At 30.9% G+C, this 57671-nt stretch carries 53 protein-coding genes and 2 riboswitches; of the genes, 41 read left to right on the top strand and 12 right to left on the bottom strand.

What is annotated here, in order from left to right:
• Positions 1 to 143: 143 nt before the first annotated feature.
• Complete coding sequence (locus CLMAG_RS10650) at positions 144 to 425, top strand: hypothetical protein (RefSeq protein WP_066621881.1); 282 nt, start codon at positions 144 to 146, stop codon at positions 423 to 425.
• A gap of 155 nt (positions 426 to 580) precedes the next feature.
• On the opposite strand, the gene CLMAG_RS10655 is transcribed toward CLMAG_RS10650, so the two are convergent.
• Positions 581 to 1855 carry an IS110 family RNA-guided transposase gene (locus CLMAG_RS10655; RefSeq protein ID WP_066616512.1) on the bottom strand — a complete coding sequence of 425 codons (1275 nt, stop codon included), beginning with the start codon at positions 1853 to 1855 and terminating at the stop codon, positions 581 to 583.
• A 452-nt stretch (positions 1856 to 2307) separates the two neighbouring features.
• Here CLMAG_RS10655 and CLMAG_RS10660 point away from each other — a divergent pair, with 452 nt between their 5' ends.
• From CLMAG_RS10660 to CLMAG_RS10690, 7 genes are all read left to right on the top strand, one after another.
• Positions 2308 to 2520 carry a DUF2249 domain-containing protein gene (locus CLMAG_RS10660; RefSeq protein WP_066621883.1) on the top strand — a complete coding sequence of 71 codons (213 nt, stop codon included), beginning with the start codon at positions 2308 to 2310 and terminating at the stop codon, positions 2518 to 2520.
• A gap of 307 nt (positions 2521 to 2827) precedes the next feature.
• The gene (locus CLMAG_RS10665) at positions 2828 to 3787 is read left to right on the top strand and encodes a methyl-accepting chemotaxis protein (RefSeq protein ID WP_066621885.1); all 960 of its coding nucleotides are present in this window, start codon (positions 2828 to 2830) and stop codon (positions 3785 to 3787) included.
• Positions 3788 to 3855: 68 nt separating this feature from the next.
• Positions 3856 to 6411 carry a RyR domain-containing protein gene (locus CLMAG_RS10670; protein ID WP_066621887.1) on the top strand — a complete coding sequence of 852 codons (2556 nt, stop codon included), beginning with the start codon at positions 3856 to 3858 and terminating at the stop codon, positions 6409 to 6411.
• A gap of 102 nt (positions 6412 to 6513) precedes the next feature.
• On the top strand, positions 6514 to 6741 hold the full coding sequence (locus CLMAG_RS10675; protein WP_066621889.1) for a DUF1858 domain-containing protein: 228 nt from the start codon (positions 6514 to 6516) through the stop codon (positions 6739 to 6741).
• A 399-nt stretch (positions 6742 to 7140) separates the two neighbouring features.
• Positions 7141 to 8727: a nitrite/sulfite reductase gene (locus CLMAG_RS10680; protein WP_066621891.1), complete on the top strand. Its 1587-nt coding sequence runs from the start codon at positions 7141 to 7143 to the stop codon at positions 8725 to 8727.
• 254 nt (positions 8728 to 8981) lie between these two features.
• A complete protein-coding gene (hcp, locus tag CLMAG_RS10685; RefSeq protein ID WP_066623029.1) occupies positions 8982 to 10274 on the top strand; it encodes a hydroxylamine reductase in 1293 nt (430 codons plus the stop codon).
• 483 nt (positions 10275 to 10757) lie between these two features.
• Positions 10758 to 10845: riboswitch (glycine riboswitch) on the top strand.
• A gap of 140 nt (positions 10846 to 10985) precedes the next feature.
• Positions 10986 to 12380, top strand: coding sequence for an amino acid permease (locus CLMAG_RS10690; RefSeq protein ID WP_066621893.1), 1395 nt, complete (start codon positions 10986 to 10988; stop codon positions 12378 to 12380).
• 130 nt (positions 12381 to 12510) lie between these two features.
• On the opposite strand, the gene CLMAG_RS10695 is transcribed toward CLMAG_RS10690, so the two are convergent.
• From CLMAG_RS10695 to CLMAG_RS10710, 4 genes are all read right to left on the bottom strand, one after another.
• The gene (locus CLMAG_RS10695) at positions 12511 to 13356 is read right to left on the bottom strand and encodes a metallophosphoesterase family protein (protein ID WP_066621895.1); all 846 of its coding nucleotides are present in this window, start codon (positions 13354 to 13356) and stop codon (positions 12511 to 12513) included.
• 33 nt (positions 13357 to 13389) lie between these two features.
• Complete coding sequence (locus tag CLMAG_RS10700) at positions 13390 to 14094, bottom strand: PHP domain-containing protein (RefSeq protein ID WP_066621897.1); 705 nt, start codon at positions 14092 to 14094, stop codon at positions 13390 to 13392.
• 52 nt (positions 14095 to 14146) lie between these two features.
• A complete protein-coding gene (locus tag CLMAG_RS10705; RefSeq protein ID WP_242873030.1) occupies positions 14147 to 14710 on the bottom strand; it encodes a hypothetical protein in 564 nt (187 codons plus the stop codon).
• 161 nt (positions 14711 to 14871) lie between these two features.
• On the bottom strand, positions 14872 to 15420 hold the full coding sequence (locus CLMAG_RS10710; protein WP_066621899.1) for a PadR family transcriptional regulator: 549 nt from the start codon (positions 15418 to 15420) through the stop codon (positions 14872 to 14874).
• A 384-nt stretch (positions 15421 to 15804) separates the two neighbouring features.
• On the opposite strand from CLMAG_RS10710, the gene CLMAG_RS10715 reads away from it, so the two are divergent.
• Complete coding sequence (locus CLMAG_RS10715; RefSeq protein WP_066621901.1) at positions 15805 to 17754, top strand: oxidoreductase; 1950 nt, start codon at positions 15805 to 15807, stop codon at positions 17752 to 17754.
• A gap of 330 nt (positions 17755 to 18084) precedes the next feature.
• Positions 18085 to 18360: a hypothetical protein gene (locus tag CLMAG_RS10720; RefSeq protein ID WP_066621903.1), complete on the top strand. Its 276-nt coding sequence runs from the start codon at positions 18085 to 18087 to the stop codon at positions 18358 to 18360.
• 101 nt (positions 18361 to 18461) lie between these two features.
• On the opposite strand, the gene CLMAG_RS10725 is transcribed toward CLMAG_RS10720, so the two are convergent.
• Positions 18462 to 18890: an EamA family transporter gene (locus CLMAG_RS10725; protein ID WP_066621905.1), complete on the bottom strand. Its 429-nt coding sequence runs from the start codon at positions 18888 to 18890 to the stop codon at positions 18462 to 18464.
• A gap of 411 nt (positions 18891 to 19301) precedes the next feature.
• Here CLMAG_RS10725 and CLMAG_RS10730 point away from each other — a divergent pair, with 411 nt between their 5' ends.
• The 7 genes from CLMAG_RS10730 (at position 19302) to CLMAG_RS10755 (ending at position 25513) form a co-directional block, all read left to right on the top strand.
• Positions 19302 to 20465 (top strand): class I SAM-dependent methyltransferase, encoded by a 1164-nt coding sequence (locus tag CLMAG_RS10730; RefSeq protein ID WP_066621907.1) that lies wholly within the window; start codon positions 19302 to 19304, stop codon positions 20463 to 20465.
• Positions 20466 to 20689: 224 nt separating this feature from the next.
• Positions 20690 to 21151, top strand: coding sequence for a peptidylprolyl isomerase (locus CLMAG_RS10735; protein WP_242873031.1), 462 nt, complete (start codon positions 20690 to 20692; stop codon positions 21149 to 21151).
• A 185-nt stretch (positions 21152 to 21336) separates the two neighbouring features.
• Complete coding sequence (locus CLMAG_RS32380; protein WP_161486953.1) at positions 21337 to 21480, top strand: hypothetical protein; 144 nt, start codon at positions 21337 to 21339, stop codon at positions 21478 to 21480.
• Positions 21481 to 21574: 94 nt separating this feature from the next.
• Entirely contained in the window at positions 21575 to 22120 is a 546-nt protein-coding gene (locus CLMAG_RS10740; protein ID WP_066621911.1) for a ParB N-terminal domain-containing protein, read from the top strand.
• 16 nt (positions 22121 to 22136) lie between these two features.
• Positions 22137 to 23264: an HD-GYP domain-containing protein gene (locus CLMAG_RS10745; RefSeq protein WP_066621913.1), complete on the top strand. Its 1128-nt coding sequence runs from the start codon at positions 22137 to 22139 to the stop codon at positions 23262 to 23264.
• 24 nt (positions 23265 to 23288) lie between these two features.
• Positions 23289 to 24755: a MocR-like pyridoxine biosynthesis transcription factor PdxR gene (gene pdxR / locus CLMAG_RS10750; RefSeq protein ID WP_066621915.1), complete on the top strand. Its 1467-nt coding sequence runs from the start codon at positions 23289 to 23291 to the stop codon at positions 24753 to 24755.
• Between the two features lie 140 nt (positions 24756 to 24895).
• A complete protein-coding gene (locus CLMAG_RS10755) occupies positions 24896 to 25513 on the top strand; it encodes a LysE/ArgO family amino acid transporter (protein ID WP_066621917.1) in 618 nt (205 codons plus the stop codon).
• Between the two features lies 1 nt (position 25514).
• Here CLMAG_RS10755 and CLMAG_RS10760 read toward each other — a convergent pair whose 3' ends face one another.
• Positions 25515 to 26786, bottom strand: a complete 1272-nt coding sequence (locus CLMAG_RS10760; RefSeq protein ID WP_066621922.1) for a S8 family peptidase — start codon at positions 26784 to 26786, stop codon at positions 25515 to 25517.
• A 415-nt stretch (positions 26787 to 27201) separates the two neighbouring features.
• Between CLMAG_RS10760 and CLMAG_RS10765 the strand changes: the two genes are divergently transcribed.
• From CLMAG_RS10765 to CLMAG_RS10775, 3 genes are read left to right on the top strand one after another with little or no spacing between them, the layout of a single operon-like run.
• Positions 27202 to 27678: a complex I 24 kDa subunit family protein gene (locus CLMAG_RS10765; RefSeq protein WP_066621928.1), complete on the top strand. Its 477-nt coding sequence runs from the start codon at positions 27202 to 27204 to the stop codon at positions 27676 to 27678.
• Positions 27679 to 27682: 4 nt separating this feature from the next.
• The gene (locus CLMAG_RS10770; RefSeq protein ID WP_066623036.1) at positions 27683 to 29560 is read left to right on the top strand and encodes an NADH-quinone oxidoreductase subunit NuoF; all 1878 of its coding nucleotides are present in this window, start codon (positions 27683 to 27685) and stop codon (positions 29558 to 29560) included.
• Between the two features lies 1 nt (position 29561).
• Positions 29562 to 31250, top strand: a complete 1689-nt coding sequence (locus tag CLMAG_RS10775; RefSeq protein WP_066621929.1) for a [FeFe] hydrogenase, group A — start codon at positions 29562 to 29564, stop codon at positions 31248 to 31250.
• A 133-nt stretch (positions 31251 to 31383) separates the two neighbouring features.
• Here the strand turns inward: CLMAG_RS10775 and CLMAG_RS10780 are convergent, their stop codons facing one another.
• Entirely contained in the window at positions 31384 to 31746 is a 363-nt protein-coding gene (locus CLMAG_RS10780) for a hypothetical protein (RefSeq protein ID WP_066621930.1), read from the bottom strand.
• A 339-nt stretch (positions 31747 to 32085) separates the two neighbouring features.
• Between CLMAG_RS10780 and CLMAG_RS10785 the strand changes: the two genes are divergently transcribed.
• On the top strand, positions 32086 to 32436 hold the full coding sequence (locus tag CLMAG_RS10785) for a Na-translocating system protein MpsC family protein (RefSeq protein WP_066621931.1): 351 nt from the start codon (positions 32086 to 32088) through the stop codon (positions 32434 to 32436).
• Positions 32437 to 32594: 158 nt separating this feature from the next.
• A complete protein-coding gene (locus tag CLMAG_RS10790; RefSeq protein ID WP_066621933.1) occupies positions 32595 to 33710 on the top strand; it encodes an aminopeptidase in 1116 nt (371 codons plus the stop codon).
• Between the two features lie 244 nt (positions 33711 to 33954).
• Here the strand turns inward: CLMAG_RS10790 and CLMAG_RS10795 are convergent, their stop codons facing one another.
• The gene (locus tag CLMAG_RS10795) at positions 33955 to 34458 is read right to left on the bottom strand and encodes a shikimate kinase (RefSeq protein WP_066621935.1); all 504 of its coding nucleotides are present in this window, start codon (positions 34456 to 34458) and stop codon (positions 33955 to 33957) included.
• 591 nt (positions 34459 to 35049) lie between these two features.
• Positions 35050 to 35835, bottom strand: a complete 786-nt coding sequence (locus CLMAG_RS10800) for an acetoacetate decarboxylase family protein (RefSeq protein WP_066621937.1) — start codon at positions 35833 to 35835, stop codon at positions 35050 to 35052.
• Between the two features lie 211 nt (positions 35836 to 36046).
• Here CLMAG_RS10800 and CLMAG_RS10805 point away from each other — a divergent pair, with 211 nt between their 5' ends.
• The 4 genes from CLMAG_RS10805 (at position 36047) to CLMAG_RS10820 (ending at position 40376) form a co-directional block, all read left to right on the top strand.
• Complete coding sequence (locus tag CLMAG_RS10805) at positions 36047 to 36829, top strand: AraC family transcriptional regulator (protein WP_066621939.1); 783 nt, start codon at positions 36047 to 36049, stop codon at positions 36827 to 36829.
• A 62-nt stretch (positions 36830 to 36891) separates the two neighbouring features.
• Entirely contained in the window at positions 36892 to 37299 is a 408-nt protein-coding gene (locus CLMAG_RS10810; protein ID WP_066621941.1) for a DUF2000 domain-containing protein, read from the top strand.
• 115 nt (positions 37300 to 37414) lie between these two features.
• Positions 37415 to 37497, top strand: a riboswitch (cyclic di-GMP riboswitch).
• Positions 37498 to 37633: 136 nt separating this feature from the next.
• On the top strand, positions 37634 to 38641 hold the full coding sequence (locus CLMAG_RS10815; protein ID WP_066621943.1) for a galactose ABC transporter substrate-binding protein: 1008 nt from the start codon (positions 37634 to 37636) through the stop codon (positions 38639 to 38641).
• Positions 38642 to 38669: 28 nt separating this feature from the next.
• Positions 38670 to 40376, top strand: a complete 1707-nt coding sequence (locus CLMAG_RS10820; protein WP_066621949.1) for a methyl-accepting chemotaxis protein — start codon at positions 38670 to 38672, stop codon at positions 40374 to 40376.
• A gap of 225 nt (positions 40377 to 40601) precedes the next feature.
• On the opposite strand, the gene CLMAG_RS10825 is transcribed toward CLMAG_RS10820, so the two are convergent.
• Positions 40602 to 41045, bottom strand: a complete 444-nt coding sequence (locus CLMAG_RS10825; RefSeq protein WP_066621951.1) for a GNAT family N-acetyltransferase — start codon at positions 41043 to 41045, stop codon at positions 40602 to 40604.
• 263 nt (positions 41046 to 41308) lie between these two features.
• Here CLMAG_RS10825 and CLMAG_RS10830 point away from each other — a divergent pair, with 263 nt between their 5' ends.
• The 15 genes from CLMAG_RS10830 (at position 41309) to CLMAG_RS10900 (ending at position 56210) form a co-directional block, all read left to right on the top strand.
• On the top strand, positions 41309 to 41731 hold the full coding sequence (locus CLMAG_RS10830; protein WP_066621953.1) for a HutP family protein: 423 nt from the start codon (positions 41309 to 41311) through the stop codon (positions 41729 to 41731).
• 275 nt (positions 41732 to 42006) lie between these two features.
• Positions 42007 to 43023, top strand: coding sequence for an ABC transporter substrate-binding protein (locus tag CLMAG_RS10835; RefSeq protein WP_066621955.1), 1017 nt, complete (start codon positions 42007 to 42009; stop codon positions 43021 to 43023).
• Positions 43023 to 43916 (top strand): ABC transporter permease, encoded by an 894-nt coding sequence (locus tag CLMAG_RS10840; RefSeq protein WP_066621957.1) that lies wholly within the window; start codon positions 43023 to 43025, stop codon positions 43914 to 43916. The genes CLMAG_RS10835 and CLMAG_RS10840 overlap by 1 nt, the downstream gene beginning before the upstream one ends.
• Complete coding sequence (locus CLMAG_RS10845) at positions 43891 to 44685, top strand: ABC transporter ATP-binding protein (protein ID WP_066621958.1); 795 nt, start codon at positions 43891 to 43893, stop codon at positions 44683 to 44685. Before CLMAG_RS10840 ends, CLMAG_RS10845 begins: the two co-directional genes overlap by 26 nt.
• Positions 44686 to 44859: 174 nt before the next feature.
• Entirely contained in the window at positions 44860 to 45825 is a 966-nt protein-coding gene (locus CLMAG_RS10850; RefSeq protein WP_066621963.1) for a metallophosphoesterase family protein, read from the top strand.
• Between the two features lie 315 nt (positions 45826 to 46140).
• Positions 46141 to 47655, top strand: coding sequence for a SpoIIE family protein phosphatase (locus CLMAG_RS10855; protein WP_242873003.1), 1515 nt, complete (start codon positions 46141 to 46143; stop codon positions 47653 to 47655).
• 22 nt (positions 47656 to 47677) lie between these two features.
• Positions 47678 to 48061 carry an ATP-binding protein gene (locus CLMAG_RS10860; protein ID WP_066621965.1) on the top strand — a complete coding sequence of 128 codons (384 nt, stop codon included), beginning with the start codon at positions 47678 to 47680 and terminating at the stop codon, positions 48059 to 48061.
• Between the two features lie 217 nt (positions 48062 to 48278).
• Positions 48279 to 50276, top strand: a complete 1998-nt coding sequence (locus CLMAG_RS10865; protein WP_066621967.1) for a methyl-accepting chemotaxis protein — start codon at positions 48279 to 48281, stop codon at positions 50274 to 50276.
• Positions 50277 to 50286: 10 nt separating this feature from the next.
• Complete coding sequence (locus CLMAG_RS10870) at positions 50287 to 50568, top strand: STAS domain-containing protein (RefSeq protein WP_066621969.1); 282 nt, start codon at positions 50287 to 50289, stop codon at positions 50566 to 50568.
• A 202-nt stretch (positions 50569 to 50770) separates the two neighbouring features.
• Positions 50771 to 52414, top strand: a complete 1644-nt coding sequence (locus tag CLMAG_RS10875; protein WP_066621971.1) for an ATP-binding protein — start codon at positions 50771 to 50773, stop codon at positions 52412 to 52414.
• 92 nt (positions 52415 to 52506) lie between these two features.
• Positions 52507 to 53001, top strand: a complete 495-nt coding sequence (locus CLMAG_RS10880; protein ID WP_066621972.1) for a response regulator — start codon at positions 52507 to 52509, stop codon at positions 52999 to 53001.
• Positions 53002 to 53047: 46 nt separating this feature from the next.
• The gene (locus CLMAG_RS10885) at positions 53048 to 54433 is read left to right on the top strand and encodes a SpoIIE family protein phosphatase (RefSeq protein ID WP_066621973.1); all 1386 of its coding nucleotides are present in this window, start codon (positions 53048 to 53050) and stop codon (positions 54431 to 54433) included.
• A gap of 24 nt (positions 54434 to 54457) precedes the next feature.
• Positions 54458 to 55021: a SiaB family protein kinase gene (locus tag CLMAG_RS10890; protein ID WP_082831883.1), complete on the top strand. Its 564-nt coding sequence runs from the start codon at positions 54458 to 54460 to the stop codon at positions 55019 to 55021.
• Positions 55022 to 55036: 15 nt separating this feature from the next.
• A complete protein-coding gene (locus CLMAG_RS10895) occupies positions 55037 to 55420 on the top strand; it encodes a DUF1987 domain-containing protein (RefSeq protein ID WP_066621975.1) in 384 nt (127 codons plus the stop codon).
• A gap of 43 nt (positions 55421 to 55463) precedes the next feature.
• Positions 55464 to 56210 carry a GGDEF domain-containing protein gene (locus tag CLMAG_RS10900; protein WP_066621977.1) on the top strand — a complete coding sequence of 249 codons (747 nt, stop codon included), beginning with the start codon at positions 55464 to 55466 and terminating at the stop codon, positions 56208 to 56210.
• A gap of 167 nt (positions 56211 to 56377) precedes the next feature.
• Here CLMAG_RS10900 and CLMAG_RS10905 read toward each other — a convergent pair whose 3' ends face one another.
• Positions 56378 to 57250 (bottom strand): oligopeptide/dipeptide ABC transporter ATP-binding protein, encoded by an 873-nt coding sequence (locus CLMAG_RS10905; protein WP_066621979.1) that lies wholly within the window; start codon positions 57248 to 57250, stop codon positions 56378 to 56380.
• Positions 57251 to 57671 lie beyond the last annotated feature (421 nt).

A 57671-nucleotide genomic window follows, 5' to 3' on the forward strand; every position in this document is an offset into this window, starting at 1 on the left:
CAATGTTATGAGAATTGATATAACTAAGATTAAGCTGATTTACGTAATATTTATAATAATGCTAAAACTTGCTATTAGACTATAATTATTCATTAATATATAATGAATTAATGTATTTATAATAGTTCTAAGGGGTGCTGAGGATGATCTACACTAATATTAAAATAAATGACCGTTTGCAGCAAGTTATAATAGTAACTAATATTGAATTTGGTGACTTAAAAATAGATAAAGAAATTTTTAAGGAATTAAATAATGATTTAAAAATAATAGCTAATCTTTTAACCTTACATATAAGATTTAATGGTAAAGAAGTTGAAGATGTTAGAAGATTAGTTTTTAATTATAGTAGCTTACTTTGTCCTATTAATGATCCAAGCCTTACTAGTTATTCATTTGTTCCAGATTATGTACAATTTATTTAGTAGTATATAATTCTATCATATAAAGAGGAATTTAAAGCAATTTGGTAATATGTCAAGAACAAAATGAAAAGAAAATCAAATGATTTCTTTAAAAATGGGTAACCTTAATAAACATACAGTCCAATGAGAAAGTATGTTCGTATAATTTATATAGATTAATCTACTCTATTTGAAGAGTAGAGCTGATTTTTAGCCAGCAATCCAAAAATCATACGAATAAGTTTACGAGATGTTAGCGCGAGTGCTCGTTTGTGCTGATGTGTAGTTACTTCAGCAAATTTCTTCTGATAGAACTCTTGATATTCAGGAATATGGCAAACAACACTTCCTGCAGCTTCTATGAGATAATAGCGTAAATAACGGTTACCAGCTTTGTTCATAGGTGTATTTTCAGCTTTAAAACCTCCAGATTGATTTTCTTTCCACACGATGCCAGCGTATTTAGCAATAGCATCATTACTAGGAAATGCATGCACACTTCCTAATTCAGCAAGAATGCCACTGGAGTAAACAGGGCCAAAACCAGGAATAGACATTAATATTTTGTATTCCACAGGATTCATTCCCATAACAGCTTTTTCAATGGCTTTGTTAATACCTTTAAGTTCTTTATCAAAAGCCTGAATACAGTTGAAAGAACAAGCAATAGAGGTTGTTAATGGCTCATACAAACATTTATCAAGACGGTATGAATTACGTGCAGCTTGCTGCAAAATTTCAGCAGTCATCTGAGGATTAGAAATCCTTTTCCGACTTTTTCTATTGACGAAGTCAACAAGTTCTTCAATTGATGTATTTGCAATATCTTCGGAAGATAGAAATTCAGTAAGTATTGAAGATGCGGTAGCACCGTATTTATTAGAAAAAGGATGATCTTCTCCCTGTAATAATGCAAATTCGCTGAACTTAAGAAATACATTGGATAACATGTAAGTTTTTTCTCTAGTTAAGCATTCAACAATATGAAGTCTGTGCCTTGTAAGTCTTTGCAGAGCAAGATATTGAGAACCACGCCAAGGTTCAATATGAATTCTGCCAACTCTTGCAAAGTCAGCAATAACAAAAGAGTCAATGCCATCATTTTTATCAAGAGAATTAAAGGATTCTTTGTAGTTAGCAACTTCCTTAGGATTCAAGCAGTAAACATAAGGTTTGTAAGTCATAAGTTTTTCACTAGCAGATAAAAAATTGGCTATATGTACTCCATAAAAGGAAGTAGATTCTAAGCCGATTATAACAGCTTTAAAAGTATTGTTTTCTAAAACCTTAACAAGCATGGATTCAAGTTGCTCTGCACCAAATTGCGTATTAGGAACAGGTTTCATCTTAATCAAGAATTCCTGTTCAAAATTAATAGCAGAGACAACATTTTGTCTCGCACCAATATCGATACCAACAAATAGAGTTGATAAGTAATCTAATTTCTTCATGAAATCACCACCTTTCAAAAATAATGAGGAAATTAGAAAGGATTATCCTAATCCAAAGTACTAACTGCAACCTCGCGTAATTAGCATTCATCCAGACGCAAAACCTTGCTGGTGGCTGCGAAAGGAGATGCAACATTTGTGTAAGCAGAATATGATACTTTGGTCAGGCTGCAAGCTTTACAGGCAATAACACAATGTGTTTTGCAGGAGGAATACAGCAGTAACCTTCGCTAAAGTTCCGTTATGACTATTTTAGCATTAGAAAATCCTTTAATAAATAGTAGGTTAAAACAGTATAGATCGGAAAGTATAAGAATCAGCAATACTGAATTGGGAGAATCCCCACTAGAAAAATTGAGATGCTTTCTTAATCTATACAAAATATAAAAAATAAATAAGTTTATAGGCAGTAAATAACTGCTATAAACTTATTATACGAGGAGGAATTAATAATGCCAAACTTTGATGTAAGCATAGATTCTAGAATTTATGAAAGAGGTCACAAGAAAGATATCATTTTTAAAGCTTTTGAAGAATTAACATTAGGTGGCACAATGGAACTTATAAATGATCATGATCCTCGACCACTTTATCAGCAGTTTATGTTGAATTTTCCAGAACAGTTTCAGTGGGAATATTTAGAACAAGGTCCTAAAATATGGTGAATCGGAATTGCGAAGAAATAGGTTTAAAAATAAAGGATGTCTTAAAAATAATCTGAGTCATCCTTTTTGTTTTGCTTTTAAATTGATTTGCAATAATTGGAAATTTAGGGATGTGATTTAAATCACATCCCTTTTAAGCATAATAAATTAAAATATGTTAACAAACATTTTTTAATTATCATTATTATAACTTTGCTATTAGAACAGGTTAACAGTGAGTAAAACAAGTATTAAAACGATATAAGGTATAATTCTTAAGAAAATTTTAGGGATATTTAATAGAGAGAAGAATTTGGGAGGAAGATGAATGAACTTATTTAAAAGCAAGAAACTTAAAAATTTAGATGATAAGCAAGTAAGAGATAATGAAGAAAGAAAAAAGAAGAAAAAACAATTACAGTATGAAACGAATGATTTTATTCAAAAGATGAGCAAGTTGTTAGCTGGGACTGTAAAACAGCACCATATGGTAGACGATCAACATGATGTCTTAGAAAAGCTTGCTGATGAAGTAAAAGTACATATGAGTGAAATTTCTAGTTTAACAGAAAATACTAATGACTTAACAGATAAATTATACTCAGAGGGGAATAACCTTATAGAAATTACAAAAGATACAGTTAAGAAATCATATCAAGGTAAAAATTCTATTGAAGAAATTGTAGAAATAGTAAGGTCCTTAGAAAATGAGAATAGGAATAACACTAAAAACATAAATGAATTGGCAAGACGATTTTCCAAAGTGAATGAAGTTATACAGCTAATAACAAATGTAGCAAATCGAACAAATATATTAGCTTTAAATGCATCGATAGAAGCAGCTAGGGCAGGAGAGCATGGAAAAGGTTTTGCTATAGTTGCAGGCGAAATAAGAAACTTAGCGGAAATGACCAAGCAAAGCGCTAAGGATATTTCTGTATTAATAGATGATATAGAGCATGAAACAAAGGTTGTCTTAAATAATTCTGATAAATCAAAAGAAGTTATTGCTAAAGGAGTTAATACTTCGGGAAATGCAGCAGAAAAGATAGAAGAAAGTTTATCTTCTATAGCAAAAGTTGATCAGGAAGCAAGAGAAGTAATGAAGATTTTAATAAATCAAAAACACCATATCGAAAACATGAGTAAAGAAATAATGAATGTTGATGAAATATTAAAAATAACCTCAAAAACTATAATAAATCATATAGAAGAGGCAAGCATTGTAGAAAGGCAGTTGGAAGAAACAAAAGTACAATTAGAATCTTATAGTAAAAAGGTAATATAGTAAGATTAAATTTAGTACAACAATGCATATGCTACTTGTGCTAAATTTATTAAGATAGGAGGTTAAAGATGAAAAATAAAAATTTCAAAATTGTGGTGTCAGGGGATATCTGTATAAATGTACTGCAATGGGTAACATATCCTAAGAGTAATAACGGCTTAAACTGGCAGACTCATTTAAATATGCATAATACTTTAAAACCAGGAGAAGCACTACTTCTATCGAAGCTTGTAGAGTTGGCAACAGAAGCTTCGGTATTTTCACCGCAGATACGTGATATAGAATGGGTCTGGCAAAGAGAGTTTCTTAGTTCTACTGTAGATTTGAATATGTTTACTAAATACGATGATGAAACTAATAGTAGTAATGTGTATAGAATAAAGCGTTTGATGGGATTTACTGAAGCTATGTCAGGTATGCCGAGATTACTCCCTATAATGAACGACAATCCCAGTGCAGATATGGTTATATTGGATGACGAAGATAATGGCTTTAATTTTAGCAAGGATTTTTGGCCTTTGGCTTTAAAATCTACTGAAACATCACCGATTATATTATATAAAATGAATAATCCTATCGATTCTAGCGAGCTTTGGAAGCATTTGCAAAAGTTTCATAATGAAAAGACAATAGTTATTATAAATGGTGATGATTTGCGTTCAAAGGGTGTTAATATAAGTAAAAGCCTCTCATGGGAGAGAACAGCACAAGATTTTGTTTGGCAAATTAGTAACAATCCCAATCTTGCTTTCCTTGCAAGTTGTCGTCACCTTATAATACCTTTTGGACTTGAAGGTGCAATTTATTATAAAAATGAGGGTGCACCTGAAACTAGATTATATTTTCTACCCTATGGATTTGAAGGAAGTTTTATTAAAGATACTCAAGGTAAAATGATTGGGCTTACATCCTGTTTTGTAGCAGGACTTGCAAGTGCTATTGTTACGGGAAGTCAAGATAATGAAGAGTTATATGAATCAATAGGAACAGGAATACGACAAGGAATTGTTTCGGCTCAGAAATACTTTATTGAAGGTTTTGGAGAAAATATTGAAAAATATTCATTTCCTAATCCTTCAATATTTATTAAAAAGGAAGAAGATTTTGTACATAAGGATCATGTGCAAGATGTATTAGTGCCTGTGTCACCAAATTCTAATTGTCGTTCTTGTTGGTATATTTTAAAAGATAAAAGTTCTACTAACCTAGCTGAAATAGCGTATGATATAGTTAAAAATGGAGTTAAAAGTGCATTGAAATCTATTCCTATAGCACAATTTGGGAACTTAACAACAGTAGATAAGGCGGAAATAGAAAGTTATAGAAGTATCAAAAATCTTATGATGGAATACATATCCACTAAAAATACAGTTAGGCCTCTTTCTATTGCTGTATTTGGAACACCTGGTTCAGGAAAATCTTTTGGTATAGTAGAAGTAGCTAATAGTATTGCATCAAATTTAATTAAAAAACTAGATTTCAATTTATCTCAATTCCGTTCACCATTAGATTTAGTGAATTCATTTCATAAAGTAAGAGACATTGTATTAGAAGGAAAAATTCCACTAGTATTTTTTGATGAATTTGATTCTGCTCTTGAGGGAAAGCTTGGATGGTTAAAATATCTCTTAGCTCCAATGCAGGATGGTGTATTTAGAGAAGGAGATTCTATCCATCCTATAGGAAAAGCCATTTTTGTATTTGCTGGAGGAACAAGTAGTACTTTTAAAGAATTTTGTGGAGAAGATTTGAAAGATGAAAATGAACAAAAGAACTTTTTACTTGAGTTTAAAGGTGCGAAAGGCCCAGATTTTATAAGTCGTTTAAGAGGTTATGTAAATATTCTTGGACCTAATCAAACTGATGAAAAATGGGACCATTTATTTATAATTCGAAGAGCGATGCTACTACGTTCACTATTGGAACGTAAAGTATCTCATCTTATAAATGATAATGGTGAAGCTCAAATTGATGATGGGGTACTAAGAGCCTTACTTAAAATTAGAAGATATAAACATGAATCAAGATCTATGGAAGCAATACTGGAAATGAGTATGCTGACAAATGCGAAAAAGTGGGAGCAATCATATCTACCATCTAAAGAACAATTAAAACTACATGTAGATGAAGAACAATTTTTACGTCATTTAATGCATGATGCATTTTATAGTGAGAGAATTGAGAGTCTTGCAATGACTATTTACGAAAAAAAAATGTATTCAGATTATAGTAGGCCATGGCAGGAGCTTAATGAAGATACCAAAAACTCTATTAGACATCAGGTGAAAAATATTCCTAATGCTTTACTTAAAATAAATTATGATGTTGTTTTTGTTAAAGAAAGTGAAATTTTTATAGAGTTTACAGCTAGAGAATTAGAAGTTTTAGCTGAAAATGAACATAAGAGTTGGTATAACTATAGGAAAAAGGCAGGTTGGAAGTATGGTGAAGTTAAGGATAACACTAAAAAGACTGATCCAATGCTTGTACCTTGGGATGATTTACCAAGTTATGAAAAAAATAAGATATATGAAATGGTTAAGGCTTGGCCAGAAATATTGGCAAAATCAAATTTTAAGATAGAACGGTTGAAATTTATGTGTTATTGCGAAAATAAGATTTAACTAGTGATTTAAATCACATTATTTATAAAGAATATTTGATACAATTTTATCAGAATCTTAGTATTTGAAAGGGAGAATATAAAAAAACTAGGAGGGGATTATTTGAGTAAGGTAATAGATTTGTCAAAGACAGTGTATCAACTATATAAAGAAGATCCGGAAGTAATTGAGATTATGAAAGAAATAGGTTTTGAAAGTATATCAGATCCTGCAAAGTTGAATACCGTAGGAAGATTTGTGACAATACCTAAAGGTGCGGAAATGAAGGGGATTGAAATAGAAAAGATTAAGGATGAATTTATTAAAAGAGGATATAGTGTAAAGATATAATTAGGTTACATTTTCAGATTGATATAAAACTATTGCTGTTATGGCTAATTACTGTAGCAGGCAATAGCTTTTTTTAGTTAATTTATTTGCTCTGATAAAAGAAATAGAAGAGCAGACTAGAAGAGTGGAGGTTGATCACATGGAAAGCTCAGATGTAAGAATAAATGGAATAATTACAAATGAAGAACTAATAACTATTGATTGAAAATATCTACAGAAGGCTAATACGTGATTATAGTCACGGCATAATTAGCAATTGAAAGGTATAATGGAATACAAAATGCTTTTATATAAACATATTAAATCAATAGGTTTTATAGGTTTACCTGAGGGGAAGAAGAGTAGTATTTATTTTGAGTTTCGTTCTAGGAATTCTATGCGATTGAAGGAGGATTTTTAATGTCTTATGATGCAGTTTGGTCTAAAAATGAAAAATTAAATGAAGTGGAAGTTATCAAACTTGAGAAGGATGGTTTGGATGTAATAGAGACCATAGTAGAAAAGTATTCAAAGGAAGGTTATGATTCTATAACCGGTGAAGATATGAATAGATTTAAGTGGGCTGGAGTTTACGAACAAAAACCTAAAAACGGATATTTTATGATGAGAGTACGTATAAACTCTGGAATAATGAGTTCAGAACAGGCAAATACTTTAGCGCTTATTGCTAAGGATTATGGACGAGGTATTGCCAATGTTACTACAAGAGGAGCTGTACAATTTCATTGGATTAAAGTACAGGACATACCTTATATTTTTGAAAGACTTAAAGCTTGTGGATTGAGTTCTTTTGAAGCTTGTGGAGATTGTCCAAGAACAATAATAGGAAATCCTCTTGCAGGTATTGATAGAGACGAGCTTATGGATACAAGGGAGATTGTAGAGCAAGTTAATGAATTATTTTTAAATAACAAAGATTTTTCTAATTTGCCTAGGAAATTTAAAATATCCATATCTGCGAGTACACAAAATGCAGCTCATGCTCAAATTAACGATATTGCTTTCACTCCAGCGGTAAAAAATATTGCAGGAAAAGAGATTATAGGCTTTCATGTGTGGGTTGGAGGTGGTCTTTCAGCTATCCCTTATTTAGCGCAGAAGCTGAATATTTTTGTAAAACCAGAAGAGGTAGTTAAAGTTGCTGAGGGAGTATGTACTATTTTTAGAGACTATGGCTATAGAGAAAAGCGTACTCGTGCCCGTTTGAAATTTTTGGTAGCAGACTGGGGAGTAGAAAAGTTTCAAAGTAAGTTATTTGAGCTTATTGGAGAAATGCCAGATATGGGTGAAGATAAACTATCCTCATGGAATGCTTCCTATTACTTTGGAGTACATCCTCAAAAGCAAAAAGGTAAAAGTTATATCGGAATTAACTTGCCTTTAGGTGAGATTAGTTCTCATGAACTTTTTGAACTTGCTGATATTTCAGCAAAGTATGGAGACGGTAAACTAAGAACCACCTTATCTCAAAACTTGATTATTGTAGGGATAAATGATGAAGATGTAGAGTCTTTATTAAGCAGGGATATCTTTAAGAGCTTATCTCCTAGTCCAGATCCATTCATGGGATATACAGTTTCTTGCACTGGAAAGGAGTTCTGTAATCTAGCTATTGTTGAAACAAAGGAATTGGCTAAAAAAGTTACTAAATATCTTGCTTCTAAAATTGAATTAGACACGCCAATTCGTATTCATTTTACGGGGTGCCCTAATTCCTGTGGACAAAAACATATAGCAGATATTAGTCTTCAAGGAGCAGTTATAAAAACTGAAAATGGTAATGAAGATGCGTTCACTTTATGGATAGGTGGCACGTTAAATGGAAATGGAAAATTTGCCGAAAATCTAAATTATCGTGTAAAAGCTGATGAGGTTCATATAGTCCTTGAAAAAATAATAATTTTCTTTAAAGATAATAAACTGGAAAATGAGACTTTTAATGAGTTTATTGGTCGAGTTGGAGTTAATGAAATAAAATTTAAGTAAAATTGGTGAAGTTAGCAAAACTTTTATATGAAAAGTATTTTTTTGTAACATACGTTACCGAATTAATTTGGATGATATAGTATTATATAGTTGTAGATGAAAAACTTATAAATAATACCGCAATATGACTGTAGAGATACAAAAAGTAAATTAAAATATTTTAATAAATAAAGGAGAAATGATATATGTTTGGATTATTTAAAAACAATGATAACAATGAGGCTAAAGAAGTAAAGAAGGTTGAACCAAACCCAATGTTTTGTTACCAATGCGAGCAAACTCCAGTTACAGGTTGTACTAAGTTTGGAGTATGTGGTAAAAACCCTGATATAGCAAGTCTACAAGACATAATGATATATGGACTTAAAGGTGTAGCTGCTTATGCAACTCATGCAAAAGAACTTGGAGCTTCCGATGAAGAAGTAAACAGCATTACTCAAGAAGCTTTATATACAACACTTACAAATTCAAACTTTAGTTTAGAAGAGAACATAGGAATGGCTTTAAAGGTTGGTACTGCAACAGTTAAAATAATGGACGTGCTTGATAGAGCTCATACAGCAAAATTAGGTGTTCCAACTCCAGTTACAATATCTCAAGATAAGGTAGAAGGACACTGTATATTGGTTACAGGACATAATCTTTATGCTTTAGAAGAATTATTAAAGCAAACAGAAGGTAAAGGAATTAACATATACACTCACTCAGAAATGCTTCCAGCTCACGGATATCCAGAGCTTAAGAAATACGCTCATTTAAAGGGTAATGTAGGTAAAGCATGGTATGATCAAAGAAAGCTATTTGAAGAGTTCCCAGGAGCGATACTTGGAACAACGAACTGCTTAATGCCAATAACTACAGGAAATTATGGAGATAGATTCTGGACTTATGGAACTGCAGGACTTCAAGGTGTTCCAAAGATAGTTAATGATGACTTTAGTCCAATCATTGAAAAAGCATTATCATTAAAAGTTGTTAACAAAGATTCTGATAAAACACTTACAACAGGTTTCCATCACAACACAGTGTTAAGTATAGCACCAGAAATAATAGAAGCAGTTAAAGCTGGAAAGATAAAGAGATTCTTTGTTATAGCTGGTTGTGATGCGCCAACAAAAGGAAGAGAGTACTTCAGAGATTTAGCTTTAGCACTTCCAAAGGAAGCAATACTTTTAACAACATCTTGTGGAAAGTTTAGATTTAATGATGTTGATTTTGGAACTGTACCTGGAACAGACATTCCAAGATTTATCGACCTTGGACAATGTAACAATTCAGGTTCAGCAGTTAAGATTGCTTTAGCTTTAGCAGAAGCTTTCGGATGTACAGTAAATGAGTTACCATTAAGCATAGTGTTATCTTGGTTTGAGCAAAAAGCTGTGGCTATACTTCTTGGATTGTTCAGCCTTGGAGTTAAAAATATCCATGTAGGACCAAGTGCACCTAAGTTTATAACACCTGGAGTATTAAAGGTATTACAAGATAACTTTAACCTTCAGTTAGTAAGCGGAGATGCTAAGGCTGATCTTGCTAAGTTTATGGGCTAATATAACTCTATATAATTATGATTCTCCCAAACCAATACAATCCCAGAGAAAAAGTAGAAAATACAATAAATCCTATTTTATGATAAATCCCCCATTTATTATAAAGTATATATATTAAAACTAAGCACCAGTTTAAGAGCTGGTGCTTAGTTTTGTTGATGAAAAGAACATGCTGAATATTTTTTTAGTATGTTCTCCTTATTTATGCTCTATTAAATGCATCTCCCCATTTCATTTATTTAATTTTATTTGGTTATGACTTAATATAGTTGCCTTATTATAAATATTTTTAGGAATTGTGACTAAATAACCTTTTTATTTAAATAGAAATGAAAAAAATATTGCAAGTTTATTATATATGTATTAGTATATAATGGTGAAAATTAATAGTTCAGATGAAGATAGTGGGAGAGTAATGGCTATGGCCATTCACCGAAGAAGTAAATCTTTCAGGTACCTATTTAGTTAGAGATGACCGCTATTGGATGAACCCTTGGAGAGACTCGAAATAGAGCACCGAAGGAGAAAGTCGTATGACGAAACTCTCAGGTAAAAGGACAGGGGACAGGTAACATATCTTACAAAAGTAATACATTATCAATTACTTAATTTAGATCTTATCTATTCCCATTTGTATCTCCAATCACAAAATACTTATATAGGAAAAGGCACTTTTTAGTACATGCCTTTTGACTAAGATGGAGGGATAAAATGGATCAATTAATGTCAGAAAATCAAAATTTATCAAGAGGACTAAAAAATCGGCATGTTCAATTGCTTGCAATTGGAGGTGCAATTGGTACAGGATTATTCCTTGGTTCAGGAAGGTCTATTCACTTGGCTGGGCCATCTATTTTATTTGCGTACATGATAACAGGGGTAATTTGTTTTCTTATTATGCGTGCCCTTGGGGAATTATTGCTTTCTAATTTAAACTATCATTCCTTTGTAGACTTTGTACATGATTATCTAGGAGAGGCCGCAGCATTTATTACTGGATGGACCTACTGGTTCTGCTGGATTTCACTTGCTATGGCTGATGTAACTGCTGTTGGACTTTATGTACAATACTGGATTCCGAATATAGCTCAATGGGTTCCAAGTCTTGTAGCTCTTGTAGTTTTACTAATTATGAACCTTATGACAGTAAAGCTATTCGGTGAAATGGAATTCTGGTTTGCATTAATTAAAGTTGTTGCAATTTTAGCGCTAATTATAGTTGGTGCATTTATGATTATTAAAGGGTTTTCTACAGATGCTGGTGTATCTAGCTTTACAAACCTTTGGAGTCATGGTGGTTGGTTCCCAAATGGTATAAGTGGTTTTATACTTTCCTTCCAAATGGTTGTATTTGCTTTTACAGGAATCGAATTAGTTGGTTTAACAGCTGGCGAAACTGAAGAACCAGAACGTGTTATCCCAAAGGCTATTAACAATATTCCAATTAGAATTATTATTTTCTATATTGGAGCACTTGCTGTTATTATGAGTATATATCCATGGAATTCAATTAACCCAGGTAAAAGCCCATTTGTACAGGTATTTTCTGCAGTGGGAATCGCAGCAACAGCAAGTATTGTAAATTTCGTTGTACTAACATCAGCTGCATCTGCTTGTAACAGCGGTATCTTCAGTACAAGCCGTATGGTTTACTCTCTTGCTAAAGAAAATCATGCACCTGAGTCAATGAAGAGATTAACTTATCGTCAAGTACCTTCTAATGCGCTAGTATTCTCTGCCATTGTTATCTTGATTTCAGTTGTTCTGAGCTACATTATGCCAGAAGGGGTATTTGTACTTATTACAAGTATATCAACATTCTGCTTTATCTTTATTTGGGCGATTATAGTTGTCTGCCATCTAAGATATCGCAAAACTAATCCTGAACTTGCTGCTAAGAGCAAATTCAAAATGCCACTTTACCCAGTGGCTAACTATACAATTCTAGCATTTATTGCTTTTGTTTTAGTTGTATTGGCACTTAATAAGGAAACTCGTATAGCTCTATTTGTAACACCTGTATGGTTTATAATGCTTGGGGTGATTTACAAGGTACTTAAATCAAAAATGAAAAATGAAGAAGATGGCAAAAGAAATATAGCTTAGGCTAGCACTAATTTGAATAATAAGGCAACTGCCTGTAAATGGCTTAAATAGCTACTTACAGGCAGCTGTATTTTTGTAGGATGAGGGTAATTATAGCAATGATACTCTGGAAAAATCTACAGTGTTTTACTTAGAATTTATCTATTTTAAACTCATCTAGAAGTTTTCCTTCAGAAGTGATGGCAGAGACTTTGATGCCATCTGAATCCACATCAAACATAATGAAATGATATTTAGCTATAGGACCTATTATTACTCCTTTCTTATCCTTAAACTTATCTCTAAGCTTTTCTCCACTGCCACCTGTTATAACCTGATAGATTCCTTTTTTATATTCTATTTTTCGTCTGGAATAATTATGTTCATGACCTGAGAAGACTAGATCTATATTGCATTTCTGAACAATATTCCAAAAAGTATTTCTCTCCTCGGGATATGCGTCTAAGCAATGACTAAAATGCGCCCCCGTAGGAAAAGCAGGAGAGTGAACAAAAACAATCTTATTTTTTATATTTACAGAAGCTACTTCTTCAAGCCACGAAAGCTGTTTTTTCACGATTTTGTGCTTTTCTCCAAAGTGAAAAGCATTAAGTACTATAAATCTCGTATCATCATAGTCTGTATAAAATACAGTTCTGTTATAACCATTAAGATACGTATTAGGAAGCATATCACTATAGATTCTGCTAAAGGTTTTTTCGTATCTATCATCTTGGGGGTCATTATTAACTTCATGGTTGCCTATTACAGGAATTAAAGGCTTTCCATAATAATATCTGTCTATTAAGCTTCTTAGGTTTTGAAGTTGACTAGCTAATACCTCTTCTACGTCGCTGCCTGCAACGTTATCTCCACACAATACAATACACTCAGGCTTAGGTGTTAGTTTGCAACTTTCCTTCAAAAGTTTTATTAGTACCTTTTTGTTTATGCCGTTTTCTTTTCCCTTAGAGTCACTTAAAATTAAAAATCTCATTTTCATATCACCACCAAGAGGAATATAAATAGTTCATATAATTATATTACTACCTAAGATTAATGCTCCAGAACTTTTAACAAATTTTCGTAGTTCAGCTGAATTAAGATATGGTTCTCCAATAAGACAATGTTTGTGATCACAAACTCTATTTATATGGAAGTCCGAACCTCCTGTGTAAAAAGAAAATCTTTTAAAGGCTACGTTGATAAAGAAATTTGTATAATAATCATTGCTGCGACAGTATTTTGCTTCTATACCGTCAAAGGGCATACTTAAAAGGCTGAGAAGGTTTTTATCTGATATACGAACAGGATGGGCCAATACTACAGCTGCTCCAAAGGCTCTTAGAAGGTGAATTCCCTCAGAACTAGATAAATATTTGTTAAAGGTTTGATGTTGCCTAAATCCAAGTAACACTTTTCTAAGTTTATGAACTCGATGGGTTCTTACTAGTTTTAAAATTTGTTGAAAATCAGTACTGTTAAACTTTTTATTTCTAAAGTATCCTAAAATATGAATACTTTCATCATTAAATCTTGTAGATAACTCAACAGCAGGAATTACTGATACACCATATTCTTTGCCTGCTTCAGAGGCTTCAGCGATTCCATCTATCGAGTTATGATCAGAAATAGCAATGGTGTCTACGCCTCGACTTTTCGCGAACTTTACTATTTGCCGCGGGCTAAGGCTACCGTCGGATGCAGTCGAATGAATATGAAGATCACCTCTCATAAGCAGATTACCATCCCCTTTACTCCTTATAACCTTAAAGTAAATCAAGCTTTCAGTATACTTTTTTATATTTTTTCTTGGAGTAATTTATCCACTGAGTATAGAGATCTGCTCTATTACTTTTTAAAAAATTAAAAAAATCTTCTTTGTATCCAAGATCTTCTAGACCACTGATAAGCAGATTTGGAATTACAGACTTCTTTTTCATTGCCTTGGCAGTGTCTATAAGTTTAAGCTCACCGGAAGGCAATAAAAGGACATGAAATATTGCCGCATCATGTCTGGCATAACCAACTTTAACTATAGACTCATATAATTCTATGAGTTTGCTTGAAAGCTTTGGTGTTAATTTCTGCTTTGATAAGTATTCGTCTAATTCAATGCCATTAATATACTCCCTTATAATATAATTTGAACCATATTCATAAAGTTTAGGGAAATGTATATCTGCTTGAGCCATCAATAGAGTTTTTAGCTCGTTCTTACAGGTTTTCTTGCTTTTAAAAATCTTTATACACTTTTGAGAGTCTATTTTATATACTTTACCTTGGGTGCCTTTTCCTATAAATTGCAAATCTTTTATATTTATCTCTGGACTTAGCTTAATGTTAACCACCTGTTTCAAAAAATAATCACAATGTTAGTATATGCGGGAAAATATATTTTTGTAACAATAAAAATTGAAACTTTATTAGATTTTCTATACAAAATAAACACCAGCTATAATAGTTGGTGTCTTAATTCTATTTATTTAATTACTTGTTAAGGATTATCTTTTTATTCCTCTTTGCCTTTTTTACAATAATTAATACAATCCTTCAACCATTTAATATGTGTCTCTTCTCTCATAATAGCTCCGTTTAGAACAAGAAAATCTCCAAAGTAGTCATCATCAACAGGAGGAACACTAGTATAAGGATCTCTTTGAGTTAATAAAAAGGTTAGTCTTTCCTCATGTTGAACTAATTGATGCTCTAATAATTGTATTCTTGTGTCCATATCTAAATTATTTGAAAAATATAATCTAAGGCGAAAAACATTTTTTGGTGTTGGCTCCATAGGTTCGTCCTTTTGGAGCCATTTTAAGAAATCTTTTCTACCTTTTTCTGTAATAGTATAAACTTTTTTTTCTAACACTTCCCCAGTAATTTCAATGTTAAAAACTAAGAGTTTTTCATCTACTAATTTTTTTAGTTCTGGATATATTTGACTATGTCTTGCCGTCCAAAAATTAGCTAATTGAAAACTAAATTCTTTTGCTATGTCATAACCAGTCATAGGTTTTCTATTTAATAATCCTAAAATTGCATATTTAAGAGTTCTCATGAATTCACTTCTTCCTTTATGTATATACACATTTATTTATCCGATGACTATCCGCTATAATACACCCTTCTCTCCAAGAGGGTGTATTATAGCGGATACGTCCCTGGATTCGTGCGACTAAGAATCAGATGGGGTTAAAATCCCACCTGATTCAAGTCTTAACTTCATGAATTTATTATAACATAGTTTTTTTTTATTACAATGTGCCTTACTTGTTGAAGAGATAGAATATAAATATTACTAAAAATATATATAACATGTAACATGTAAAAATTGACATGTTTTATATCTAGTGATATTATTAACATACAAGGTAAATTAATTAACAAACAAAGAACATTAACAGAAATACTTAATATAAAAATTAATAAGGGGAATGATAGTATGCAAAGAAAATATCCAAATCTATGTAGACCAATTAAAATTGGAAATGTAACTTTTAGAAACAGAATGTTTTCTGCTCCTATGGGAGGAACAGATATTACAGCTGACTGCACTATTGGACCTGCATCTACAGCTTTTTATGAATTAAGAGCTAAAGGAGGATCTGCATCTGTTACAGTAAGTGAAGTTGTGGTTCATCCAAAAACAGAGGCCTCACATATGTATCATTTAGATCTACAAACAGTTGGATCATTATCAAGTTTCACATACACAGCAGATGCTATCCGTCGTCATGGTGCAATTGCAAGTGTAGAATTATCTCATTCAGGACAATATGCAGGAACTTATTTAACTGATAAGGATAAAAAAGAAGGAATGGCTCAATGGGGGCCAAGTATTGGAGTTCGTCCAGATGGTCGTGAAGTGAAAGAACTTACTCAAGAATTAATAGACGATATAGTAAAAGCTTATGGGGATACTGCTGCATTAGCTAAAAGAGCAGGATTTGAAATGGTTATGATTCATGGTGGACATGGATGGCTAATTAATCAGTTCTTATCACCTTATTTTAATAAAAGAACAGATAAATATGGTGGTTCTTTAGAAAATAGAGTTCGTTTTGCACAAGAAGTTCTTGATAGTGTACGTAAAGCTGTTGGACCTGGATTCCCAATAGAATTTAGATTTAGTGGTTCTGAATTATTTGAAGGAGGCTATGATCTTGCAGAAGGTGTTGAAATTGCTAAATTAGTGGAATCAAGAGTAGACTTACTTCATGTATCTGCAGGAACATACCAAAGAGGATTTGGCTTGACACATCCTTCTATGTTTTTACCACATGGATCAAATGTTTATCTTGCAGCTGAAATTAAGAAACATGTAAGTGTTCCAGTTGCAACTCTTGGTGGGTTAAATGATCCAGAAATGATGGAAGAAATAATAGCTAGTGGAAAAGCTGATGTTGTTGAAATGGCTCGTGCACTTTTAGCAGACCATGAACTTCCACAAAAGGTTATGAGTAACCGTGATAAGGATATTGTAAAATGTTTAAGATGCTTTACTTGTATGGCAGAACGTGCTATGACATCTACAAGGCGTTGTACAGTTAATCCATTAATCGGTCGTGAATTAGGTGGAATGGAAGTTATTCCAGCAGCAAAGTCTCGTAAGGTTCTTGTAGCAGGTGGCGGACCAGGCGGATTACAAGCTGCTATCACTGCTGCAAAACGTGGACATAAAGTAATACTTTGTGAAAAATCTGATGAATTAGGTGGAATACTTAAGGGAGAACAAGCACTTCCATTTAAATATGAGATGTATGAATTAGGTGTTACTCTTGGAAAACTAGCTAAAGATGCTGGTGTTGAAATTAGGTTAAATACAACTGTTACAAAAGAGTACGTAGAAAAAGAAAATGTTGATGCACTAATTATAGCAGTTGGTTCAGAACCACTTGTTCCACCAATTCCAGGTTTAGATGGTGATAACGTAGTTGTTGTTAATGACTATTATTTAGAAAAGGACAAGGTTAGCAATGAAGTAGTAGTTCTTGGTGGAGGTCTTGCAGGTTGTGAAGCTGCAATACATCTTGCACAAGAAGGTAAGACAGTACATCTAGTAGAAATGAGAGCAGAACTTGCTCCAGATGCAAATATAAGACATCGTCCAATTCTGTTAGGTGAAATCGAAAAGAATAAGATTTATGTTCATACAGAATATAAGGGATTAAAGGTAATAAATGAAGGAGTTCTATGCTCTGATGCAGCTGGTGAAGAACATCTTGTACCAGGTACCTCGGTAATCTGTGCACTTGGACAGAGGTCAAGAAGAAAGGTCGTAGAAGAATTAGTTGATTGTGCACCTTGGGTTAGAGAAATCGGAGATTGTGTACGCGCATCTACTATAACAACTGCAGTATATCAAGGATATCATGCTGCACTTGATATCTAATCCTGGTGTTGTAAGTTCAAATCACTAAAGAAAAACTATTTTTGCCGAAAGCAAAACTACAGCCTCAGACTGGCAATTCTCTTAAAAAGGGAAAACAGTCTGAGGCTTTTATTACTACAAAGTACTAGAAATTTGTGACGGTGTCCATATTTATTAATTAAGATTAGGTTTTTGAAAACAATAAAAGGCTAAAGTTTAGATCTAACAAAGATAAACCCAGGATTCCAATAGTCTACATAATATTTATAATAGCGGCAAAACTTACTATTAGACGATAATTATTAGTATGATATATAATGTATATACAATAAATTTAAGGAGCGTGTAAGCGTGATTTATACTAATGTTAAAATAAATGATAATCTAAAACAAGTAATAATAGTAACTAATGCAAAATTTGAAAATTTAAAGATAGATAAGAAAATTTTTAGGGACTTAAACCAAGATTTAAAAAGAATAGCTAACATTTTAGCTCTAAATATAAAATTTAATGGTAAAGAAGTTGAAGATGTTAGAAGGTTGGTTTTTAATTATGAACAATTAAATTCCCCTAGTTCAAATATTAAAAGTTATGTATTTGTTCCAAATGAAGTTCAATTTATTTAGTAAGGTATAGGACTTTGAAAGGTGTTAGATATGATCTAGCACCTTTTTATTATTGCTGCCAATAGTATACTAAAATATATGAAGTGTAATTTTAGTAATTACTATTTTTTGTTTATAAATATTAAACCAATTATACATAATATTATGCCAAATATTTTGTTTATCCCAAATCCTTCTTTAAAAAACAGTATCCCTATTGGGATAAGAATAAGTGCAAGAATAATATTTGCTACCAAAGAACCTATGCTTATATCCCATCCTGATCTGTATGCCATTAAATATCCAAGCTCAATACCAACGATACCAAAACCAAGTGCTACACTTGTCCAGTTTAAATCTTGAAAGGATTGAAAAAATCCTTTATCAGTTTTATAAAATTTAAATCCAATAATAGTTATAATTGTTCCGGTCAAATATGTAATGAGTAATGAAGAAAATGGATTGGCTTTTTGTGGTATTGATTTTGAAGATATATTATAGAGTATATTGGATAACACAATAATTATAATAGAAAAAACGTACATAAACATAGTTTAACCCCACTTATCAAATAAATTTAATATTGTAACTCATTGAAAATATATTGATTTGTTAAAATAAATCTGTAATAATTTTATTATTATTTTTAATTTATAACAACTAAATATTACTAAAATTTAAAACTATGTTGAAATTAGAAGCCAAAAATGAATGAGGGAATAATTATATGGAGAAAAGTGGGTAGATTAAAGAGTGTAAATATGTTTTAATGAAGTGTAAACTTAAATCAGATGGGGTTTCAAACACCACCTGATTCTTAGTTGAACGAATCCAGGGGCGTAGCCGCTCGCAACGTACACTTTGAAGAAGATGGGAGTATTAGAGCGGGTAGCCATCGGATAAAAATATACAAAATTAGACGCAATTTGTAACTTAAATAAGAAATAAGGTGAGTGTAGTATATGGATGACTTAAAAAAAGCAGTTAATGAAATACTAGAAGAAGAAATTATAAAAATAGTTATTAGTAATAAAATGAACAAGGATGTAAAATACAATAAAATAACATTCATTTTAAAAGAGAATAAGGAAAAACAATACTATCAAATAGAAAAGTATACTGATAAGCAAGTTTTTCATGAAAATATTGATGCAGATATATTAAAAGAAAAACTAATAGAGTATTTACAAGAGAATTATAAGCAACTTTCAGCGTGGTCAAATTTACATATATTTGATTTGAAAATGTCTAAGAAGGGTAAAGTTTTCTTAGGTAAAAAGAAAAGTGATAATACAAAAGTGGTAAACAAAAGTCATAATAAAGAAAAAAATTATATCCTAAAAGAGGGGATGATTATTGAACCTCTTATAGATTTAGGGGTTTTTACAAAAGAAGGTAAAGTAATAAACTCCAAATACGATAAGTATAAGCAAATAAATAGGTTTATAGAAATTATAGATGATGAAGTTAAGAAAAATGATTTTAAGGAACTTACAATCTTAGATTTTGGCTGCGGAAAATCCTATTTAACCTTTATAGTCTATTATTATTTTGTTAAGATTAAAAAAATTAATGTAAAAATGATAGGGCTAGATCTTAAGGAGGATGTTATTAAAAGCTGTAATGAAATAGCTAAAAAGTATAACTACGAAAATCTACATTTTGAAATTGGTGATATAAATGGATTCAGGTATAATAACAACGTTGATATGGTAATTACGCTGCATGCCTGCGATACTGCAACTGATTATGCTTTATATAATGCAATAAAGTGGAATAGTAAAATGATTTTTTCTGTTCCTTGCTGTCAGCATGAGTTTAATGATCAAATGAAATCAGAATCTCTATCTATACTAACAAAGTATGGAATAGTACAGGAAAGAGTTGCAGCGCTTATGACGGATGCTGTCAGAGCTAATTTATTGGAATATCTAGGTTATAAAACTCAACTTTTAGAATTCATAGATATATCACATTCACCTAAAAATATATTAATTAGAGCAGCGAGAGGTAATGTATCTAAGGATAGGAGAGAGAAAGCTTTAGCTGAAGTTCAGGCTTTAATTAAACAATTTAATTTTAATCCCACACTGTTTAAGTTATTAAAGGAAGATAGCTTAATTTAATTAAAATATTTAATACTTTAAGGAGGAAGCAAAACATGAAAATTGTTAATCTAAAGAAAAATTTAATCATTATTACTATGATGATACTGTCTATATCAGTATTTGGATGCTCAAAAGCTCCTAGCACAGATTCAAACAGTAAAAAAGATAATATAAATGAAAATAGTGGTAATTCTAGCCACAAAAGCAAATATAGTGGTAAAAAGCCTATTGTAACTATTGAAATGGAAGATGGAGGAGTAATTAAGGCAGAATTATATCCTGATGTTGCTCCTAAAACAGTAGATAATTTTGTAAGTTTAGTGCAAAGTGGTTTTTATAATGGATTAATATTTCATAGAGTAATTCCTAATTTCATGATACAGGGAGGAGATCCAAAAGGAAATGGTACTGGCGGATCAAATGATAACATTCCTGGAGAGTTTAAAAGTAATGGCTTTAACAACGATCTAAAGCACACTAGAGGAGTTCTCTCAATGGCAAGAAGTCAAGACCCAAATTCAGCTAGTTCTCAGTTTTTTATTATGGTAAAGGATACTGCTCAACTTGATGGAGATTATGCAGCCTTTGGAAAGGTTACTCAAGGAATAGAGGAAGTTGATAAAATAGTTAACGTAAAAAGAGATCAAAATGATAAGCCTTTGGAACCTCAAAAAATGAAAAAAGTAACTATAGAAATACAATAAAAAATTTTCCAATAGTACAGTGAAGTTTAACGTTCAACTATATAATAATAATTAGATTTAAATTCTATAGTGTACAATATTGTAGTTTTATGTATTAAGTGATAAAATAGAACATATAAAAGTTTAATTATTTGATATAATTATATTAATGAACATTTTAAAATAAATTTAAGGTGGTGAAGGCTATGCTAACTAATAACGATAAAGTCTGTATGATTAAAGCAAATTTAAAAACATCTAAATCTGTTAAAGGTGAGCATAGCATTACCCTTATTAAGTGTGGAGTTTGTGAAAAAATGAATATGAATTTACAGAATAATTTTAGTTAATAACACCTAGGAAGTAGGGCATACTTTCTGGGTGTTTTGTTTTTATAAGTTCAAAGTGAATTATAAAATTATATAATTAAGGGGGCGTCAATTTATGAATCAAGGAGAAATTATTGTCAAAGGTGTACCTATGAAGGCAAATAAGTTAGAAAACGGTGATGTTAACTTAGTATTTAAAGTAGGAACCTATGATGAGAAAGAATCAATTTATAGAGTGATTGTAAAAAAGGAATACTGGAAAAATGCATTAACAGGTATGAAAAATGCAAATTATTTTGTGATTAAAGGTAAGTTAAAGGCTTGTGTCAATAGTAAAGGCATTCCTTTTATTTCAGTAGAAGCAGATTCAGTAAAAATATTTAATTTGCATAAAAACGATAATGGGGAAATAGACTTGAATTATGAAATACCAGCTGGAACTGATGCAATAGTAGATATCTCAGACATAGTAAATGAGAATGAAGATATATCAATAAAACGTGCAAAAAATAAAGCCATTAATTATATGAAAAATTACAATAAATTCAATAAACCAATTGTAGTAAAAAAGGAAAGCATGATAATAGTTTCAGGATATGATCAATATGCGGCAGCACAAGAACTTGGAATAAGTAACGTGCCAGTTACCTATATAGATTAAGACAGGGGGGAATAGAATGAGGCTTGTACCGATACAGTATGTTAAAGCAGGAAGCTTTTTAGCCAAAACTATTTATGATGATAGGGGAACAATTCTGCTGAGAGAAGGTGTACAGCTAACAGAAAACTATATTAAAAGAGTAGTTCAACTTGGAATGTTTAGCATGTACATAAACGATGAGTACAGTGAAAAAAATGTTGAGGATATAATAAAACCAGAATTAAGACAAAAAGCTGTTAGAACTATAAAGGACACCTTCTATAGTTTTGAAAAATTCAATCTAAATGCAACAAAAAATAATGTGCAGGATAAAAAATATATAACTGAAAAGCAAAATTATTTCAAAGCTATTGGGGACATTGTTAAGGAAATTATGGAGGAAATGCTCTGCAAAAAAACCGTTTTAATTAACATAGTAGATATAAAAAGTATGGACAACTATACTTACCAACACTGTGTTAACGTAGCAGTCTTATCTTTAGCTCTTGGAATACAATTGCAATTAGATAAGAAAAAACTATATGATTTATGTTTAGGGGCATTAATTCATGATATTGGTAAAGCACTTGTACCAGAAGAAATATTGAAAAAAAACAATAAACTTACAGAAGAAGAAACTAGTATTGTAAGAGAACATACAAAAAGAGGATATGATTTTTTGAAGGGAAGTATAGATATATCAGCAACTGCTAGAATTATAGCTTTAGAACATCATGAGAGAGAAGACGGAAAAGGATATCCGGATATGAGGAAAGATGATGAAATAAATGAGTTAGCTAAAATAGTGGCTGTAGCAGATGTTTATGATGCACTGACTTCAGACAGACCTTATAGAAAAGCTATGAGTCCTAATGATGCAGTAGAATATATTATGGCTAATGGGCAAACACAGTTCAGCTATGACGTGGTTAAAGCTTTTAGTAAATGCATAGTTCCATATCCTGAAGGAACTATAGTGAGACTAAGTAATGGAGAAATAGCAGTAGTAGAAGAAGTATATCCTAATTTTGTATTAAGACCTAAAGTTAAAATTATAAACAAAAAAAATGCAAAAGATGAGGCTATATATAGAGATCTTAGAAATGAATTGGAAATAGTTATAAATGGACTACAATATGAAGTTACAGATGAAAAGTCTTTATAATATGTGTTTGGAAAGAGGGGGAAATTGATAGATATTAATTGGAAACCTGATAAAAATTCTTCTGTTACCTTATATAAGCAGATTGTAAATTATATAATAAGGGAGATATCAACCGGTAATTTTGTTATAGGTACTAAGCTTCCCTCACAAAGGAAACTTTCAGAGATGTTAGGCGTAAATAGAAGTACTGTAGTAGAAGCTCTTGATGAATTGAAAAGCAGAGGTTTTGTTGAAGGTAAAGGTGGTGGAGGCACTAGAATAATAAATAATACATGGTCTTTGCTCTCTTCAACTTCAAAATTAAATTGGGAAAATTATATTGATGGAAGTATACACAAACCTAATTTGCGGACTATACAGATGGTTAATAAATTAGAATATGAAAAAGATATAATTAGGCTGGGGACTGGAGAACCAGGGCCAGAGCTATTTCCACAGGATATGATGAGCAAGATTTTGAATAAATATTCAAATAAAATCAAGTCTCTGGGATATCTTGAAGCAAAAGGATTATTAGAGCTTAGAAAGATTCTTAGTCAATATCTTAAGAACTATGGCATAAATGTGTCTCCCGCTTCTATACTTATTGTTTCTGGAGCACTTCAAGCACTACAGCTAATTTCTTTATCTCTTTTGCCACCTGGTTCCAGGATACTTATGGAAAATCCGTCTTATTTAAAATCAATACATATTTTTCAGTCTCTAGGAATGAATTTAGCCGGATTAAAGATGGATAATGAGGGCATTATTCCTGATGAAATATCAAAAAATAGTGGTAAAAAAGTTAATACATTGCTATATACAATTCCTACTTTCCACAATCCTACAGGAATTGTGATGACTGAAAATAGACGTATGGAAATTTTGAATACTTGTGAAAGCTATAGGATTCCTATTATTGAGGATGATGTCTATAGGGAATTATGGATGGATGAGTTACCTCCTATGCCTTTAAAAACTAAGGATAAAAATGGAAATGTACTTTATCTTGGAAGTATTTCAAAATCTTTAGCACCAGGTTTTAGAATCGGATGGGTTGTTGGACCGGAACATGTAATAGACAGATTATCTGATATAAAAATGCAGACAGACTATGGCTCAAGTTCAATATCTCAATTAATACTGGCAGAGTGGATTAGCAGCGGGTTTTATACTGAACATCTTGAAAAATTAAGAATTCAACTAAAGCATCGACGAGATAAAACTTTAGAAATTCTAAGTGAAAATTTTAAAGATATAGCTCTATGGAATATTCCTAAAGGGGGATTTTACATATGGCTAAAACTAAAATGTAATATATCAATGAATAAATTATTTTTGGAAGCAATAAAAGAAAAAATTCTTATTAATCCTGGTAATATATATGATTTTTCTAATAATCAACATTTAAGAATATCTTACTCCTATGTCTCAAATAGCGATATGGAAGTTGGCCTTAAAAAATTATCTTATATAATAAGAGATTTAATCAAACAGGAAGACAGCTGTTAAACAAATTAAAGGTTTTAACAGTTGTTTTTATTAATTTGGTTGGTAAAATTTCTAGTCTTTTGGTTGGAGAAATTATATTTGTTTACTATTATAATTTTATTACGATGATGAAAGATTAATGAAAAGGAGCGTACTATATTATGTTACAATATTTAATTCAAGGATTTATACTAGGTTTTAGTTATGTTGCACCTATAGGTATGCAAAATTTATATGTAATAAATACAGCTATATCTATGAATAAGAGAAGAGCTTATGAAGTGGCGCTTATTACTATATTTTTCGACATAACTTTGTCTATTGCAAGCTTTTTTGGCATAGGGATGCTTATGGACAAAGTTTATTTTCTTAAGCTATCTGTTCTTTTTTTAGGATCTATTACCGTTATATATATAGGAGCAAGTCTTATAAAATCTAAGCCGCAGATATCAAAGGAAGTAGGTGTAAACATGTCATTATATAAAGTAATAGTGGCCTGTTTTATGGTAACTTGGTTTAATCCTCAAGCAATAATAGATGGTTCTTTATTACTTGGAAGCTTTAGGGCATCCTTGCCTTTTTATGCTTTAAAGTTTTTTATTGCTGGAGTATGTGCAGCATCCTTTATATGGTTTACTTTCCTAGCTACCGCTTTTTCTGTTTTTAAAAATAGTTTTAATGAAAAGATTCTAGGAAAAATAAATGTAATTTGTGGATATATAATCATTTACTATGGCATAAAACTAGCATATAGTTTTATTATTCTAATATTTCATTAATCTAATTAGAAGAATTGTTAGATACAAGTTTTACTGCGTTATAAGCATTAACTTTACCAAAACCATAATAAATATCTCTACCTGTTGTACCTAAGTCTTTAGCGGATTGATCAAGAATTTGTTTTATCTCACTAGGTGTTAAATTTGGATTTTCAGCTTTTATCATTGCTGCAACAGCTGAAACTATAGGTGCCGCCATTGAAGTACCACTCATATATGCATATTTGCCGTTAGGAACAGTACTTAATATGTTATCTCCAGGAGCAGAAACTTCTACTTTAGTGCCATAATTTGAATAAGAGGCTTTTCTATCATTTTTGCTTAATGCTGACACTGTATAAACATTTGAGTTTGATGCTGGTGAATAATTAGAACAATCTACATTATCATTACCAGCTGCTACTACTACAAGTGTTCCTTTGTCAGTAGCGTATTGAATAGCATAATCTATTTCCGGTATAGTTCCCTTCATACCCAAACTTAAATTGATCACATCTGCACCCTTGTCAGCTGCCCACTTTATTCCTTTAGCAATTATGTCGCTATCACCGGACCCACTGCTATCAAGAACCTTTACAGGAATAATTTTTACATCTAAGTTTCCAACGATGCCAAGTAAACCAGTTGTAGTTGATGAAGAACTAACAGTGGTGTTAGTAGTTATTATTCCACTTAGGTGAGTTCCATGTCCATTATCATCCATTGCATCAGTAGTGTTATTTACAAAATTATATCCATTAGAAGTATCTATCTTACCTTTTAATGCTGGATGAGTATAATCAACACCTGTATCTATTACTGCAACCTTTACCTGCCTTACTTGATTTACAAAAGACCAGGCTTTATCAGCTTCAACAGATTGTAAATCCCATTCTAAATCTTTAAGTGAAGTATTAGTGTTTTTATTACCTGTGTCATTTTGCAAATCAGGATCTTGTCTTCTAACAGGAGGTAGTCCTATTTTTACAGGTGGTAACCCAATTCTTACCGGTTTTCTCATATTTCTTAGACCATTAATTTTAGTAAGTTTGCTGTTTAGCTCATTATCAGAAAGTTTGTTTGAATAGACTACTGCTTGACTACTATTTAAAATTTCAATATTTGAGTCAGAAAGTTTGTTTTTTATATCTATTATGTCTTGTGGCGAAGAGATACTAACTACTTGTCTTACAGAATTCATATTTAAATTATTAATAGGTGAAATTGCCATAGAAGATGATAGATTAGTGGTTAGTCCAATAAGCATTAATAAGCATATTATTTTTTTGTTCATTATTTCTTTTCCTCCATTCAAAGTAAAACAAAAATTATAATTACTATCAATATTATTTTAATTCAAAAATATTAATAAGACTTTAATAAATTATGGCAAAATTGCGGCATGTTATATTATTTAAAAATTTATTATAAATATTAATTGGATATTTCGAAAAATTTAATTTAACTTTAAACTGTGAAAAAAAGTATAGAAAAATTCCATTTCTTAAATAAGAAATAAAACGAAAAAAGGAAGAGAAGTTTAAAAGTTTATTAAATAAATTAAAAATATCAAAATTTGAAAGTAAAAAACCTGACAGAATAAAATGAAAATTGAGACAGAGTGCTTTAAAAACGTTGCAATATTTCGGAAGTTAAGGTAAAATATATTAAGGGATGATACTTAACAATATTTACAAGGGGGAGAAAAAATGTGTAATTCATTTGACTACAGTAAACTAGATACTATATTGCAAAAACATAATTTTGATTCTAGCAATATTATTGCAATATTGCAGGATACCCAAGAGATTTACAGGTATTTGCCTAAAGAGGTATTTGCATATTTATCAGAAAAACTTGGGATAAGCAGAGCTAAAATATATAGTGTGGCAACTTTTTATGAAAACTTTTCTTTGGAACCTAAAGGTAAGTATATAATAAAAATATGCGATGGTACTGCTTGTCACGTTAGAAAATCTATTCCAGTATTGGAGGCTCTAAGAAAGGACTTAGGTCTTTCTGAAGCTAAAAAAACAACAGATGACTTAATGTTTACGGTGGAAACGGTTTCCTGTCTTGGTGCGTGTGGACTTGCACCTGCCATTACTGTTAATGATAAAGTACATGGTACTATGACACCAGAGAAAGCGATAGAGCTTTTAAATACGCTTAAGGAGGAGAAATAGTATGATGCTTCTTAATAGAAATGATTTAATTAATGCAAGAAATGCTTATAAAGCTAGTTTCGCAAAAGAAAAGAAAAAAATTCTTATATGTGCTGGTACTGGTTGTGTTGCTGGTGGTTCATTAGAAATTTATGATGAATTAATAAGAATAATGAAAGAAAAGGGAATAAACTGTGAGGTAGCTCTTGAGACAGAACCACATGATGAAACTATAGGAGTTAAAAAGAGTGGATGTCACGGATTCTGTGAAATGGGTCCTCTTGTAAGAATAGAACCATTTGGGTATTTATATATAAAAGTAAAATTAGAAGATTGTGCAGAAATTATAGAAAAAACTATAGTTAATGATGAGTGCGTTGATAGACTTGTATATAATAAAAATGGACAAATGTCTAGAAAACAGGAAGAAATTCCTTTCTATGAAAAACAAACAAGACTTGCTCTTGAGCACTGTGGACATATTGATGCAACTTCAATAGAAGAATATATTGCTGTAGGCGGATATTCTGCATTTGAAAAAGTATTGTTTGATATGAGCGGTGATGAGGTTATTAAACAAATAGATGAGTCAAATTTAAGAGGCCGTGGAGGCGGTGGATTCCCTGCTGGTAAAAAATGGGCTCAGGTAAAACGTCAAGCAGAGCCAATCAAATATGTTGTATGTAACGGCGACGAAGGAGACCCAGGTGCCTTCATGGATAGAAGTATAATGGAAGGAGATCCTCACAGAGTACTTGAAGGTATGATGATTGCTGCTGTTGCTTGTGGTGCTCAAAAAGGATTTATATATGTTCGTGCAGAGTATCCTCTTGCTGTAGACAGACTTGCTACTGCTATTGCAGAAGCAAAGGCATGCGGACTTATGGGAGAAAATATTCTTGGAACAAACTTCAGCTTTGATATGCAAATTAATAAAGGAGCAGGTGCCTTTGTATGTGGTGAAGGAAGTGCTCTTACAGCTTCAATAGAAGGAAAAAGAGGTATGCCAAGAGTAAAACCTCCAAGAACTGTTGAACAAGGACTTTTTGGTAAACCAACAGTACTTAATAATGTTGAAACATATGCTAATGTACCACCAATTATCCTTAGAGGATCAGAATGGTACAAATCAGTTGGACCAGAAAATAGTCCTGGAACAAAAGCTTTTGCGTTAACAGGAAATATTGAAAATACAGGGCTTATTGAGGTACCAATGGGTACAACCCTTAAAGAAGTAATATTTGACGTTGGTGGCGGAATAAGAGGCGGAAAGAAATTTAAGGCTGTTCAAATCGGAGGTCCATCCGGTGGATGTCTTACAGAAAAACACCTTGATTTACCATTAGATTTTGATTCACTTAAAAAAGCAGGTGCAATGATAGGTTCCGGTGGACTTGTTGTTATGGACGAAGATACCTGTATGGTTGAAGTTGCAAGATTCTTCATGAACTTTACAAAAAATGAGTCATGTGGTAAGTGCGTTCCTTGTCGTGAAGGTACTAAGAGAATGCTTGAAATTCTTGAGGGAATTGTTGAAGGTAGAGGTAAGTTAGAGGATATTGATACATTACTAGAACTTGCAGATACTATAAAATCAACTGCGTTATGTGGACTTGGAAAAACTGCACCATCACCAGTTGTTAGTACCATTGAGAACTTCCGTGATGAATATTTAGCTCATATTGTTGATAAAAAATGTCCATCAAAAACATGTCAAAAACTTAAGAAAATATTTATTGATAAAGATGAATGTAAGGGATGTTCTAAGTGTGCAAAAGGTTGTCCAGTTGGAGCAATTTCCGGTAAGATTAAGGAGCCATTTACAATTGATGAAAATAAGTGCATAAAATGTGGAGCTTGTATAGACGCTTGTGCATTTAAAGCTATTAAGGAGGATTGGTAGAATGAGCAGACAGTTTATGACTATAGATAACGTGCCTGTAGAAATTAAGGGTGAAAAAAATATTCTTGAACTAGTTAGAAGAGAGGGTATTGACTTACCAACATTCTGTTTCTATTCAGAGCTTTCAGTTTATGGTGCTTGCCGTATGTGTATGGTTGAAACTAAACGAGGAGGCATGGAAGCTGCATGTTCTACACCACCAAAAGCTGGCATGGAAATATTTACTAATACCCCAAGACTTAGAAAGTACAGAAAAAATATTCTTGAGTTATTGCTTGCAAATCACTGCAGAGATTGTACAACTTGTGAAAAAAGTGGTCGTTGTAGATTGCAGTATTTAGCAAAACGTTTTGGAATAAAGAAAGTAAGATTTGAAAATAGTTCCAATAAGAATTTAATCGACGATTCATCAGTAAGTATAGTAAGAGACCAAAGCAAATGTATCCTATGTGGTGACTGCGTAAGAGTATGTGAAGAAGTTCAAAATGTTGGAGTAATTGACTTTGCTCACAGAGGTTCAAAAATGACTGTAACTACTGCCTTTGATGAACCAATAGGGGACTCTAATTGTGTTAGCTGCGGTCAGTGCGCAGCAGTATGTCCTACTGGTGCTATTGTAGTTAAGAGTAATACAGATAAGCTTTGGAATGAGCTTAGTGATAAGAATACACAGGTTGTAGTTCAAGTTGCTCCTGCTGTAAGAGTAGCTATAACCTCAGAATTAGGACAGGGAAATGGTCAAAATTCAATGGGCAAAATAGTAGCAGCTCTTAGAAAAATGGGCTTTGACAAGGTATTTGATACTTCAGTATCAGCAGACCTTACAGTTATAGAAGAAACAAATGAGTTTATTGGAAAACTTCAGCAAAAAGAGAATTTACCATTATTCTCATCCTGCTGCCCTGGTTGGATAAACTATGTAGAAAATTTCCATCCAGAACTTTTAAATAAAAATATTTCAAGTTGTAAATCACCAATGCAAATGTTTGCTGCTGTATTAAAAGACTATTATAAGAGTGATGATAAAAAACTTGTAAGCGTAGCAATTATGCCATGTTCAGCAAAGAAATATGAAGCGACTAGAGAAGAATTTAAGAGAAATGGTGTTCCTGATGTAGATTATGTTGTAACTACACAAGAACTTATTAACATGATAAAAGAATCAGGAATCGTATTCTCAGAGTTAGAACCTGAAGCAGTTGATATGCCATTTGATCTTAGCAGTGGTGCTGGTGTTATATTTGGAGTAACTGGTGGTGTTACAGAAGCTGTTATGCGTAAAGTTTTAAGTGACCAACCAATTTCAGTAGTACGTTCTCTTGCTTTTGAGACTGTTAGAGGAATGGACGGTGTTAAAGAAGCTGCTCTTACTGTTGGTGATCGTGAAATAAAAGTTGCAGTAGTAAGTGGCCTTAAAAATGCGGATGATGTTATAAAGAAGATAAAGTCTGGTGAAGCTCATTATGATTTTGTTGAAGTTATGGCATGTCCAGGCGGATGCGTTGCTGGTGCTGGACAACCTTTCGCAAAAGATGGTGGAAAATTAAAACGTGGCGATGGATTATATCAAGCAGATAAAATGACTAGTATAAGCCGTGCAGATGACAATCCTTTAATGGAAAAATTATATTCAGGAATTTTAAAAGATAGAGTTCATGAATTATTACATGTACACTATCACGTAAAATAGTAATTTTTGTATAAGTTTAAATTATATAATTACCTAAAAAAGGGCGTAGTATCATTTATTATGATGCTGCGCTCATTTTATTAGTTAATATTTTATTGAATACTTTTGTTAAGTAATTTATCTAGTTCAATTTTTACTTTACATTTAAAAGCCAACTCTTTGCTTCCAATTCACTTTTACATATCTTAATAGGTATTGAAATAGATTGAGAGAATTTCTCTATGGCCATACCTTCAAAAAAGGAAGCTCCAAAAATTGCACTTGCTAAAACATAGTTTTCAGTATTATTGATATATTCTTTGAATGCGTTTACAGTATCAATATCATATTTTAAGTTAGTAATATTAATTAAAGAAAGTACTGAGTTTTTAGGCTGTTTAGAAATAAATAATCTTGATTCATCAAGAAGTTTAAATATATCCTTCCTTGATAAATTTGAAAAATTTAGTGTTAGTATATTTCTATTTTTATAATTTGTGAAATAGCATCTTTTCATAATATCCTCCGACAGCATTAATCATTACATTAATATATTCCAGTAAATAATGAATAATAACTATTGTTTTTATAATGAGGAATAAAGTTTTGTCTAAAATTTAACTATATAGATATAGATGAGATTCCTTTAGTGGAGCAAAATAACACAAAAATCCAAGTAAAATGTAGAAAAATGTAGGAATTTAAATTATAAATTAAATGCTAGTTATTTTGTTAACTTGACTAAAAAATATTACAAGTTATACTAATAAGAGATGTAAAACAATTGTAAAATGTAGGTGCATAATTATATTATAATATATTTTAAATGAGGTAGTGATTAGATTGGGGTGTTGGTGTGCCTAATAAAGATTTAGAACTAGAAGAAAAGATTAGGAGATTGGTTATCAAAATTGTAAAACATTACAGAGGTAAGGGTCCTGAAAATGTTAAAATTAAATTAGAAAATTCTAGTATAGAGATATCTATAAAAGGGATTCTTTCGAATTTATCAGAGATTTTGGTTAAAGAAGGTGCTGTTCAAATAGTAAAAGATTATTGGAAGATTATGAAGCCTTATCTTGAAAAAGAATTTTCAAAAGAAGTATATGAGCTTATTGGAAGTAATTTTAAATATAGTTGGGAGATATGTAATTTAGAAAATGAAGAGAGAACAATAATAATCAAAATTGATGAAATAGCTTTTTAATAGGCCGGCGCAGGCGAAGCAATACGTCTTGTGCTGGTGTTTTTATTTTTGTAAGTCAGTCGAATAAAGCAAAAGCGAAAAGTGTCTTAGTTAAGGCACTTTTTTCATATACTAAGACTGTGATACAATAATGAATATATTTAGATGGAGGTAAATTTATGAAAGACTCTAGGATAGTAACACTTGCAAAAAATCTAATTAATTACTCCTGTGATATTAAAAAGGGTGAAAAGGTACTGATAGAAACTATAGGAATTCCTAATCCTTTAACTCTTGAGTTGATAAAACAAACTTATATATCAGGAGGAATTCCATTTGTAACAAATAAGCTTCCAGAAGTTGATAGAGAGTTATATATGGATTGTAATGAAGAACAGCTAGAAATGATGGCAAAATATGAAGCATCTAGAATGGCAGACATGGATGCATATATAGGATTAAGGGCACCAAGTAACTTAACAGAAGCTGCTGATGTATCAGAAGAAAATATGTCTATTGTTATGAAAAAATTTTGGCAGCCTGTTCATGGGGAAATAAGAGTTCCTAAAACTAAATGGGTAGTTTTAAGGTATCCGACAGCAGCTATGGCTCAAGCAGCAGGAATTAGTACAGAAGCTTTTGAAGATTTTTATTTTGATGTTTGTAATTTAGATTATGGTAAAATGTCAAAGGCTATGGACTCTTTAGTAGATCTAATGAATAAAACAGACAAAGTTCATATAAAAGGAGAAGGCACAGACTTGAACTTTTCCATTAAGGGACTAAATGCTATAAAATGTGATGGAAAATTAAATATTCCAGATGGAGAGGTTTATAGTGCTCCTGTTAAGGATTCAGTAAATGGATATATTACATATAATACTCCAGCAGTATACAATGGATTTACTTATGAAAATATAAGACTTGAATTTAAAGAGGGTAAAATTGTAAAAGCTATAGCAAACGATACAGAAAGAATAAATAAAGTATTTGATACAGACGAAGGGGCAAGGTATGTAGGAGAGTTTGCAATAGGAGTTAACCCATACATATTAAAGCCAATGAAAGAAACTTTATTTGATGAAAAGATAGCAGGTTCTATTCACTTTACACCGGGAGCGGCTTATGATGATTGCTTTAATGGAAATAGGTCTTCAGTACATTGGGATTTAGTATACATACAAAGACCAGAATATGGTGGTGGTGAGATTTATTTTGATGACATATTAATAAGAAAAGATGGATTATTTGTAGTTGATGAACTGAAGGAGTTGAATACTGACAACTTAAAATAATGTAGTAAAGGATATGCAGTGGAAAGAAGAGGAATCTCTATAATTAAATATTTTTTAGTGTAATAAATATAACTTTATGCAATCTTGCAGACACAACTTTGCATAAAGTTATATGCTTTTCATTAAGTGGAAACTTGACTTAAATGGGGGTGTTAGAGTGAGTAGTTATCGCATAAAAAGAAATTTTGTTGATATACAATAATCTGCTATAGATTGCTGAAATCAGCATACACTTCAATTTATATTAGCGCCATATTGAGCAAATATAGTATACAATTTCATCAATATTATTGTCATTAATTAAGTGTAAATCACAGCTCTTCTTATAAATCTCATATCTTTCATGAAAAAGTTGGTGAAGTTTTTGAACCTCATTTTTTAAAAGAGATCTATTATTAAATACTTCCTCATCTTGCACAATCTTCTCTACAGATCTATCTATGAAAATTACAACTCCATTTTCTTTTAGTTTTTTCATATTTGAAGTATCCTTTATTACATCTATTCCAGCAGAAATTATTGATGATTTTGTACTGCTTAACTTTTCAATCGTTTCATTTTCTAAAATTCTAGAATTATTTTCTTCAATATTCAATAGTTCAGATATAGATTCTTCACTTTTAACTTCTATATATTGATCCGTATTAAAAAATTTAAATCCTAATTTCTCTGATAAAATTTTGCCTATAACAGTCCTTCCAGAGCCAGGCATACCTACTAAAATTATGTTTTTGTTCATTGTTTCCATTACCTCATCTCCTCAATTATTAAATATTAATAACTTATTTTTGCAGTGTTATGTTGTATTTTCATGTCTTTAATGCTGCAGTCATATGTATTTACTTTAATTTAAAGTTCATATATAACTAAAAACTCTTTTGCGCGCTATAGAGTTTTTGATACAAAAATAGCTATGTTTTATATAAAATTAAGTAAAAAAATAAGGCCCTAATGAGCCTTATTTGTTAAATCAAATTTACGGTGTTATACGTATAGAGGATTTCTACACAAGCTAAATTTTGATTTATTAAACTCATTGAAAACTGGAATAAATATTTTTTTGCAGAAAAAGTAACCAGCGCTAAAATAAAAGTAGCCCCAGCTAAAGTAAAAATAAAATTTTCCGCTTATTCCCTTTTCAATGATATTTTTCATAATTATATCCCCCAAACACTCTTTTACTATAGAAGGTTTTTATTAATCATAAATATAAATTCTATATATTTGTAATTATATCACGAAGTTTTTTTATGTCAATATAGAAAGGTTAGCTTAATGTTAATTTTCTATATATTCGAAATAATTAAACGTGCAATATTGTTAAATGTTAAAAATAAAATTAAACTTCTAATTGAGATAAGTCATCTACAGTTAGGGCTGCAGAAAAGTAATAACTATTTTTTACCTTTGTTGGTTTTAAATCTGAAAGCTCAATAAATGGATGATCAAAGAAATTTAGAATAGCATCTCCTTTCCATATTGGAGATATATGAAGATCTCTTGATTTCAATTGTACAAGTTCATGTATTAATGGTTGATTATGTCTACCTAGTACTAGTTCTGGAAAGTGCCTTAAATTTATTGCCTGGGCAAAGGTTGGATTAGGTAGGGTTTCTGTTTTTTTATTTACAGTTATACGTGCATCTACCAGACGACGTCCTTTAACTGATAAAGTAGCACCCAATTTACCTCCTTTTTCTAAATTAGAAGCTGCTTTTGAAGGAAGATTGTATGGTCTAGTAATATAGGTTTCACCAAGTTGTTTTGGCCAGCCTTGAATAAGCCCACGCATTAATGATAGATCCTGATCAACCCAAATAAATGGGCAATAGGATACAGGAGTTCCTTTATAATTTGCTGAAACTAATACTATTGTTTCCTTATATTGGCTATTAACAGGATCTAAATGTTCCTCACCAAATTCGCTGCAATATTGCCACTCAATGAAATATATAGCACATTGATTAGATGAGAATTCAAGGCCTTCAGGCAGGAAAGCAGCAATATTTTCCGCATAAGCTTCGTATTCTATTGCGAGAACATTGCCCACATAATGCCAAGGTGGTGCAGGAACTATGTTTGAGGTACCTTTCGGTGTTAATGGTAATGAATATCCTTTAATCATTATATTGTCCTCCTAGTTTTATCTATGTTATTATTTACATTATAATTTAAACATTTTTTAAATTCTTGTAAATAATTGCACAATTTTTTATCTAAGCACGCTATAATATTTTTAAATAGTGGAATAAACACAATTATTTTAACTAAAAATTAGATGGAGCTTAAAACCCCACCTAATTCAAGTTTTAACTTCATAGAAAAGAGGTGCTGTAATGAGTATTTGGTACTATAAAATAGGAAGCTGTAAATTGTTAGAAATTAAAAAATGTCAAAATGAACTACAAGCCTATAAAGATCACCTACATGAGGAACTCTCTATAGGTTTTATAGAAAAGGGAGCAACTAATCTGAAGGTAAATGGAAAAGAATATTATATTAAGGCTGGGGAAGCAATAGTTATTTATCCCTTTGTATCCCACATATGTCAACCAATTGATTTAGCGAATTGGAAATTTACAATGATTTATATTAACAAAGATTTTTATAAAGACATATTGGAAGATCTGAATAAATCACATTTTATGGGTATAAAGAAGCTTAATGATGAGGATTATAGAAAAATTAATTATATGATAGATACGATGAAAGGTAATGAAAGTCTTATTGAAAAAGAAGAAAAAATAGTTAGTGTATTAGCAGATATATTTATTAATTGTGATATTAATATTGAGTTGGTAAAGGACAAACAGCTTGAAGAAATAAGAAAATATATAGAAATAAATTTTTTAGAACAATTAAAGCTTGATGATATTGTTATGCATTTTGGACTAAATAAGTTTGGAATTATCAGAAGCTTTAAAAATAGGTACAATGCTACACCAGCTGCATATCAGTTACAACTTAGAGTGAATTATGCAAAACATTTAATTGAGGAGAATCCAAATTTAGTGCAAGTTGCATTGAACTCTGGGTTTTATGATCAAGCTCATTTTACGAAAGAATTTAAAAGAGCCTATGGATTGACGCCAAAACAATACTTGAAATCTATAAAGTAAATCAATATTTTACAATAAAAATATTTTGTTATTCGATACTATTTTCCCTAGGAGGGATTAGTATGAAGTGTGTAATGATAGTAGATTCTGATTTACCAATTGGTATTCAGGTAAATACTGCAGCAGTTTTAGGTGTAAGCTTGGCAAGTGAAATTAAGGGATTAACAGGCAAAAAATTGATTGATAAAGATGGTATTTTACATGAAGGGGTTATTAATATTCCTATACCTATTTTAACCTTGAGTAGTGAAGAAATTAAACAAAAGTACGATCAATTACTAAAAATCGATGATAATGAAATTAGAGTTATAGGATTTAATGATGTGGCACAAAAATCATTGGAATATGATGACTATGAAATGAAACTGGCTCAAACTAACAATAATACTATTAATTATCTTGGAATTTGTATTTATGGACCTAAAAAGAAAGTTAATAAATTAACTGGGAATATAAAAATGCTTAGGTGATTAATTTTTAAAATTAATATAATAATGAAAAAACATGACAATATTTTACAATATGTATTGATTTTTTTACAGCTTGATGGTAATATAATTATTAAGAAAATTAATGCATATTTGTTTAAACATTGGATACGTGGAAAAATTCTCTTACATGGGCACCTTGAGAATTTGGAGTTAGTGGTGCAACCTGCCAATAATTAGTTTTACAACTAGTTATTGGCTTTTATTTTTTAGCAAATAAATATGGAATGAAAAAAGGAGGGAATGTTTGGTATATTAAAAAATAGGGGAAATTAAAAGATCAAATACGTTAAATTTTTATATCTGGGGGATAGAAATGAAAGCATATTATAAGGGATTTATTATCAGTATTTTAATGATTAGTCTTTTTTTTGTAGGATGTTCTTCAAAGGAAAGCGAAAAGAAGAAAATTGTTATTGGTGTAGTAATGGGGAAATTTGATGATACATGGAGAACGTCTGTACGTAATGAACTCTATAAAATATCACAAGATAAAGCTGAAGTTGATATATGGAACGGTAATAACTCACAGGAAACTGAAAATGAAAAGGTCGATCTTCTAATTAAACGTAAGGTTAACGTCCTAGTAGTTAACTTAGTTGATTTGGCTGCAGCTGATTCAATTATTGAAAAAGCAAAAAAAGCTAATATTCCTATTATTTTTTTTAATACAGAACCTTCAGCAGAAGATTTAAAAAAATGGGACAAGATTTATTATGTAGGAGCTAAAGGCGAACAATCTGGCACTATGGAGGGACAAATTCTTGTTAACTATTTTAAAAATTATCCAACTAAAGATGGTATTATAAGGTATGTAATGCTAGAGGGGCAGACAGGGCATCCAGATGCTACAGCGCGTACTAAGTATTCTGTTAAGGCCATGGAGGATGCTGGATTAAATGTTCAAAAAGTTGGAGACGAAGTTGCTATATGGGAACGGGAAAAGGCTCAGGAAAAAGTTGAAAACTTACTTGCTTCTCAGGGGGATAACGTTGATTGCGTAATTGCCAATAATGATGATATGGCACTAGGGGCTATTGATGCACTGAAAAATAGAGGTTATTTTAATAACGGTAAATACATTCCGGTTGTGGGTGTTGATGCCAATAATAGTGCACTTAATGCTGAACAAGAAGGCACCCTCCTTGGTACAGTACTTAATGATGCTGTAAATCAAGGAAAAGCAATTTTTAATCTTGCTAGTGTTTTAGCAGCCGGACAATCACCAAACAAGGACAACTTTAATAGGCAAATTACGGATAATAAATATGTGTGGATTGATTATAAAATCATTACAAAAGAAAATATTGGTGAGGCAAAATGATTAATACAGCATTATAGGAGGGATTATTTTGTTTAAGAATGCTAGAATACGAATAAAATTTCTAATTAGCTTTAGCGTTATTTTAATGTTGATGCTAGTTAGTACAATCTGCGCTTATTATAATTTTAATCATATAGAGACTATTGAAAATGGAATAATAAATGGTGTGGTTCCTCTGGATAGGCAGATAAGAAAAATTAATACTGAATTGATTAGTGAAGAAACAGGAATTCGAGGTTATATTGCCAGTAATGGAGATGATAGATATCTTGAAACATATTATACCAGCCGTAAAAATATAGATAAGGAAATAAAAGAACTCCAAAAGTATTATGATCAATATAAGGATTTAGCAAGTATTATACAAAATGAGCAAATACCTAATATTGAAGTTATAAATAAACATTTTGATTCCCAAATAGCACTTGTAAAGGCAGGTAAAATTGCAACAGCACGGGATAGAATTGGTGATGGAAAAGGATATATGGACTTATGTAACCATATACAGGATAAGGTAAATAATGAAATAAGTAAGATAACCAATAATGCATTAAATAATAGTAAGTTGGCAAATTTTCAAGGCAAAGTTATTATGGGGATTATTTTTTTAATCAGTTTTACAATTAGTGTAATTATAGCCATGTTTTTTTCTTACAAAATAACAACTCAAATAAATAGCAGTATTTCTTGCTTGGAAGAAATTGCCAATGGCAACTTGCTAATTGAACCTTTGAAAGTAGATTCAAGAGATGAGTTTGGACAGTTAAGTAATGCAATTAATTCAATGCACAACTCTGTTAGGAATATTGTTATAACTATTATTGATGAAACTGAAAATGTTAATAAGGCATTAACAATCTCAAATGCAGATATACACGATCTCTCAATCAAGCTTGAAGATATATCTGCAACGATAGAGCAATTATCTGCTGGTATGGAAGAAACAGCAGCTTCAACAGAAGAAATAAATTCATCATCTTCTGACTTTGAAGCTGCTGTAGGAACTATTGCAAATAAAGCACAGGAAGGGGCAGAATCAGCGGATGAAATTAGCAAGAAAGCGATAGCTTTAAAGGATAGCTCCTATATGCTTCAGGAAGATGCTAATCAAACTCGTATAAATATAAAAAAAGTTATGGATGAAGCATTAAAAAAAGTAAAAGAAGTTGAAAAAATCAAGAACTTGTCAGATGCCATTTTACATATATCCTCTCAGACTAATCTTTTAGCTTTAAATGCGGCAATTGAATCAGCTAGAGCTGGTGAGGCAGGAAAAGGTTTTTCTGTAGTTGCCGAGGAAATTAGAAAACTTGCAGAAAGCTCTGAGGAGACAGTAAAGGAAATACAGAGTACCATTAGTGTAGTATTTGAAGCTGTAGAAAATCTTTCAAAGACCTCGAAACATACATTAGATTATATTGAAACAAAAGTAGTTAAAAGTTATGAGGAGTCAGTTTTAGTAGGAGAAAACTATGATAAAGATGCAGTGTATATTAATGCTTTAGTATCAGATTTAAGTGCTACTTCAGAGGAGCTTTTAGCATCCATAAGAACGGTAGTAGAAGCAATAGATGAAATATCAAAGGCTAATAGTGAGGGGGCAAATGGAACTAATAATATAGCTGAGAAGATTCTAAAAATTAAAGAGAGAGCAGAAGAAATAAAAGCTGAAACAAGTCTTGTCAAGCAAAGTTCAGACCATTTGAAGAATATAGTTTCTAAATTTAAGGTATGAAGTGAAAACTTGAATCAGGTGGGGTTTCAAACCCCACCTGATTCTTAGTTGAACGAATCCAGGGACGTAGCCGCTCTTTACTCCCACTTTTAAAGAAGATGGGAGTATTAGAGCGGGTAGTCATCAGATAAAATTTAAAGTGGTTGAAAAGAAAAAGGCGGCTATGGCCGCTTTTTTTAGACTTTATTTAAGCTATTAACCAATTAAAGCTTGAGCAGATATTAGTTACTTTATCCATTCATATAACTTATAGTAGGTTTCTTCCAGACCTAGGTTCTTATAGGTATTCTGGGCATTTATATTGTCTTTTTCAACATACAATCTTAGACCTACAATATTTTTATGTAAAGATACTAAGTCCTTCAGATGTTGGTATATGGAGGTGAATATTTTACGATTTCTGTAGTTTTTATCCACATAAACACTTTGTATCCACCAGATTTCACCATTTTTCCAATCGCTCCATTCTTTAGTAACCATAGCTTGACCTACTACCACACCATCTATTTCGTACACCCAGTAATTAGCTTTACTACTATCACTAAGAGCAGCCTTTACACCACCAGTTAAGATTTCTTCATCTAGTTTTAAGCCTTCAGTTTCGTATGCCATGAGCTTATTAAATAGTACTATAGTTTTTAAATCATCTATTTTAGCTTTTCTAATCATATGTAATCACCCCGTAGTCTATTATAGCATATAGGAAGGAGGTTGATGAAGTGAAAACTTGAATCAGATGAGAGTATTAGAGCGGGTAGTCATCAGATAAAACAAAATGAATTTTAAAATACATAGAAATTAGGTATATATTTTGTATTATTACATGATATAATTTAGAATAATAACCATAATAAGTATTAAATTATGAATTGAAACTATTCTATCAACATTATTTAAGTTTTATTTAATAATAATTTAAGAGGTGAAAAATTATGAATTTACAAAGTACAGATGTAGCAAAAGCTTCGGTTGAAATGGCTATATCCTCCAGAGAAAGTGAAAAAAAACTAGATGAAACTTTTAGAAGTAAGGGCATATTAACAGTGGCAGTTGATATTGGAGGAAATATTAATAATGCAGTATTGAAAATTATAGAAAGAGCATTAGTAGCTTCAAAGAAAAAAGGTCTAATAAAAGAGGAGTATCATGTACATGATGGTGCAATAGCTGGAGCAACAAGAGAGGCACTTTTTCAAATTATGCAAAAAGCCAATGGACTTAATGTGGGTGGTAAAATTGGTATAGCTAGATCTGGAGAACATATAAGTGTGTGCATATTTATGAGTATAGGTCTGCTGCATTTAAATGAAGTTGTCATTGGGCTTGGACATCGTTCTATACCGGATGTATATTGACAAATGATAATATACAAGGTATAATCGGTCTTAAGTAGTATAGTAAATAAGAAGTAAAATGTAGTTTAGTAGGTTTGTCCATGAGGACAAAGTAGGATTTATAAAATAGTAGTATGGTAGCTTATGTAGAACATATTGGAAAGTAAAGCCTATAAGAATGTATAATTCTGAGAGGTTTATTTTGTCATTTTAAAGTTCTGCTAATACAGAACTTTTTATTTTATACTTTTTTTTATTTATTTTTTAAATTAATATTATTTTTGGAGGATGGTAGCATGGTAGCAAAGAAAAAAGTTTCATTTCTAATTTCATTTTTATTAGCAGCATCTGTTTTAGGAGGGTGTGCTAAATCAGCAGAGAGTACTTCTCAAAAGACACTTAAGGATAATAAGGTAATAAAAATTGGTGTTACTCAATTTGTAGAGCATCCAGCTCTCGATGCAGCAAGAAAAGGCTTTATTGAGGCTTTAAAATCTAAGGGATATGAAGATGGAAAAAATATTAAAATAGATTTTCAAAATGCTCAAGGAGACATGCCAACAACACAAACTATAGCTCAAAAGTTTGTATCAGAAAAAGAGGATTTAATTCTTGCAATAGCAACTCCTTCTGCTCAAGCGGCATATAATGCCACAAAAGATATTCCAATACTTATAACAGCAGTAACAGACCCAGTTAAAGCAGGACTTGCAAAGTCACTTGAAAATTCAGGTAGCAATGTAACAGGAACTTCAGATAATCTACCTATAGAAAAGCAGTTTGAATTATTGAAAAAGTTAGTACCAAATGCTAAAAGAGTTGGTATTTTATATAATACTAGTGAAAACAATTCAGAAATTCAAGTTGAAAGTGCAAAAAAAGCAGCACCAAGCTTTGGGCTGGAAATTGTAACAGCAGGTTTAACAAATGTTAACGAAGTAACTCAATCCTTAAATTCATTAATGGGAAAAATCGATGTGTTATATGTTCCTACAGACAATGTAGTTGTTTCAGCTATGCCACTTATTGCAAATGGATGCTTTAGTAAAAATATACCTATAATTGGATCGGAAAGAGGTCAGGTAACACAAGGAGCTCTTGCTACTACAGGTATAGATTACAATAAATTAGGCTATCAAACAGGACTTATGGCTGTTGAAATAATAGAAGGTAAAAAGCCTAACGAAATTCCTATAACAATGCTTAAAGATATGCAGCTTGTTATAAATGAAGATGCAGCTAAGAAACTTAATATAAAAATACCAGAGGATTTAAATTCTAAGGCTGAGAAAGTTACAGGAGGCGTTAACTAGTGGATGTATTAATAAATGTGTTGGAGCAAGGGCTTATATTCTCCATTGCAGCCTTTGGAGTATATATAACCTATAAGATTTTGGATTTTCCAGATTTATCAGTAGATGGAACCTTTCCTTTAGGTGCAGCTATAACTGCTGTTTGCCTTATGAAAGGGGTAAATCCTTTTGCTGCCTGTGCTCTATCCTTTGCTTTCGGTTGTATAGGTGGTCTTTTAACAGGAATTTTACACGTTAGATTTAAGATAACTAACTTATTATCCGGTATTTTGATTATGATAGCACTTTATTCTATAAACTTGAGAATAATGTCAAAGTCTAATATTCCTCTGTTCGGAAAGCAAACTATTTTTTCTAACAACGTAAATGTTCTAGTAGTGGTATTTATTTTTATGATTGCAGTTAAAATAGCATTAGATATGTTCCTAAAAACTAAACTGGGATTTGTTTTAAAAGCTGTAGGAGATAACGATCAGTTAGTAACCTCTCTTGGTATAAACAAAGACAATATAAAGATTATTGGGCTTATGCTTTCAAATGGTTTAGTAGCTCTAGCAGGTTCTATGATGGCACAATATCAAGGTTTTTCAGATGTGGGAATGGGAACTGGAATAGTAGTTATGGGTTTAGCTGCAGTTATAATGGGAGAGTCAGTATTTGGAAAGATTAGATTTATGCAGGCTACCACTATGGCATTGATAGGTTCAATATTATATAAGGGAGCAATTGCATTAGCTTTAACTTTGGGACTCCCATCTACAGATTTGAAGTTAATTACTGCTTTAATAGTAGTTATAGCTCTATCCTTAAATGGAAAGAAATTAAACTTCAAACCGAAAAAGAATTTAGAGTTTGGAGGTGGAACTGTTGTTAAAGATACAAAGGCTATGTAAAATATTCAATAAAAACACTATAAATGAGAATACATTATTTAATAACTTATCCTTGGATGTGGATGAAGGTGAATTTGTTACTATAATAGGAAGCAATGGTGCAGGAAAATCCACTCTTCTTAATTTAATATCTGGAACTTTAAGCGTTGATGAAGGTTCTATAGTGTTAAATGGGCAAGAAATGAGCAGAATGGAAGAGTATAAGAGAACAAAGCATTTGGGAAGAGTTTTTCAAGATCCTTCAAAAGGCGTTTCTCCTGGTATGACAATCTTGGAAAATATGTCTATGGCATATAATAAAGGAAAAAGATTTGGTTTAGGTATGTGCGTAAGTAAAAAGAATATAAATCTATTTAATGAAATGCTTTCTCAAATTAACTTAAGTCTTGAAGATAAACTTCATACTAAGGTAGGAATGCTGTCAGGAGGGCAAAGACAGGCACTATCGTTAATGATGGCTGTAATGTCTAAACCTAAATTATTGCTTCTAGATGAGCATATAGCAGCATTAGACCCTAAAACCTCAGAGCGAATAATAGAAATTACAGGTAAAGTAGTAGCTGAAAACAAAATAACTACTCTTATGGTTACTCATAATTTAAATCATGCAATAAAAATGGGCAATAGATTATTTATGATGCATGGGGGAAAAATAGTTATGGATGTTAAAGGTGAAGAAAAAAATAAATTAACTATTGATAAACTTCTAAAATGCTTTGAAAAAGTTCAAGGAAAAGAAGCTTTGAGTGATAGAGTTTTATTTTCATAGATTTCATAAAAGGGCTATCTTTCTTACATAAGAAGGATAGTCCTTTTATAGCATTAAGTTAAACTTAAAATGGATAAGTATAAATAATATTCATTATATGTATAGTTTTGGATGGTATAATATGATATTATAAAAATATTAAATTTTATAAGATGATAGGTGATTTATAAGTATATGAGGAAATTTAAGATAACAGCATTGATATTAATAATTATGACTTTAATTATTTCAATAACAGTATATATAAAGGGAGTTGTATCGAAGACAAGCGATTCTAAACAAGTCCAAAGCAGTGTAAATATAAAAACACCAGAAGATGATGGTCTTACCTTTACTGTTTTAGGAGATGTGCATGGAAATACAGCAAAGTTAGATAATGCTATCAAAGATTTACATAATATAAATGAAAAGATGGATGCAATGATATTAAATGGTGATAACGTAGATGAAGGTTTAAAAAGTCAGTATGATATAGTGAAAAATACCTTAGATAAAGATAAAGAGTTATTGCCTGAAATCATAATTAAAAACATTGGTAACCATGATTTTTTTGATTATAAAAAGGGCAAAAACAATGATAAAGATGTCCAAAATTTTATAGATATGTATCTGGATTTTTCTGGTGAAAGGTCAGTATATCATGATAGATGGATTAAGGGATATCATTTTATATCCTTAGGATCAGAATCAGGAAATACAAAGGAACTAGGTGCAGTAAATGCCTTTTTATCTGAACAGCAGTTAGTGTGGTTAAAGGAAAAGTTGGCTGAAAACCATGAAAAAGATAAACCGATTTTTGTATTTTTACATCAGCACTTAAGTACAAGTATAAAAGGGTGGGCTGGAGTAGAGCAAAGAAAAGAGCTTAGTGAAATTTTATCCGTATATCCTGAAGTCATTTTATTTACATCGCATACTCATGTTTTGCTAAGTGTAGATAACGTAAAAATGAATCAACCCTTTACTACAGTACATACAGGAGCAATAAGTTATGGTATATTGCCAGAAGGATATACTATAAAACGGCTTTATGAGGACAGTGAGGGTCTATATGTAGAAGTGCATGGAAAAAACATTGTTATTAAAGGTAGAGATTTTATAAAAAAATCCTGGATATTCTCAAAAAATATTTCTAAATAAAAATTAATAAAGGCATGTGTAAATAACTGGTGACATGTAATATTTAATTATACTCTAAGTAACTCTAATAACATTAAATGGGATTTATTACAAAGTATAAAAAATTAACCATAATGTAACTTTAAATAGTGTTATAAGTATTGTATTATATAATAGAGGAATGTATAATGCAATGAAGTGGAAGCTTGGATGATATTGTGATATTTGAATAGATAACCATAGGATAAGTTGCAAAATAAATTTAAAAAATATGAAACATTTATTATCAATGTAAAAAGCATTTATGTTGGTTATAAGATTTAGAGGTGAAATACTTTGGAATACGAAGTAATACAAAATATTATTAAAGAGCAAATAGAAGATAAATTTGGATTTGAAGGACTCCTTGATAGTACAGACCAGTCTAGTGAATGTAGTGGATATGGAAAAGAGAGCTGTATAAAACTTTTAGAGGGAATGCTTAAGGGGATTCCTGATATAATAAGGGTATTTAATCCAGATAAGACAATTTTACTTTTTAATGAATCTGGTTATAAATTTTATAAAAAAAATAGAGATGAAGTTAAAGGAAAAAGATGTTTTGAAATTTTAAATAAAAAAGAGAGATGCGAAGATTGTGATGTTGAAAAAGTAATTGAAACTAAGAAGATGATAAGGACAGAAAAGTACATTCCAGAGTTTAGCAAGTACATGGAATATACTTGTAATCCAGTGTTAAATAAATCAGGTCAAGTAATATTTGTTGTTGAACAGTTAAGAGATATTACAGAAAGAAAGATATTAGCAAATACAATAAAGGAAAGTGAAGAAAGATATCGTAAAATTGTTAACCTCTCGCCAGAGGCAATAATTATTACTGTAGATGATAAAATTGTTTTGGCAAATAACCAGGCATGCAGACTAGTAGATGAAGATTACAGCAGGATTATTGGAGCTAGTGTGTATAAATATATTCATAATGATTTTATAGAAATTTTGAAAAAAAGAATAAAACATATGGAGGAAAATAGAAAATCAAAATATACCTTTGATTATAAAATTTATCGTTGTGATAATAGCGCTATAGAGGTAGAAGTATCTTCAAGTTACTTAACCTACAAAGGAAAGCCAGCAATTCAATCAATAATTAGAGATATTACTGAATTGAAGAAAAATTTAAATCAAGCTGCAAAATTTCAAAGAAAGTGTTTAGAAACTACATGTCCTTGCCCAGAAAAAATTAAAATGGAAAGTTTGTACATACCAGCTAGAACTGTAAGTGGAGACTTTTTTAAAATGTATAAAGTTAACGAAGATTTAGTTGTTGGGATAGTATGGGATGTTAGTGGTAAAGGAATTACAGCAGCGTTAAGTGTGTCAGCATTTTTGGTTTTATTTGGTGAAGCCGTGCTAAATAGTCATGATCCACAGGAGATAATTAAGAGTTTAAATAAAAAAATTATTAATCATTTAGAAGAACGATATATTGCTGCTTGTTGTTTTAGTTTAGATTTTAAAAATAATGAAGCAAAAGTAGTGGGGGCAGGTATAAATCAATATGCATTTCAAAAATGTAAAGATAATCCTCAGGAACTAATTGTTAAAGGTCCCTTCTTAGGTATGTTTGAAGATAGTGTGTTCGATGAACATACGATTTGTTTTGAATCAGGAGATAGGTTCTGTTTCTTTACTGATGGATTAGATTTTATATTTGATCATGAAATAAACTACCTTAAAACACATACGATAACCGAATTTAATCTCTATTTAAAAAATATTTTAAATGATATGTTGACTGATGGAGAAGGCATAAAAGATGATAGCACCTTAATTGCACTGGAAATAGAGTAGTATTGGAGGAATGTTGTTTAGAATGAAAAGTAATGAATTTATTTTTTATGGTTTATCAGGACATAATAAAGTTATAGATAAAATCATTGCGGAATTGAATGCACACAAACAGGACTTCGACATTAGATTAATACTTACGGAAGCTTTGACAAATGCTTTCAAACACGGCAACAATATGAATAAAGACAAGCCTATATATTTAAGATATTTTTATAATGATGAAAGCGTTAAATTTGAAATTAGTGATTCAGGAAATGGTTTTAAAAATCTAATAATTGAAGAACAATTAGAAAATGGTGATTTATTAAGTGATGGTGGAAGGGGATTATTTATTATAAAAAGCCTTTCTGACAAAATTGAGTTGAAGAAAAATACTTTAATTATACAAAAATGTCTATCTGCTTAAAAAGTAATTATTATTTAAGATGAAGTGAAACTTGAATCGGATGGAGTTTGTCTACGACCACGGGGCTTTGCCCGTTAAATGCCATTTAGGCATTAACCTCCACCTGATTCTTAGTTGAACGAATCTAGGGACGTAGCCGCTCTTAACTCCCACTTTGGAGAAGATGGGAGTTAAGAGCGGGTAGTCATCAGATAAATGGAAAGTGGAGGTATTGTTGATGCAAATAAGCTTAAAAAATAAGCTAGGATTAATGTTCTTTATATTTATCGCTATTCCTATTATTACATTAGGGGGATATTCCTATACTAAGACTGCTAGCTCACTGCAATATGCAACAGAACAGCAGTTGAGAGAGCTTACCAATGAAACTGCATCTAGTATAAATGAAACAATAGATTCAGTAGACAAATATGTTAAAATTTTAAGTTCAGATGAAAGAATGGCAAAGGTTGCTTCTGGAGACAATAGCTATAGCTTAGAAAGTTATAATTATTTGCAAAAAATACAGAAGGAGAATAGTGATATAATCGAAAGCTTAATTGTTACAGATCCAACTGGTAAGGGCATTATTAGCAATTCAAGTGAGAAATATGACACTGATTTTAGTGACAGAGAATATGTGCAAGATGCTTTGAAGAATTCAAAGGGCATAAGTAAAACTATTTTGATTTCAAAGGTTACAGGAAAGCCTATAATAGGAATTGCACATACTCTAAATATTGATGATAAGGTAGTTGGTACAGTAATTGCATTAGTACCCTTTGAGAGTATTTCTAAAAGAGCTTCCAAAGTTAAAATAGGCAACAATGGATATGCTTATATGATTGACAAAAATGGACTAGTTGTATTCCATCCTAAAAGTGAAAAAATTGCTAAAGAAAATCTTTTGAGTAGTAGCAGCGCCGATTTAAAAGCTCTTGTAGAAAAGGCTAAAACTGGCGAAACTGTTGAAGGATATTATACTTATGACGGGGTACGGAAATTTGTAAAGTTTACTCCTGTTAATAATTGGATTGTAGCAGTTGTTGCAGATTATGATGAGTATATGTCTTCTGCTATAACTATTAGAAGGGTTACAATAATTATGGCTATATTATCTGTAATTATTTCAGTATTGTTAGCTTATCTATTATCAATAAAAAATATAATAAATCCTATTAAGCATTTAGAACAGTTAATGACTAGAGCTGGTGAAGGTGATTTAACTGTAAGAGCTCAAATAAATACAGGAGATGAAATACAAACTTTAGGTAAATATTTTAATAAAATGATTGAACATCAACATAATATAATAGAAAATGTTAGAAGAGGGGCAATTGAACTAGAAGCAGCATCAGAAGAACTAGCGGCTTCAAATGAAGAGATATGCTCTACAACAGAACAAATAACTAACAATATTGAAAAAGTCGCAGAAAATGCTAAGTCTCAAAGTGATTCAATTATTGAAACATCAGAGGTTTTGGTTCAGCTTACAAGTTTAGTTCAGATCGCTCAAAGCAGAGCCCTTACCGCAAAAAATAACTCTAACAATACTATGGATGCTGCTGAGCAGGGAAGAAAAAAAGTTAAAGATACAGTTATAGCTGTTGAAAATATTAGCAAGTCTTCAATTGAAACAGAAGAAAGATTAAAGGTATTAGAACAACTTTCTAAAAAAGTTAACGGCATTATCAGTACTATAAACGATATATCATCACAAACTAATCTTTTAGCGTTAAATGCAGCTATCGAAGCAGCAAGAGCTGGGGAACACGGCAAGGGTTTTACAGTGGTTGCAGAAGAAGTCCGTAAGCTTTCGGAACAAACTAATGTGGGTGCAAATGAGATATCTCTATTAGTAAATGAAATGGTAGTTGAAATAGATAAAGCAGTACAGGCTATGAGTGTAGGAAAAAATGCAGTGGAAAATGGAGTAGCTATAATAAATGATACGGATAAATCCTTTATAACTGTTATTAGTGCAGTAGAACAAATAGCAAAGGATATTGAGCAAATAGTAGACGTTACAAAAGATGAAGTGGCTAGTTCAGATAAAATAATAGATATTATTAATACAGTTGCAACTATTACTGAAACTACTGCATCCAATAGTGAAGAAGTGGCGGCAGCTGCTGAAGAGCAAAGTACGGCAATTGAGAATGTAGCTTCAAGCGCAGAGGAAACTAGCGCAATGGCAGTGTCGCTACATAATCTTGTAGAAAAATTTAAAATTTGAGGTGATTTAAATGAATGAATTAAATATTGAAATACCTGAAAATTTTGCTGTAGATGAAGCAGATAAGTTTAGGGAAAAGCTCAATTATCTTATGAGTAAGGGAGAAAAAAAATTTGTATTAAATTTCAGTAAATGCACCTTTATTGATAGTACTGGTCTTGGAGTTTTAGTTTCAACTTATAAAAAGTGTGAACAATTAAATGGTAGTTTAAAGCTTTATTCCATAAATGAACAGGTTATGAGAATCTTTAGTTTAACACGATTAGATAAGGTATTTGATATATACAAGTAAGCTAAAATAAGTCTAAATACAAATCAACAAAAAGGGCCTTAACTTAGGCTCTTTTCTCAATTATCTCCATTAAAACATTTGTTTTACTATAAATGAAGATAAAGTCTCAGTTACAGTATTTTCTTAGTTTTATAGACTATAATCCAAATTTTGTGCTAAAATATAGTAAGTTGTTTTACATGGAAGCAATGAGGTGGTTATTATGTCAGATTTATTTGATAGGGAGAATTTTATACTTGATGAAGCATATAATATTGCTGCATCTGATGAGTATAAAGACTGCAAGTTATATGAAAAATATAAAAAATTAACAAAAGAATATAAAAAACTAATTAAGCAAAGTATTAAAATCATAAATATAAGTGATTCTCAACACAACTACTTAAATGAACTGCAAAATGAACTAAAGCTTATTCTTGATAACACAGGTCAATGTATATTTACTACTAATGAGGAGCTTATCATTGAGGAGAATTATAGTGCAGAATGCGTAAAAATATTCGGCAAAAAAGTTGGAAATGAAAAATTTACAGAATTAATAAGACCTTATAATAGTCATGATAACATACAAGTCATAGAGCAAATTTTAAACAAAGATATTTTTAGTGAAAATGAATTTAAACGTAAGGTATTGTTAAAGATACTTCCAGAAGAGATTGTATATAAAAATAAGACTTTAAGTTTAGCGTGCAAATTAATAATGTCCGATTTACAGAAATCTACAGAACAGATTCTTTTTTTATTGATGGATGTAACAGAAAAGAAACTTTTAGAGAAAAAAATAAAGGATGAACAATCTAAATTTGAAACAGCAACAAAAATTATTTCTAATAATAGTTTATTTAAGAAACTGCTTAAAGAATATATTTATTTTTCTTCTGAAGGAATAAATAAGTTACTAAATAAAAGCTTTGATAAGATCACCATTCTCCAAGTTATTATGAAGGAAATTCATACTTTTAAAGGAAATTTTGCTATGTTTGATATGGAGTTTTTAGTTAGAAGACTTCATGAAATAGAAGAATTAATTGTAGATATGAAAGAGAAAAATAAGCTTTTATCTAAAGAAGACATAATAAAAAATATATACGATTTTCATTTAGAAGACTTAATAAAAAATTATCTTCAAAAGCTAGGCGAATTTATTGATAACAAATATCTTGAATTTGAGGAGAAAGATATTGTAGTAAGCAAGGCAAAACTAGAACAACTAGAGCAAAGACTTAAGCAAATTAAAAGTGTGGAAGCTCAAATAGTCTTAGATGAGATTTATAGGCTAAAGTTTATTGATTTTTCAAAATTACTTGAGGGTTATCCTCAATATGTTTTAAAACTTGCAGAAAAAGAAGAAAAATTAGTAAACCCTTTTAACATAGAAAGTGAAGAACATATACCAGTAGATGAGAACAAGTATTATAACTTCACAAAATCTCTTGTGAACATTTTTAGAAATGCTGTTAAACATGGTATTGAATTACCTATAGAAAGGTTAGAAGTGGGCAAAAGTAAAACTGGTAACATAGGCTGCAGGATAAGTAAAAATAAAAACATGATTATTATAGAAATATTTGATGATGGTTACGGAATGGATATAGATGAGTTAAGGATTAGAACTATTTCTAAAAAAGAAAGGCTACAAAATATGGTTTCTATTTCCGTCAATAATTCAGAGTATATAACTTTTAGTGAAGGCATCAGTACGTTAAATGAGATTGATGAAATTGGTGGTAGAGGAGAAGGAATGCTAGCAGTAATAAATGAATTGAATTCTTTACATGGCAAGCTTGAAATAGATACAGAAAAATCAAAAGGTACTATTTTAAAATTTATTTTACCTTATAATTGAATGAAGTAAGATGTACAGCCCTTCTTAGTATGTGTTTAAGATAGGGAGACTAGAGTGGTAATCATCGGATAAATTATGTGGGGAGAATGTATATGAAAAAAATAATGATAGTAGATGATTCGGTTATAATAAGACAAAGATTAAAGGAGCTTTTTAAAACAAAAGGCTTTGATGTTGTGGCAGAGGTAGAAAGTGGAGAAAAGGCAATCAGAAAATTTAGAGAATGTAAGCCGGATATTGTGACTATGGATATAACTCTACCGGGAATCAGCGGAATTGAAGCAGTGAAGAAGCTAATAGAAATGGATTCTAATATAAAAATAATAATGATAACTGCAATGGGAGAAAGGACTACAGTCTTGGAAGCAATAAGGTTAGGTGCTGTAAATTTTATAGTTAAACCATTCCAAGAGGCTAAGGTTATGGAAGTGATACATGAAGTATTAGGAATAAGTCCTGGTGAGGAAGAGCAATGGACACAAGAAATGGAGGATAGCAAAGCTAAACAAGAATATAATAATGAGGAAAATATTAAGGATACTAATAAAGAAATTGACGGAGAAAAGGATGATACTTTTATAGATTAGATTTAATGTGGAATAAGGAGGTTTTGAGCCTCGGCTCATAAGCTATATGAACTTTAATTATAGTAAACAAAGAGATAATGTAATAGAAAATTTGAATTTAAAAAAAAAGGAAATAGAAATTTTGAATTTAAATAGAGAAATACAGGAGCAAAGAGCTATAAACTGGGTTTTAGGTGAAGTAATCAAGAGTTCTTCAAATCTAAATTCCTTTATTGAACTCATGGATATAGTTACAGATATGCTTATGGGAGTTATGGGACTTGACACTTGTACTATATGGGTAAGAAATAAGAATAGTTTTAAGTACTATTCAAGAAGTGTTTATAATAGAAACGCATTTATTTCACGAAATTCTAGTGATCTTCCAGAGTATTTTATGAGAGTTAAAGATATAGGTGTATTTGACCTAAATAATAGTGATCATAAATTTATAAGAGGAAAAAATGTTAGTTCGATACTTGTGGTTCCTCTTGATAACTTTAAGAATAAAACAAGAATTGGAGTAATAATTGCTGAACATAATTCTAAAGAGTATTTTACTCAAAGTAAGATAGATTTCTTTTATGCTTTAGCGGTGCAGATAGCAATAGCATCTGAAAATGTTAAGTTGTTTGAAGAAGAAAGAAAAAAATCTGAAGATGCTATAAGGGCAAAAAATGAATTGATTATAGAGAATATAAACTGTGCAAGCGTCATACAAAACTCTCTTTTGCCAGATATATCATTTATTAAAAACTATACTGATGATGCCTTTGTAATATGGAAGCCTCGAGATATTGTAGGTGGTGATATTTATTGGTTTATTCCTCAAGAAAATGGTTTTTATATAGCTGTAATGGATTGTACAGGACATGGTGTATCAGGAGCTTTTATGACAATTGCAGTGAATCAGATTTTAAATCAAATTTTTAAGGAATATGAAACTGGAAGTTCTGCTGAAATATTGAACAGACTTAATAATGCATTTAAAGATACATTCTATAAATTTAATAATTCAGAGCATTTTCATGCAGGGCTTGATATAGGGATTTGTTTTGTAAATAAAACATTAAGAAAGATAACATATTCCGGTGCTCATATGTCACTTTTCCATATGAATAACGGTGATTTAAAGGAAATCAGAGGGATAAACAGAAGTATTGGATATAACATGAAGCCGAGAAGGAATAAAAAAAGCAAAGAATTTATAGATGTAGAAATTGACTACCTGCCTGGCGATGCTTTATATATGACAACAGATGGTTTTATAGATCAAAATGGGGATAAAAATATATATCCTTTTGGTGTAGACAACTTTATAAATGCACTTAAAGATGCAAATAGACTACCTTTTCAAAAACAAAGAAATGAACTATTAGGCACTTTGATTAAATACATGGGAAGCGAAGAACAAAGAGACGATATAACATTATTTGCAATTAAGCTAGAATAATATTCTGTTTAGGAGATGATATTGGTGATTGATCAAAAAATAGACTCTATAGTGAGAGAAATGAATCATCTTGGTGTTATTATAAGTTTTAATGGTTCTTTTACTCAAAAAATAATAGAGGAAATTGGAGAAGCTATAAAGAATTATATAGAGCAAGATAAAACTGAGGATATGGATGAAAAGAAAAGCTATGACATATTTTCTATATACATAGAACAATCTCAAAATATAAAAAATTATTTCTATAAAAAAGTTACTTATAATAAAGAAAGTGAGTTTGTAAAACTAGCTTTTGAAAGTATAATAGTTATAGGAAAAGAAAATAATCACTACTATGTTTGTTCAGGAAATATTATAGATAATGTAGATATAAAAGAATTAAAGGAAAAGATAGAGTATGTAAATTCTCAAGATAAAGTCCAATTGAGAAAATGTTATAAGGAAAAACTTAAAAATAGTAGAAATAATGATTTAGGAGCCGGACTTGGTCTAATAGACATGGCAAGAAAGTCAAGCGGGTTATTAAAATATTCATTTATTGAAAGAGATGAAAATCATTCCTTCTTTATATTAAGAGTAAGTATATAGTAAAGGAGAGTTAAAATGGATAAGCTATATATAGAGGAAACAAAATCATCCCCAGAGGTTGATTTCAATTCTGAAACAGGAATTTTAAAAATAAAAGGACAGTCCTACCCTGAAAATGCGTTTAAATTTTACGAACCCTTATTTGATTGGATTGATGATTATTTTGAAGATCATAATGACGCTACCCAATTGGATCTTGGTTTGATATACTTAAATACAAGTAGTATTAAGTGTTTAATGGATATTATTTATAAATTTGAAGAATCTGCCCAAAAAGGTAAGAAAATCAGAATCAATTGGTATTACAAATCTAGTAATAGAAATATTTTAGAGTGCGGAAAAGAACTGGAAGAAGATTTAGATGCGGAACTAGAATTTAATTTTATAGAAGAAACTTAATCGATAATGTAAAAAATCATTAGGTATTAAGGGAGAGAAAATTATGCTGCATGATTTACAGAATCTTTTTAAAGAAGAAGTGGATGCGCTTAATATTGCCAAAAAGATATACTTGGAATCGAAAAGTAGGGGAAGTGTTTCCATAGAGGATTTTCAGAAAATCATTACAAGTTATGAACGTAGTTTAAAGTCTACAATGAAAATTACTAAAATAAGTGATTGTCAACAGCTTTATCTTCAAGAGATACAGGAAAAACTACAAAAAGAAATTGAAGAGAGAAAAAAAATTGAGGAAAAACTTAAATATTATGCGTATACAGATTATATGACAGGTGTTTCAAATCGCAGAGCAGGTTTTACAGTGATTGAACAAGAGTTGAAAAAGTGTTTAAAAGAACATAGCTATTTTTCAATTTGTTTTATAGATATAGACAAGCTAAAATCTGTTAACGATAAGTATGGACATGCTGAAGGAGACTACCTTATAAATATAATTGTTAAATTTATAAAAGAATTTATAAAAGAACTTCGTTATGTAAGCCGCATGGGTGGCGATGAATTTGTGATTATATTTCCTAATTGTTGTTATAAGGAAGTGCAAGAAATTATGAGTAAGATCTCAAAAAGAGTAGAGGAATTTAACGAGAAGAAGATAAGGCCATATAATATATCATTTAGTTATGGAATTAAAGATATAGATGAGAACACTATGATAAGTACTGGAGATGAAATTATTAAAATTGCAGATGCTTTAATGTATAAAAATAAAGTCAGTAAAAAATTAAGATGAGAATAAAGTGAAGCCTAGAGCATATGGAGTTTGCAAATCAGTTATCTAAAAAAAGTAACCTATTCCACTAATAATGAGGAGATAGGTTACTTTTTTCTTTATAGTTAAAAGCTCTAGTTTTATCTTCTGAATTATTTTAGAGGTATAGTAAGTAAAATAGTCTCACTTCAAGCTATTTTACTTGAATTACCACAAATTACTTGTCTATCATTGTTTAAATTTTCTATCTTAGGAGTCATGTATACACAATCATAAGAGGCTTTTTTGCATTTTAGACAGAAAGAACATCCATTTAGAGGTAGGTTGTTAATATCTTTCACATAATTGGCAATTTCAGATGCTGTTTCCTCTAAAGCTTTTGCACCTTCAGGTGTGAGCATATATCTAGTGTAAGGATGAATAGGATCTGTTAAAAGCAAATCTTTTTTTCCATATTCAACTATAGTTCCTTTATACATGATTGCGATATTATCTATGATTTCATTTATAGTGTCAAGTTTCTTTGATATAAGAATTATACTGGTTTTATTTTCTTCTTTTAATTTTTTTAGTTCGCCCAATACATAAGAGCTTAGTTCAGGTTCCATTTTAAAAATAGTATCATCTAAAACTATAAGCTTTGGCTTAACTATGAATGCTATTGCAAACATAAGTCTTTGTTTTTCATAAGCTTGTACTTTTCGTGGAAGGCTTTGTAGAATAGCCTCAGTATTAGGACAAAGAAGTTTGTTTAATACTTCTTTTAGCTTAAATTCTGATTCGTTTAGCGGTAGACCGGTATACTTTGAAATTACCTCAGAGCACTGTCTGCCAATACTTCTTATAGGATTCAAAGAGGTTAAATAAACCTTTATCAAAGACATAAAAGAATTATTTATTCTTTTGCTATTATCTATTGCAATATTTATAATGTTTTTATTTTCGAAAGATACATTACTTCTGTCCGATAACTTTTTCTTTTTATTTATAATTAATAAAAATTCTCCTGGTTTAAGATCAATAGAAATTGTTTCTTTTTGTAAAACTTTAGATTTTTTCATAATACATACACCTCTCATATAATCTAATTATTTATAGGAATCAAATATTTTCTGTATTGTTTTAAACTTAACGATTTTGTTGTTATTATATTAACATTAATTTTCTGAAAATTCCAGCAAAAATCAGCGAAAATTGTTATCTTTATATCTAGAATCGTTTTTTCTTTTTCAACATTTAATTACCAATAAAAGGTGTTTGTGGATTCAAATTCATAAAAATATACAATTATTATGAATTTGTATTTATTTTGAATAAAAAATTATGAAAAAAAGATAGTTTTTATACTAAAAAGTCTAATATTTTTGTTTTGAAAAAAATCGTTAGTGAAAAATAAAACAAAATGGTTTGGGTAATCAGTGGTGTGTATATATTTTTGTTTGATAAATCACAAACTGAAATGATGTTTTTTGTCTATAAAAG

The sequence above is a fragment of the Clostridium magnum DSM 2767 genome (assembly GCF_001623875.1).
Taxonomy (GTDB): Bacteria; Bacillota; Clostridia; order Clostridiales; family Clostridiaceae; genus Clostridium_AM; species Clostridium_AM magnum.

Bases quoted from the DNA above. Each gene is read 5' to 3' on its own strand.
- CLMAG_RS10650 (WP_066621881.1), top strand. From the start codon at position 144: ATGATCTACACTAATATTAAAATAAATGACCGTTTGCAGCAAGTTATA.
- CLMAG_RS10655 (WP_066616512.1), bottom strand. From the start codon at position 1,855: ATGAAGAAATTAGATTACTTATCAACTCTATTTGTTGGTATCGATATT.
- CLMAG_RS10660 (WP_066621883.1), top strand. From the start codon at position 2,308: ATGCCAAACTTTGATGTAAGCATAGATTCTAGAATTTATGAAAGAGGT.
- CLMAG_RS10665 (WP_066621885.1), top strand. From the start codon at position 2,828: ATGAACTTATTTAAAAGCAAGAAACTTAAAAATTTAGATGATAAGCAA.
- CLMAG_RS10670 (WP_066621887.1), top strand. From the start codon at position 3,856: ATGAAAAATAAAAATTTCAAAATTGTGGTGTCAGGGGATATCTGTATA.
- CLMAG_RS10680 (WP_066621891.1), top strand. From the start codon at position 7,141: ATGTCTTATGATGCAGTTTGGTCTAAAAATGAAAAATTAAATGAAGTG.
- hcp (WP_066623029.1), top strand. From the start codon at position 8,982: ATGTTTTGTTACCAATGCGAGCAAACTCCAGTTACAGGTTGTACTAAG.
- CLMAG_RS10690 (WP_066621893.1), top strand. From the start codon at position 10,986: ATGGATCAATTAATGTCAGAAAATCAAAATTTATCAAGAGGACTAAAA.
- CLMAG_RS10695 (WP_066621895.1), bottom strand. From the start codon at position 13,356: ATGAGATTTTTAATTTTAAGTGACTCTAAGGGAAAAGAAAACGGCATA.
- CLMAG_RS10700 (WP_066621897.1), bottom strand. From the start codon at position 14,094: ATGAGAGGTGATCTTCATATTCATTCGACTGCATCCGACGGTAGCCTT.
- CLMAG_RS10710 (WP_066621899.1), bottom strand. From the start codon at position 15,420: ATGAGAACTCTTAAATATGCAATTTTAGGATTATTAAATAGAAAACCT.
- CLMAG_RS10715 (WP_066621901.1), top strand. From the start codon at position 15,805: ATGCAAAGAAAATATCCAAATCTATGTAGACCAATTAAAATTGGAAAT.
- CLMAG_RS10725 (WP_066621905.1), bottom strand. From the start codon at position 18,890: ATGTTTATGTACGTTTTTTCTATTATAATTATTGTGTTATCCAATATA.
- CLMAG_RS10730 (WP_066621907.1), top strand. From the start codon at position 19,302: ATGGATGACTTAAAAAAAGCAGTTAATGAAATACTAGAAGAAGAAATT.
- CLMAG_RS10735 (WP_242873031.1), top strand. From the start codon at position 20,690: ATGGAAGATGGAGGAGTAATTAAGGCAGAATTATATCCTGATGTTGCT.
- CLMAG_RS32380 (WP_161486953.1), top strand. From the start codon at position 21,337: ATGCTAACTAATAACGATAAAGTCTGTATGATTAAAGCAAATTTAAAA.
- CLMAG_RS10740 (WP_066621911.1), top strand. From the start codon at position 21,575: ATGAATCAAGGAGAAATTATTGTCAAAGGTGTACCTATGAAGGCAAAT.
- CLMAG_RS10745 (WP_066621913.1), top strand. From the start codon at position 22,137: ATGAGGCTTGTACCGATACAGTATGTTAAAGCAGGAAGCTTTTTAGCC.
- CLMAG_RS10755 (WP_066621917.1), top strand. From the start codon at position 24,896: ATGTTACAATATTTAATTCAAGGATTTATACTAGGTTTTAGTTATGTT.
- CLMAG_RS10760 (WP_066621922.1), bottom strand. From the start codon at position 26,786: ATGAACAAAAAAATAATATGCTTATTAATGCTTATTGGACTAACCACT.
- CLMAG_RS10765 (WP_066621928.1), top strand. From the start codon at position 27,202: ATGTGTAATTCATTTGACTACAGTAAACTAGATACTATATTGCAAAAA.
- CLMAG_RS10770 (WP_066623036.1), top strand. From the start codon at position 27,683: ATGCTTCTTAATAGAAATGATTTAATTAATGCAAGAAATGCTTATAAA.
- CLMAG_RS10775 (WP_066621929.1), top strand. From the start codon at position 29,562: ATGAGCAGACAGTTTATGACTATAGATAACGTGCCTGTAGAAATTAAG.
- CLMAG_RS10780 (WP_066621930.1), bottom strand. From the start codon at position 31,746: ATGAAAAGATGCTATTTCACAAATTATAAAAATAGAAATATACTAACA.
- CLMAG_RS10790 (WP_066621933.1), top strand. From the start codon at position 32,595: ATGAAAGACTCTAGGATAGTAACACTTGCAAAAAATCTAATTAATTAC.
- CLMAG_RS10795 (WP_066621935.1), bottom strand. From the start codon at position 34,458: ATGGAAACAATGAACAAAAACATAATTTTAGTAGGTATGCCTGGCTCT.
- CLMAG_RS10800 (WP_066621937.1), bottom strand. From the start codon at position 35,835: ATGATTAAAGGATATTCATTACCATTAACACCGAAAGGTACCTCAAAC.
- CLMAG_RS10805 (WP_066621939.1), top strand. From the start codon at position 36,047: ATGAGTATTTGGTACTATAAAATAGGAAGCTGTAAATTGTTAGAAATT.
- CLMAG_RS10810 (WP_066621941.1), top strand. From the start codon at position 36,892: ATGAAGTGTGTAATGATAGTAGATTCTGATTTACCAATTGGTATTCAG.
- CLMAG_RS10815 (WP_066621943.1), top strand. From the start codon at position 37,634: ATGAAAGCATATTATAAGGGATTTATTATCAGTATTTTAATGATTAGT.
- CLMAG_RS10825 (WP_066621951.1), bottom strand. From the start codon at position 41,045: ATGATTAGAAAAGCTAAAATAGATGATTTAAAAACTATAGTACTATTT.
- CLMAG_RS10830 (WP_066621953.1), top strand. From the start codon at position 41,309: ATGAATTTACAAAGTACAGATGTAGCAAAAGCTTCGGTTGAAATGGCT.
- CLMAG_RS10835 (WP_066621955.1), top strand. From the start codon at position 42,007: ATGGTAGCAAAGAAAAAAGTTTCATTTCTAATTTCATTTTTATTAGCA.
- CLMAG_RS10850 (WP_066621963.1), top strand. From the start codon at position 44,860: ATGAGGAAATTTAAGATAACAGCATTGATATTAATAATTATGACTTTA.
- CLMAG_RS10860 (WP_066621965.1), top strand. From the start codon at position 47,678: ATGAAAAGTAATGAATTTATTTTTTATGGTTTATCAGGACATAATAAA.
- CLMAG_RS10865 (WP_066621967.1), top strand. From the start codon at position 48,279: ATGCAAATAAGCTTAAAAAATAAGCTAGGATTAATGTTCTTTATATTT.
- CLMAG_RS10870 (WP_066621969.1), top strand. From the start codon at position 50,287: ATGAATGAATTAAATATTGAAATACCTGAAAATTTTGCTGTAGATGAA.
- CLMAG_RS10875 (WP_066621971.1), top strand. From the start codon at position 50,771: ATGTCAGATTTATTTGATAGGGAGAATTTTATACTTGATGAAGCATAT.
- CLMAG_RS10880 (WP_066621972.1), top strand. From the start codon at position 52,507: ATGAAAAAAATAATGATAGTAGATGATTCGGTTATAATAAGACAAAGA.
- CLMAG_RS10885 (WP_066621973.1), top strand. From the start codon at position 53,048: ATGAACTTTAATTATAGTAAACAAAGAGATAATGTAATAGAAAATTTG.
- CLMAG_RS10895 (WP_066621975.1), top strand. From the start codon at position 55,037: ATGGATAAGCTATATATAGAGGAAACAAAATCATCCCCAGAGGTTGAT.
- CLMAG_RS10900 (WP_066621977.1), top strand. From the start codon at position 55,464: ATGCTGCATGATTTACAGAATCTTTTTAAAGAAGAAGTGGATGCGCTT.
- CLMAG_RS10905 (WP_066621979.1), bottom strand. From the start codon at position 57,250: ATGAAAAAATCTAAAGTTTTACAAAAAGAAACAATTTCTATTGATCTT.